Raw genomic sequence first — 57,671 nt, forward strand, 5'->3', positions numbered from 1 at the left:
CGGAGATTATAATGTTGCCCAAGCTGTAGATGGTAGCCCCATCTTTGTTTTCCACTGAGCCAGTGGCGTTAAGATTCATATTGCTTGTAGTAGCCAGAATCGCCGAATCACCAGTGTTAGTAATATTGTTGGCCTGTACCGTCAGAGTGTCAGCTATTACCGCACCAGCATTATTCATATTCTGACCATTTACCATTACCGCACTACCGTCGAGACGGCCACTGTTGTTAACATCGCCTGTTGCCGCGACCGTTAATAAGTTCCCAGCAGATGTTGTAGCCCCTACTTTATTATTTATATTGGTAGCATTTAGACTAGTATTTCGTACAGCCGTAATATTGCCTTGATTCGTTGCCGCGCCATTTACTTTTATATTCACATCACGATTGCCCTGAATTTGGTTGCTGGTTTCTTGGGTATAGTCACCGTTAATCGTAATATTTACGTCTCGACCAGCAGTTGTCTTGCTGTTGTTTCCGTTTAATTTTTGGGTAGTTAGATTAACATCCAGAATAGCGGTAAGATTACCGTTCGTATTATTTATCGATTTTGCCTGCGCAGTTAGCGTCCCACTCGCACTAATGGTTCCGTTAGTATTATTCAACGCAGAATTACTTTGATTAAGATTCATATTCTGTTGAGACATTAATTTGCCACCGGTATTTTCAAGTCCCTGACTAGCGTTAACAGTAAGGGACCCTTGGGCCAAGACCTGACCTCCGTGATTAGATAAACTGGTAGCCGTCAGGCTGACATCACCGTTACCACCAATAAGACCGTCTGCATTTTCAATCGCTTGAGCAATAGTAACTGTTGCGCCACTATTATCGAGGCTTAGAACTTTACCGCTTTGGTTATCAAGCGACTGCGCTTTAAGCACCAAACCTTTACTGGCCTGGATTAAACCCTGTTTATTAGTTAATGCCCCTTGGGTATTAATGTTGACAGCATCACCCGCAAGAGCGCCTTGGTTATTATTAATCGAAGCGGCTTCTATATTTAGCTGTTTCTGAGATACGACTGAACCATTTGTATTATTTATGATCTGACTATGAATAGTAGTCTGTCCGTTACTTGCGATGTCCCCGCCAACATTTGTCAAATTTCCATTAGTTGTTACGTCCAGCTTCCCAGTTCCTGCGTGTTGGATTTGACCGCCACTATTGGTTATAGACGCACTCTGTAAGGCTAGATCCTCGGCATTGCTTGCTATTGTACCATTTGTATTATCAATACTGTTGGTTGCTTTTAGGGTAGAAGTCCCAGACCCTTTTTGCTTTATAATGCCGCCCTTATTGCTAATGATATTTGCGGTAACAAAAACTTTATCGGCAATAATACGGCCCGCATTACCCTGCGCGTCCGCATCATTCTTTAGATTCCCGGCAGCAGTTATAGCTAAGGCTCCATTCACCTCCATATTGGCTCCGGTGTTATTTACATCACCACTCTTGGCTATTATATTTGCGGTACCGCCAGCATATGTTTTGCTGTCGCTTAGATCAATAGAAGTTCCCTCTATGGCAAGATTACCACCGGCCAGCGTTTGCCCCTTTGCGGTAACAGCACTATTTGCTAATACTGTTAGATTGCCAGAGGTACCAACACTACCATCGCTCTTGATTCCGGCTCCAAGGGCTCCTGTTGAAGATACACTCTGCGCCGACAGCGTTGTATTTTGAGCAGAGGCAAGAACACCCGAGTTGGTAAGTGTATCGACATTCTCAATCTTAGCATTCCCCTGGGCGTAAATTGTTCCTTGGTTAGCTAAAATGCCATTTACTTGAAGATTCATATCTGCCGTACTCTTGATGGCAGCTGTGGTCCCACTGTTCGTCATGTTTTCAGACTGCACCATCAAAGTATCAGCCGTCAAAGTGCCAGTGTTATTGAGATTTTGATCCTTAATTTCAACAGTATCTGAGTCGATCCGGCCATTGTTATTCACACTACCGAATGCCACTATTGCCAAGTTGTTTCCGCTTGCCATAGTGGCACCTGTATTATTTGCAATATGGCTTGCACTTAGATCTGCGTCTCTAACAGCAATAATACTTCCCTTATTGATCACGGTACCAGCCACATTCATGGTTATGTCGCGATTAGCCTTAAGTTGGCCACCAGTACTGTTTGTTAGATTTTCATCTAAGGAGATAATTAGGTCTTGTCCGGCAATCGTCTGTCCATTGCCATCCAGGATTTTTGCATTGATGTCAATATTTTTGTTGGCTGCCAAATTGCCACCGCTATTATTTACTACCACAGCTTGGACACTAAGTGCCCCTCCGGCTTTGATGGTTCCATCAATATTAGTTAAATTGGCTCCTTCTTCGGTAAAATTAATGTCTTGTCCAGCTGAAATAGTACCCTGCGTATTGTCCGTACTTTGTTTACTACTAATTGTAAGGTTATTTTTCGCAATGATCTGACCAGCTTGATTCGTAAGATTCTGTGCTATGACTGCCACATTCCCGTTACCACCAATCAAGCCAGACTGATTTTGAACATTCCCTCTCACATTAATTTCTGTATCACTCGCGTCAAGGTTGATGACTTGCCCGCCACTATTATTCAATAACTGAACAGCCACTTTTAGTCCTTTGGCTGACTGAATAACACCTTGGTGGTTGTCCAAGGCATTACCCACCGTGAAGGTAACAGCATCTGCGCCAATAATCTCACCTTGATTGTTTATAATCGAATCAGAGGCAATATTAAGCCGTTTTTGTGCACCGATTCGACCCTGCATATTATCAAAACTCTGAGCAGTAAGATTGGTCTGTCCATTGCTCGCTATTATCCCGCTGACATTTTTTAGACCGTTTGTAGCTTGTAACGTCAATGTGCCTATTCCTGCATGCTGGATCTTTCCTTGGCTATTGTTAATTTTATTAGATTGTACTATCAGATCTGAGCCATTAGTGGCAATAGTGCCGTCTGTATTATCAATTTTATTACTGGCTGTCAAAACGGTAGTGCTGGAATCGACTTGCTGAATACTTCCCCCTTGGTTAAGTATGTCCCCTGCTGTAATTACAACCTTATCGGCAGTAATTCGACCACCCACACCATTTGTATTCTTCATGTTTTTAACGGCACCAGCCGCGTCCATGGTCAAAGTACCGTCAACCTGTAAAGTCGCACCACGATGGTCGATATCGCCGCTTGTTGCTGTTATTCCGGCTGAACCGCCAACATAGGTTGTAGCTCCGCTGTGATCTATGCTTGACCCAGTTACTTTGAGGTTTCCACCAGCAATATTTTTACCGTTTGCAATTACCGCTCCTGCTGCTGTAATTGTTAGGTTACCATTTGAGCTGGCAGTACCATCACTATTGAGACCGGAAGCAATAGTACCTGTTGAGTCTATGGTTTGTGCTGATATCGTAATGTTTTGTGCAGATGCAATTACACCGGTGTTAGTTAGAGCACCTGTATTAGTAAGATTAATATCCATATTGGCAGTAATATTACCATGCGTATTATTAATTTCACTTGACTGAACGGTTAGCGCCCCACTAGCACTAATGGTTCCATTTGTATTATTCAAAGCAGAGTTACTTTGATTCAGATTTATATTCTGTTGAGACATTAATTTGCCGCCGGTATTATCTAGCCCCTGACTAACATTCACAGTAAGATTCCTTTGGGCCAATACCTGTCCGCCATGATTTACTAGACTGGCAGCCGTCAAGCTGACATCACCGTTGCTGCCAATTATGCCGCCAGCGTTTTCAATCGTTTGGTCAACAGTAAGCGTTGCTCCACTATTGTCGAGGCTCAGAACTTTACCGCTTTGGTTATCAAATGACTGGGCCTTAAGTACCAAGCCTTTATTGGCCTGGATTAATCCCTGTTTATTATTAAATGCCCCCTGAGAAGTAATTTTGATAGCGTCACCAACAAGGGAACCTTGGCTGTTGGTGATTGAGGTAGCTTTTACATTGAGCTGTTTCTGAGATACGATTGATCCATTAGTGTTATCCGTGGCTGGGGCCTGAATATTGGTCTGACCATTACTCGCAATGTCCCCACCGTTATTTGCCAAACCTCCGGTGGTAATCATCTCCAAGGTACCTGCTCCCGCGTGTTGGATTTGACCATTACTATTGGTTAAAAAACTACTTTGCAGGATCAAAGTATCCCCATTACTCGCAATGGAACCACTGGTGTTATCGATGTTGTCTGTCACCATCAAGGTAGTCGCATCTGATCCGGTTTGCTTGATAATACCACTCTTATTGCTAATGGAGCTAGCTGTAATAGCCATTTTATTTGCAATAATTTGGCCCATATCATTCTTAACAGTTCCGGCAGCGGCTACTGTTAACGATCCTTTTGCTTGGAGAACAGCACCAGTATGATTTACATCACCACTGTTGGCAGTAATACTAGCTTTGCTGCCAGCATACGTCTTACCACCGCTTTGATCGATAGAGGCACCGGTTATGACTAGATCGCCGCCAGCTAGTGTCTGACCTTTAGAAGTAACACTACCATTACTTAAAACAGTTAGATTACCGGAGGTACCAACACTCCCATCGCTCTTAATTCCTGCACCAAGTGCTCCGGTAGAAGCTACGACCTGCGCCGATACGGTTGTATTTTGGGCAGAGGCAAGAACACCCGAGTTGGTCAATGTATCGACATTCTCAATCGTAGCATTACCCTGGGCATAAATTGTCCCTTGGTTGACCAAGTCACTGTTCACATCAAGGCTCATTTCACTTGTACTGTTAATTGAAGCTGAGGACCCACTGTTCGTCATGGTTTCGGACTGCACCATCAAAGTATCTGCAGCCAATGTCCCCGTGTTCTTTAGATTTTGTCCTTTAATCTCAACGATTTTTGCATTCATTTTGCCATTATTAGTCACATTACCTGATGCGGAAATAGCTAAAGCGTTTCCACTGGCCGTAGTGGCACCAGTATCGTTTATAATATGGTGCGCATTTAATTTAACATCTCTAACAGCTGTAATACTTCCCTGATTAGTCATGGTACCAGACACGTCCACGGTTACGTCGTGATTAGCCTTAAGCTGGCCACCAGTACTGTTTGTTAGATTGCCTTCTAAGGATACAGTCAGATCTTGCCCAGCGATAGTCTGGCCGTTACCATTTAGACTTTTCGCATCGAGGTTAATATCTTTGTTCGCTGCCAAACTACCTCTGGTATTATCTACTGCTACCGCTAGAATACTCATCGTCCCACCGGCATTGATGGTCCCATCAGTGTTGGTTAAGTTGCCTCTACTCTCGTTAAAAATGACGTCTTGCCCGGCGGAAATCGTGCCGTTGGTATTATCCGTACCTTGCGCACTAGTAATTGTAAGATTGTTTTTTGCCATGACCTGACCGCCTTGGCTCGTCAGGCTTTGGGCTATGACGTCTACATCGCCGTTACCGCCAATAAGCCCGGACTGGTTTAGAATGCTCCCAGTCACGTTGATTTCAGTATCATTCGCATCGAGGTTGATGACTTTGCCTTCACTATTATTCATTGACTGGGCGGTGACCGCCAATCCGCTACCTGCCTGAATTACGCCTTGCTGGTTATTAAGGGTGGCTGAGGCTGTGAGGTTAATGGCATTGGAAGCAACAAAGATCCCCTGGTTATTTGCCACGGAAGCTGCATTAATTTCAAGTTGTTTTTCCGCCAGAACAATGCCCTGAGTATTGTCAATGTTCTGGCCGGTAAGAAGGATCTGTCCATTGCTTGCTATACTACCGCTTTTATTATTGATGTCGCCGGTCGTTTCTACTACCAGCGTGCCAGTACCTGCATGCTGTATTTGACCTTGATTGTTGGTAACTGCATTGGCTTGTATGGTAAAGGATGAACTATTGGTGGCAATGGTGCCACCAGTATTATCAATGGTATTCCCGGACTTCATGGTAACAGCATCCGATCCTATTTGTTTGATGCTGCCCCCCTTGTTGCTGATGTTATTAGCCGTAATTATCACTTTGCCTGCCGTGATTTTACCAGCGACACCAGTTGCACTCTTGTTGTTCTTGACAGCACCGGCAACGCTTATGGTTAATGCACCATTGACTTGCATTTCGGCGCCAGTATGGTTAAAATCGCTGTTGGTAGCCGTGATGTTAGCTGTACGACCTGCATACGTTTTACTTCCGGCAAAATCTAAGGAGGTACCGGTGACGGTGAGGTCGCCGCCAGCTAGTGTCTGACCTTGGGTGGTGACAGCGCCAGCGGCAGTGATAGTAAGGTTGCCGGAAGCGCCAACGCTGCCATCGTTCTTGATTCCTGCACCAATTGCTCCGGTAGAAGCTACGACCTGTGCCGATACGGTTGTATTTTGGGCAGAAGCAAGCACGCCGGTATTGATTAGTGTATCGACGTTGTCTAGCTTGGCATTCCCCTGGGCGTAGATTGTCCCTTGGTTGACCAAAGTGCCATTTACACCAAGTTTCATATCGGTCTTACTGTTAATTGCAGCTGAAGTCCCACTGTTAGTAATGTTGCCAGACTGAATCGTCAAAGTATTGTTGGCAATAACAGTACCGGTGTTATTTAGATTTTGGCCACTAACCATAACGGCATTTCCATCAAGTCGCCCGTTGTTATTCACATCACCTGATGACAAAATATTCAATGCGTTTCCGGTCGCCGTAGTAGCACCGGTATCATTCGTAATATCGTGCGCACTTAGCTTGGCATCTCTAACAGCAGTAATACTTCCCTTATTCGTCACAATACCGCTCACGTTCACAGTTACATCACGATTGGCTTTCAGTTGACCACCGGCACGGTTCGTTAAATTGCCTTCTAATAATATATTAAGATCTTGACCGGCAATGGCCTGGCCGTTGCCATCTAGACTATTTGCAACAAGATTAATATTGTTATTCGCTACTAGGTTTCCACTGTTATTTACTGCTGCCGCTTGGACAATTAGATTCCCACCAGCACTGATTGTGCCATCCGTGTTGGTTACGTTGGCTTTACTTTCGTTAATATTGATATCTTGTCCAGCCGAAATAGTCCCCTTGGTATTATCCGTGCTTTGCTCACTAGTCATTGTCAGGTTGTTTTTCGCGATAACCTGACCGCCCTGGTTTGTAAGGTTTTGTGCCTTAACAGTTACATTACCATTACCGCCAATTAATCCGGACTGGTTTTGAAGAGACCCAGTCACATGTACTTTCGTGTCACTCACATCGCGATTAATTACCTGTCCGCCACTATTATTCAATGACTGGGTGGTGACAGCCAAGCCTATACTTGCCTGGATACTGCCTTGCTGGTTATTCATCACACCAGAAGTGGTGATATTAATGGCATTTGCACCAATCATCGCGCCTTGCTTATTCAAAACTGAATTCGCAGTAACATCAAGTTGTTTTTGTGCTACAATACTGCCTTGAGTATTGTCGATGTTCCGGCCAAAAAGACTGGTTTGACCATTACTCACTATTTTGCCGCTAATGTTTGTTAGGTCGCCGATAGCTTGAACTGTCAACCTACCGGTCCCTGCGTGCTGTATCTGGCCTTGATTATTGCTTACCGTATTTGCATTAATAGTGAGTTCTGAAGCATTAGTGGCAATCGTGCCACCGGTGTTATCGATGTGATCATTAGCTACTAGACTGGTCGCATCTGATCCAGTTTGCAAAATACTGCCACCTTGGTTGGAGATGTCCTCTGCTATAATCGCTACTTTGCCTGCTGTAATTTGGCCAGCAACACCATTCACATTCTTATCATTTTTGACTGTACCTGCCGCGCTTATTTTTAGAGTATTCCCCACCTGCAGCACGGCCCCAGTGTGGTCGACGTCACCGCTTGTTGCCGCTATGTTGGCTGAGCTACCGGCATAGGTAGTTGCGCCGCTATGGTCAATAGTTGCCCCGGTTACAGAAAGGTTGCCACCGGCTATTGTCTGACCTTTGTCGCTTACAAAGCCTGTTGCAATTATACTGAGGTTACCTGTCGTTTGGGTTGTACCATTGCTATTGAGACCAGAGGCTAATGTTCCTGTAGAGGATATGTTGTTCGTAGCTAAAGCCGTGTTTTGAGCAGCCGCGATAACACCGGTATTGCTGATGGTACCGGCGCTGCTGACACTTGTGTTGTTTTGAGCGTAAACCGTTCCCTGGTTGGTTATATTGCCGGCAGCATTTATTGTTACATTGCCACTGGCATTGGTATTGCCCGCGAGCGTAATTTTGCCATCGTTAGTTAGTATGAGGTCGCCGCCACTGGCAGACAGGGTACCTTGGCTGTTAACGCCAACGCCGTGTTCAGTTCCTACCAGTTTAATTTTATTGGCGTACATGCCGCCCAAGGCGCCGACATCAATGGCTACCTGGGGTTGGCTGCCATCGCCGGCAACTTCTTGTGTATTCAGGGTGTTGTAGGCAACGTTGTTACTGCCGGTAACTACGTTAAGTTCTTTCGCCCAGATACCGGAATTCGCAACTATGGCTCTACTGATTAGATCCAGACGGTCGGCACTCGCTCCGTCAATTCCGGCTCCTTTTACGGTTATTTGGCCACCAGCAACTCGAAAAGCCTCTAAACTACTATTACCGCCGAATACCGGCGTACCGGTAGTAAGCATGCCTCGACCGGTGTTAATAAATCCAAAGCCATCACCGATTATGCCATTGCGATTGGCAATAATAACATCTGCTCTCTGGCCGGCTACCTCTAGGTAACCACGCAAATTACTGATGTTATTCCCAGTGACTTCGTTCAGGATAATTCGGGCTGAACCGGCTGTAAGGTTAGGATTGCCAGGTATATATCCAGCAAGCTGCGTTTTAGATATGCCCAATGCGTTGTTTAAGATAAGACCCTTAAGGTCGATATTAAACTGTTGATAGAGGTTACGAGACACACCTGCCGCCGATGGCGCGGTGATTTGCACTAATGGAGTGCCATCTGGGGCACTGACTATCGTAGGGCGGTTTTGTTTTGGTGCGTTTGGATCAGCTACTGTTTGCGCTGCAACCAAGACCGGCTGCAAGCTAAATAGCACGAGCGTTATCCAAGCCACTATTTTATTAGCTTTGCTCTTCCTTGAACAAAAAACTGTCATTTTATCTCCTCCATGAGATGTCATTTTCCAACCGGATCTATATCTGATAAAGTAGTTGGAATCCTACTACTTTATCCGGCACTCGCATTCCCGCCGGTCGTTTAATTGGCGTGCCAACAAATACGTCATATTGGGCAGTGCCTAGGTTTCCCCGTACCCCCACTGTTGAGCCGACTAAGCTTTTACCAGGAGCTTGATTAACGGAGGCTCCGCTGATTTGGCCAACGTCCAGGGCCAGATAGACTTCTGGTCCAGATTCCTTGATGGGAACACTGAGTTCATTACGCAGGTACCAGCCATTTTCGGCAGCTAAGGTTTGTTCTCCATCGAAACCTCGCACAGTATAGCGGTTACCGATACTGAGGAATTCGGAGGCATACAGCATGTCTTTGGTATATTGCCCGTGCAAGGTTGCGTTGTAGCTTGCCTTGGTTCTCCCAATAGTAACAGGAGCTGTGAGGCTAGCGTCCAGTGTCCAGATGTTATAGTGGGTAGTCGGCTGATCGTCCGTACTAGCGGCTGGATCGTCTTGGGCACCCAACCAGGGGACTCCTCGTTTGTAGGCTATGGTATAGTCGACAATTGTCTGGCCATTGTATTGTTTATGGATCAACGCAAGCTTTGCTGCAGTGGTTTTGCGTCGTTGAATTTCAATTTCAGTGTCATCGATATAGGACTTGCTTGAATCTTTAATGACGCTAAAGGCCATACTGGTTTTCTGATGCTGATCACGATACACTAGTTTTTCTGCTTTGAATTCAAGGTTTCTGCTATGGCCGGATGACACGAATGAGGTGCCCATGCTTTCAATTGTCTGGTGGTATTTATATATTGAGCTTGCAAGGGAATACGTCCAATATCCGTGAGGAGCTGAATAGCTGAAGCTGTCTCCTCGAGTACCATACCGATAGCCTTTTCTCTCCGCGTCACTGTTAATGGAGATGTTGAACAAGTCATTAATACCAAACAAATTATCTAAGGAAAATGTCTCAGATGCCTGCAGTTTACCAGTAGCTTTACTGCCGGAGTCGTCGAGAGACATTACTAATTTCCATGGTTTCTTTTGTACGACTGAGATTTGTACTATCGATTCACCAGGCTTGTCCCCCGGAAGTAGTTGCATTTGAGCGTCCTGGGATGGGACGCGCTTCATTTGCTCTAATCCCTGCTCCAAGTCTCGTAGATTAAGGATATCTCCCGGTCTTGCGGGGAAAGCGCTTTTCCAATCAGCTCGAATGGTGGGATCCGATAGTTTGATGTCTTTAATAGTCCCGGGAACAACTTGCAGAGTGAGGACACCTGTTGATATGTTTTGCTGGGGAATGAGTACTCTTGTTGTTACATAGCCACGGTCGATGAAGGCGTTGGTAAGCATTTTTACAATGAGGTTTATCCCTTGCCAGCCGATCTTCTGTCCATAGTACTTGTTTATCAGCTCATAAAGCCAAGGGAACCTGCCTGCTTCATCTCCTTCAATCTTAATAGTGTTTATAGAGAAGCTGGGTGTCTCGTCAGGAAGTTTTACCGCTTCAGTGCCTTGTTTACCCTTCTGCAGGAAAACGTCCTTGCTTTGCCCGCGTTGCCTGCGATCCTGCTCTTCTTGGCGTGCTTTTCGATTTTGCTCTTCAATATCTGTTTGTGTTGGTGCCGCCCAAGTCAGATTCATGTTAGTAAAAAAAATTGTTAAGATAAGTGCACAAGTCTTAATTACTCGTAAGTATTTTTGTTTATGCTGTAGCATGTAGTAGGTCTCCTGTTCCAAAGATGAAATAGACTGCCTCATCCAGAAGTCGAGCCAACGAGATTTCTAGTTCAAATTAGGATATATCTATACCAAAAAAGACATTTATGTATACTTAGTTCTTTGCAATCCAATTTTTCCCTTTTAAAAAGGAATAATTGCACATAATTTATATTTTCTTGCTTCTTTCGATGTTTGTAAGATAATGCTCCTCATTAAAGTAATCCGGATAAAATTTTCTCTGATCGAACTTAAATAGTCGCTTTCCGGGATCGATCGCAAAACGAGCCAAAAATCTTTTTAAAATCTCAAAAGGCCTCATCCCTCGTGCATTACGGGTTGAGACCTTTTGATAGGGCGTCTTAGTTTCTTCTTGCTCTTAAAAAAAGAAAGTGAGGCTTCCGGGTTAATTTCTCATATATTTTAGGTTGTAATTCTTTAAATTTTTCTGTCGGCATAGGTTCTGCTAATTCTTCAATTGTGAAGCCAGCTTCAATTACAGACGAGATTATTTTCCACAAAGGTCTTCGATAAAATTGCACTTTTACTTTTCCTTTGTTAGTTTCCCATTCATCTTCTAATAGTTCCGTTAAAAAATAGTTTTCTCTATTAAAATATGTGAAATCCATAAACGGGTGATGTACAGAAAAAACTAGGTACCCCGATTGCTTGAGTATTCTACCAAACTCTGACATCGCAACGTTCCAGTCCTTAAGATAGTGAAGCGTTAAGGACGATACTACAATATCTATTGATTTATCTGCTATGAAACTCAGTGGCTCATTTAGATCCGCTCTTACCACCTTCGCCCTATGTCCAACTCTTTTTTGGGTCATTGCTATCATGCTAGGGCTAAAGTCTAAGGCTGTCACATTAGCGCCTTGATCAATGAGCCACTTAGTATACCACCCTGCAGCACAGCCAGCGTCTAACACTTCTTTGCCTGTAACGCACGGAAGTAATGATAATGTGCCTGGCCGTTCATAATACGCATTAAATGGTTTAGTATCTACAAACGTAAAATAGTATTCAGCCATTTTTTCATATGAATCGAGAGAAATAGAGTTTTTATTTATCACTGCTTTCGACTCTAATTGGCTATGCAAGGTAATTCCCCCTAAAATCTCAACGCAGAATAACTAATCAAACTCTTGTTATTGCACCATTTAGGATTTGCTTGGTGAGGGTTTTACATACGCTCGCTAATTGACAATTGTTATATCACCGTCCCCAGGTCTCAAACCCGCAATTCAAAGTTTTGCTTGACTTTGGGGGCTGTAGTTTGAGGAGCTATAACTATATCTAAGCCATCCTTATTAATTACTGTAGTTGTTCTCTTAGAATAGTCAATCACAGTGCGATTTTGTTTTGTTCTATTTTTAAATAAACGTAATCCCATCAGGATTACAGCAGTAATGCCCACAATGCCTACGAAGGGAGCGTAGCTTACACTGGCTGGCTTGCTATCTATCGCTGGCAGTTTGGCGGGAACGGCAGTCTGCGTAGAAATTCTAGCCTGAGAATCAAAGGATGCGATGGGAGCTGCCATATTATTAGTCTTGCTAACCGTTGCTGCGGCAGGCTCTGACTTTTCGCCGACTTTGGTCTGTGTCGAATTACCTTGAAAAGCCTTTCCTAGTCCTTCTAGTTCCTTGACAGTACTTGACACCGCCGGGCTTATCGACTTACCCGAGTTTGGGGTTGAGTTAGCAGAAGCAGCCGTAGGCGGATTAGTGGATGTATTTGAACTTGGCAGCGTAACTGTTGGGGCTACAGGTGGCGAAGGTTTTGTTGGAGGGGTAGGAGCCACTGGCATAATTAAAACACCTTCAATCTATCATACAATAATCTAATGACTATATTCCGCACGCTAAGCAATCATCCTTTTTTTCGACGAATTTTTAGGATCAGAACCATCCAGCCCTAACCGCCTATTTCTTTATTGATATAAGGAGCTAGCTATATATTTTTCGAGTAGATATGTATATCTTCCCTTTTATGAAAGCCGATATGGTCCCAAAAATCCATACCTTGACTGTTATCTGCAAATACAAACAGATGGCATTTTGTTATAGCGGCTTCCTGAAGCTTGGCTAAACAACCTTCCACTAACTTCTGTCCAATCCCCCTTCTTCTATATTTGTCGTGCACCGCCAGATGATAAATAAACCCTCGGCGTCCGTCATGTCCGCATAGTATGGTGCCAACAAGCTCGTTACCTATTTCAGCGACAAAACTCAATCCATTGTTTCGGCTTAAGAATATGCCAATATTCTCTTTCGAATCGGCTTCATTCACCCCTAGTCCTGGTGTACTTTGCCAAAGAGTGATTATGGTTTCATAATCTTCCAGCTTCAGCTCCCGGATTCTAATTTCACTCAAAATTACCGCCTCCATCCGCTCTAATGCCGCTTCCTCAAAGTGTACGCTATTCTTGATAAATTTTGCTTCCGGCAATTGTCCACACTACTCTTGCTTAGGTATAGTTTCCGGCAATGTTAAAATTCTCTCTCACAAGGGGTATCCCTTTAATTAATAAAACATACCTAAATATGACAATATAGTAACGTCTCCTACATCTTTTAGGTTTGCAGGAATTTGATAGGTCATCATAGAAAAAGGTAAGTGCATTTTTCACATTGGAAAGTCGGGCAAGTGAGTTTGTTTGGACGCTGAAATAGGTATCGATATTGAAATGTCTATGTAAAAAGACATTTATGGATGTCTTTTTTTTATGTAATGACCGTGTGCAGGCTCGATACTTTTGCTGGCAACGCACTGGGCGCGAGCCAAGTTTTCTAAACTAAGGGGATGATTTTCGTGGAAGATAAATGGACGGTAATTGAACAGAAGGTAAATAGCGGAGAACGGTTAACGCGTGAAGACGGCTTATTTTTATTAAAGTGTAATGATTTATTGCGGATCGGCGCCTTGGCCCGTTTAGTAAAACAGCGCAAATCCGGCAACGAGGTATATTTCAATGTGAACCGGCACATCAATCTCACCAATATCTGTGTAGCCCGCTGTAATTTATGCGCTTTTGGTTGTGACGCCGATGCAGCCCCGGCTTATGTGATGGAGCCGGAGAAAGCTCTGGATATTGCCTGCCAAGCGGTAAAAGATACACCAGAGATGACCGAACTGCATATCGTCAGCGCCTTGCATCCGGACAAGCCCTTTGAGTATTACGCAGATATTATCAGTCGCATTCACCAAGAATTTCCCGAGCTGCATTTAAAAGCCTTTACTGCTGTGGAGATTGCCCATTTTGCCAAAATAGCAAAACTGTCGATCCGGGAAGTATTGACGATTCTTAAGGAAGCAGGATTAGGATCGATGCCAGGCGGCGGCGCCGAAATATTAAATGACCGGGTGCGGCAGATTTTATGCCCAAACAAGGCTAGTGCTGCCGAGTGGCTGGAAGTGGTGCGTACAGCGCATCAGATGGGAATACGGAGCAATGCCACCATGTTGTATGGGCATGTTGAAACCCATGAAGAACGAATTGATCATTTATTGACACTGCGCGAATTGCAGGATGAAACAGGCGGGTTCCAAGCCTTCATTCCGTTTCCGTTTCATCCGGACAATACCGGTCTCAGCGAAATCAAGCGGACAACAGCCTGGGAAGATTTGAAGATGCTGGCGGTCAGCCGTCTCATGTTGGATAATTTTGACCATGTTAAGGCCTTTTGGATTATGTTGACAGTACCAATTGCCCAGGTTTCATTGGGCTTTGGCATCGATGATCTAGACGGAACAGTTGTTGAGGAAAAAATTCTCCATGCAGCTGGGGCGAAAACTGCGGTCGGTATTAGCAAGCAAGATATTATCGCTTTTATCCGTGAAACAGGGAATGTTCCTGTCGAGCGGGATACACTGTACCGAAAAGTGCGCGTATATGATGGGAGCGAAACGCCATGAGACCCAGAGTGGGACATATTGGCTTTATCAATTGTTTACCCCTTTATTATGGGTTGGTAAAAAACGGTGTTCTTTGGGATGTTGAATTGACTAAGGATACGGCCAGGGAATTGAGTCGCCATTTGCTGGAATGCAGACTTGACATTGCGCCTGTTCCATCTATTGAATATTCACGTCATTGGCGTGAATTGATCTTGCTGCCCAACCTGTCAATAAGCTGCGACGGCCCGGTAACCAGTATATTTTTGGTCAGCAAGGTGCCCATCAATGACTTACATGACCGGAAAATCGCACTGACAAATACTTCTCGTACATCTCAAGTGCTGTTAAAGATTATTCTTGAAGATAAATATCATATTGCCCCCACCTATTTTGAGTGTCCGCCCAATTTAGACGCAATGCTGCTGGAAGCCGATGCAGCACTGTTAATCGGTGACGCTGCGCTCAATATTCATTATCAGCCGCCCACTGGCCTATATGCTTATGACTTGGGCAGCGAGTGGAAGGATTTGACTGGGTGTAAGATGGTGTTTGCCGTCTGGGCCGCCAGGCAAAGTTTTGCGAGAGAAAATCCGGAACTTGTCCGTGAAGTGCAGCACGCTTTCGAAGCTTCGATGTCTTACAGCATGTCGCGCATCGAGCAAGTGGCAAAAGCTGCAGCTCGCTGGGAAGCCTTTGACGCGGATTTTCTGCAAGCTTATTTCACTACGCTGCAGTTTGGCTTTGACGCCGAGCATCAAAAGGGACTAAAAGAATATTACCGGCGTGCGCAAGCGTTGGGGCATATTGACGAAGTGCCGCAGCTGACTTTTCTGGAGGTATGACAGCGGTGGACAGATGGCAGTCGATTATCACCAGGACGCTGCAAGGCAACCGGTTACAGGATGATGAGGCACTCGAGCTGCTGACCCAAGGGGATTTGCCTGCTTTGGGACAGGCGGCAGACGTTATCCGGCAAAAAAAACATCCGGGGCCCTATATCACTTTTATTGTGGACCGGAATATCAACTATACCAACGTTTGCAAAAGTCAATGCAAGTTTTGCGCTTTTTACCGTGCAAAGGATGCTGGGGACGCATATGTACTCAACACGGCAGAGCTATACGAAAAAATTGCGGAAACTATTGCTGCCGGCGGCACCCAGATCATGCTGCAAGGCGGCTTACACCCAGAATTAACTCTTGATTATTTTGAGAACATGTTAAGGGGTATCAAAGCGCAGTTTCCTATCACCATCCACTCTTTTTCGCCGGCAGAGATTGTCCATATGGCCGGGCATGCTGGTATTACCGTGCAAGAAACGCTGCGTCGCCTGCAGGCTGCGGGTCTGGATTCTCTGCCAGGCGGCGGGGCGGAAATATTGGATGATGAGGTACGACAGCGGGTCAGCCCCTTAAAAATCACGGCACAGCAGTGGTTAGATGTCATGGAATCAGCACAGCGCATGGGAATGGGAACAACTGCCACGATGGTAATCGGACTGCAGGAGACCTACCAGCAGCGCATTAATCATTTCCGCTCGATCCGTGAACTGCAAGACCGCACCGGCGGTTTCCGGGGCTTTATTATGTGGACATTCCAGCCAGGTAACACAGAGTTGGGCGGCGAAAAGACGAGTGCCTGGGATTACCTGCGGACGTTAGCCGTAGCTCGGTTGTATTTAGACAATATTTCTCATTTGCAAGGGTCCTGGGTGACTCAGGGCCAGTCAATCGGCCAATTGACGCTGGCCTTTGGCGCTGATGACTTAGGCAGTATCATGCTGGAGGAAAATGTGGTACGGGCAGCCGGTACCGCCTATCAGATGTCTATTGACAAAATGGCAGACCTCATCCGCGCCACAGGCAAAATTCCCGCACAACGGGATACCAAATATGAAATTTTAAAAACCTTTTAACCTGCTATGTTTAATGATTACGGGGGGATCTCTATGAACTGCATTCCGCAGGCAAGTATTGCTATTATCGGCGGATCGGGCACGTTATCAATTGACTTTCCGGCGGCGCTAAATCGTGATGATGTGGAAATAATACAGCGTGATATGGTATTTGACACACCCTATGGACAAACACCGCCGTTTCTCTTATTTCGTCTCGGTGATAAAAAGGTGCTGACCTGCCGGATGCACGGATGGCGCGGCGGGACCAGCCGTGCTGACGCCTCACGGCAAATTTTTTGGTTGTTCCGTGAAGCAGGCGTAAAAAAAATACTGGCCGAAGGCGGTGTCGGGTCGGTCAACCATTTACTTGATACCAGGGATGTGGTTGTCGCCTCAGACTATATCGATCAATCTATGCGCAAGGATGTGGGACTGGAAGGGCATTATCTCCTAATCATGCGACAAGCCCTATGCCCACACACGCGACAGGAATTAATCGCTGCGGCCGAAGCAAGACCTTTAAACCGAGTCTTTCGCCGGGGAGTCTATGCCGTGACTGATGGACGGCATTTTGAAAGCCCTGCCGAAGTGGCCATGTTGAAGGGACATGCCGACATTATTGGCCAGAGCATTTGCCCCGAGGTCTATCTGGCCCGGGAAATCGGTGCGTGTTATGCAGGCTTGTATACCGTTGTCAACTATGGAGAAGGTGTTGTGAAAGATTGGGAACACAGCGAACTGAGTCAAATCTTCTATGAGGATGCGGATAAGATCGGGCATATTTTAATGGATGCAATCAGCCGGTTGAATGATAAGCAACTCTGTGGCTGTGCCGACTTACGGAAACCGACATTATTAAAGAAGGTATACGGACCGAAAACATAAGGAAAATCGCCCTCGGCAATGCCGAGGGCGATTTATTATTTTATCCTGTTAGAAAGTATAACTTTCCGTCTGGATAAGGGCAACATCGGCTTCCGCTTTCGCCAAAGCCTCGGCGCAAGCCGTGTTTTCTTTATTGCTTAAATTCCATCCCCGCAAAGCCCGCATACTTCATCCAGGTCAGTTAGCTTTTCAAGATCAAACGGTGTTCCCTGGTACACATAGTAATTCAGCCAGTTTGAAAACAGTAAATTGGCTGCACTCCGCCAGCGGACTACCGGCAATTGCTGAGGATCGTCATTAGGGTAATAATTAGCAGGAATATTAATTGGCAGCCCTAGCCCAATATCACGGTCATACTCGGTTTTGAGCGTCAGCGGATCATACTCGGGGTGACCAGTAATAAACAAGCCCCGGTGTTTTTTATCTGTTATCGCAAAAATGCCCGCCTCTTCCGATTCAGAGAGGATGCATAGTCTCGCTACCTTTTCAATATCTGCCCGCCTTACTTCGGTATGCCGAGAGTGTGGAATGTAAAAAATATCATCAAAACCACGAAATAACATTTTTTCTTTAATATTTACTGTATGCGGAAATACCCCAAACATTTTTTTCGGCAGGTCATATTTAGGAATACCGTAGTGATGATACAAAGCCGCTTGAGCTCCCCAGCAGATATGGAGAGTCGAATATACATTTCTCTGGCTCCAATCCATAATCTCACATAACTCATCCCAGTAATCAACTTCTGTAAAAGGAATTTGTTCCACTGGCGCTCCAGTAATAATCATACCGTCATATTTGCGGCTTTTCACCTCGTCGAAGGTTTCATAGAATTTTACCAAGTGTTCGTGCGGGGTATTCTTCGGCTCATAAGTTGCTGTATACATGAAATCAAACTCTACCTGTAGCGGAGAGTTCCCCAACAACCGGAGCATTTGCGTTTCTGTAACTATTTTCGTAGGCATCAGATTTAAGAGCAAGATTCGAAGCGGACGTATGTCTTGCGCATAGGCACGCTTTTCGTCCATTGCAAAAATATTTTCCTTTTCGAGAATGTTTACAGCAGGCAAATTATTAGGAATTTTTATCGGCATATCTTCCGCTCCTTTGTGTTGAGTCACAATTTACAGACTTTCAAATGCACTCCTGCTCTTGCTGCATGTGCAAACATATAACACTATTCTCTAATTATATATGATTTAAGTAGATTTGCTAAGCTATTTATGTTATATTAAGCAATTTCACCATGTTGCTCTGTTCCACGCAGCTCAACAATCTGATTTTTTGCGTCAACCATGACAACACGCGGTTGATGGGTAAGGGCTGCGTCACGCGTCATCATAGCATAGGCGATGATAATTACCGTATCTCCTGGTTGCACTAACCGGGCAGCCGCTCCGTTTAAGCAGACGATGCCAGACCCAGCTTCCCCTGCAATCACATAGGTCTCCAACCGGCTTCCATTATTGTTGTTTACCACTTGCACCTTTTCACCGGGCAGGATGTCTGCAGCTTTAAGCAGGCTCTCATCAATCGTGATACTGCCCATATAGTTCAAATTGGCTTCAGTCACAGTTGCACGGTGTATTTTTGACTTAAACAAGGTTAGGAACATGCCGGCACCTCCAGGAAGGTATTGTCAATTAGGCGGGTTTTTCCGATTCGAACGGCAAGCGCCAGTAGCCCGACGGCTTCCAGCTGTTCACGTCGCATGAGATCATCCGGGTGAACCAGCTCTACATAGTCGATTACTGCCAACTCTTCCTTCTGTATAAATGCGGTGACGGCAGCCTCAATAGCTGCGGTATCGCGTTCACCGTCTTTAACAATCCGCTTGGCTTCTTCAAGACTACGAGACAGAATGAGCGCTGCCTGACGTTCTGTATCTGACAGGTACGCGTTGCGGGAACTCATCGCCAGTCCATCATTTTCGCGGACAATAGGTACTACGCGAAGCTGTATATCAAAAAAAAGATCCTGGGTCATTCGTTTCAGAACCTGCACCTGTTGAACATCCTTCTGTCCGAAGTAGGCCCTGTCAGGTTGAACAATATTGAACAGGCGGCTAACAACAGTCGTGACCCCACGGAAGTGACCTGGCCGTGAGCGACCGCACAGACTCTCGGTAAGTGAACCCACAACCTCGACCCAAGTGGCGTTGCCTGAACGGTAAACCTCCTCCACCGGCGGATGAAACAAAGCGGTTACGCCAGCTTGAGCCGCAAGGCGGGCATCTTTCTCTAAATTACGGGGATATGTAGCTAAATCTTCTTGAGGCCCAAATTGGGTAGGGTTTACAAAAATGCTAGCTACCACAATATCATTTTCTGCAGCAGCCGTCCGCATTAAGGAAAGATGACCTTCGTGCAAGGCCCCCATTGTAGGAACCAAGCCAATACTTTGCTGCCGGCGGCGCGCCTCTGTTAGATACGAACGGAGTTGTTCAACTGTCTCAAAACATTGCATAAGGTAAGCTTCCTCTCCTCAAATAAAAATTACGTTATCAATACAGTTTTTCTAGTACATCATCTGCCATGTTCAAGCTATGCTCTGGAGCAGGGTATTGGCGGGTTCTCACTTCTTCGATATATTCACGCACAGCAGCACTCACTTCTGTATGCAGTGTGCGATAAGCTTTAACAAATTTGGGCTTGAACCCAGGCAGCAGACCTAATAAGTCGTGAGTTACCAGCACCTGGCCGTCGCAACCGTTGCCAGCGCCAATGCCGATTGTAGGGATTGATAGCGCTTGACTTACTTTGCTGGCAAGTTGAGCAGGCACGCATTCCAGTACCAGCGCGAAAGCCCCCGCTGCTTCAATCATTCGGGCATCCTCCAACAGGCGCTGAGCGGCCGCAACATCCTTACCCTGAACCTTAAAACCACCAAGCTGGTGCACTGATTGCGGTGTAAGTCCAAGATGTCCTACCACCGGAATTCCAGCTGAGGTCATGGCTTTTACAGCAGGAGTCACTTCCTTTCCGCCCTCTAGTTTAACAGCCTGGGCGCCTGTCTCTTTTAAAAACCGGCCAGCGTTCCGAAGCGCTTCTTCCACAGATACCTGATAGCTCATAAAAGGCATATCGGCAACTACCAGGCAGTGACTTGCGCCACGGCAAACAGCACGGGCATGATGCAGCATCTCCTCCATCGTAACCGGCAAAGTTGAATCATAGCCTAACATAACATTGCCCACAGAATCGCCGACCAGCAGCATATCGACGCCAGCATCATCCAGCAGGCGCGCAAAGGCGGCATCATAGGCTGTGAGCATAGTAATAACCTCACCCTTAGACTTTTTCTCTCGAATAGTAGCAGTTGTGATTCGATTATTTGACATGGCTTCCATCTCCTTCTTTTTGTTGAATACCATCCATAGCCAGCAGATTAGTGATGATTTCTCGCTGCGTCTGGTGAATACGGTCGCCGGCCAGTTGCAGGGTCGCCTGTCCAAGACTTTGATAAACACTCAGGAATTCTACAGGCAAGGCCTTAAGATGTTGAGACACAGTGGTAGCATCGCCGCGTACAATAGGACCGGTAAGGGCTGCCGCCGTTCCCTGTTCTGCTATATTGCGCAAAGTGCCTGTCACCAACGGCAACAAGGCTTGGAGCGCCTCCTGTTCGTCAGTAGTCCAACGACTCAGCAGCCTTTCGGCTATATGTAATAAGGCAACGACATAATTAGAGGCAATACAGGCAGCAGCATGGTACACGATTCGCTCCTGCGGTGGAACCTGAAGGATGCGACCACCAAGGTCAGCAGCAAGATGGCTGGCGGCAGCAACAGCCTCCTGATCGCCATCAATCGCGAAGGCGCTGCCAGACAGGTTTTGACGTGCTGTTTCAATATCCGCAAAACTCTGTAAGGGATGCATAGAGCCAACGGCAACGCCGAACTCCCGCGCTGGCGCTAGTATTTCTCCTGCCATAACACCACTTGTGTGCAGCATGATTTGTCCGCGCCGAAGCTGGTTCCCCTGTACAAGTTCTGCCAGTACCACAGGCAGCATCCGGTCAGGAACGGTAAGTATAATAACGTCTCCCAGGGTGGCCGCCTTAATATTATCAATATAAGCAGGAAAGCCTGTCATTTTTGAAAATGCTGCTACAGTCTCCGTATGTTCAGCAGTTACCGCTGCCACCGTATAACCTGCACCGCTAGCAAGACAAGCCAACGCTGACCCTAGCCGCCCTACTCCCAAAATAACGATAGTCGGCTTTTGCACCATGTATCCTCCTTATTAAAAAGTAAAAATGCCTTTCTGGCCGGAGCCGAAAGGCATTGAAAACAAGACAATACAGAGCTAGCCGCATCATCATTAGCTTTCTGAACACTTCCGTCTCGGTCCGTTAGAATCCAAGCAGTCGATCCAAAGAAAATTCAATTTGCTGTCAAAAACGATTAGACGGTGCAGTTCCATAGGATACCGCCATATCTATTTCGTCTTTTCTTTTTTCGATCATAGCACAGACAGCTGCTAGTTGCAAGTCCTCCAAAAATGTTAGCGAGAGATTGATAGACTTACTTTAAAATGAAAATTCGAGTATACTATAGAAGAATTAACCATTTTCAATTGGGGGAATCACACATGAATGCTGAGTTTAAAGCAATCGTCTTATGCAGTGAATTAAATTTAAATAAAATTGGCCAACATTTTGGAATTACTCGCAAGTTTAAGTGGGAAGATTTTCTGATCCTTAAGGATCAGCAGTTGCAGGGTATTGTAAATGAAACAACTAATAAAATAGTTTATGTTTTTCCCTACGGCAGTGTGGTGTTTATTAATTTTCAGCATCACGAAATTATGGATGTTGTCAATTATATTAAGAAGCTCGAACCTGAAATAAACGTTGCTAATGTTTTTGCCTATGTTGACGACTACAAGCTGGAGATCAATCTTGATGAGCCGCCTGCGATAAATAATGATTTCATGCTTGTTGGCACGCAAAGCGATTATCAATTGGAGATTGTTTCTACAATTTTAGCCAAATCTGTTTCGTTCGAAAAAAACGAAATAGAGGTTGATACACTGCTTGATCGAATAGAGAATGTCGTTAACAATCTGAATCGTGGTGAGTTAGGTGTCTCAGATGAAGAACTGGCAAAAATGTCTGCTAGTATACTAAGTTTTAAATTGAATACCATTTCACACATCATGCTTCTGGATAATCCGGACATAACCTGGAATAATGAGGAAGCCTCGGCTTTGTATGATGAACTTTCAGTGTTATTTGAACTGAAAGATCGTTATGAAAAAATACGCCACAAAACAGAGACCATCATGGATATCACTGAAGCGTTTTCTAATTTGGTTCATGCAAGGCGCGGTACGCGGCTCGAATGGGCTATTATTATTTTAATTGTCATCGAGATTATTCTGTCATTGTATGATTTGTTTTTTCGGTAATGATATCCCTCTCCGCGTTATTCACACAGGTAAGTCTTCCTAAAATCTCCTTTTGGGCATATTGCTTATTAATCACTTTATGACTATACATATTTGCATCAGCTATCTTAAAAGCATCAACCAGGCTTTTTGCCTCATCAGTTGTCTTAAGAGCAAAGCCAACTGATAGATAAAGAACATTTTCAGGTTGTATGCGTCTATATTTTGCCGCTTTGTCTACAAGTCTTTTGCTGATATCTTTTAGTACAGATGACGTAGTATTAGTAACTAGTATGGCAAATTCATCTCCCCCAATCCTAGCTACAATATCCTCTTTGCGGCATGACTCAATAATTATATTTGCAGCCGTGCGAATCATTTGGTCTCCAAAACTATGCCCTAAAGTATCATTTACCAGCTTAAGGCAGTCCAAGTCACAGACAATAATACCTACTGGGCACTCTTCTGTCTCAAGACGCTTTATTTCCTGTTCAAAAAAGGCACGGTTATAAAGTCCGCTTAGCGAGTCATGCAGGCCAATATACTCCAGCTTCTCATTTGCGGTAACCAGTTCGTCAGTTACCGCGTTGATTAGATGTGTTAAGGCCTTAAGGACACCAGTACTTCTTGCGACTATTCTATCTTTAGGAAAATTATAGTCTTCACTGGAATATTCTTCTCCTATCGTTGCCGTATGTTCCACTACTTTTCCAACTGTCTCAGCAAGAACTACCACTGTCATCGTAGCATTTAGTAATTGATTAATATTTTCGTTATGATAGAATTCCCCAAAAGTAAAAAACCCGGATGTATTCGCTATTTCCTGAAGTGGCTCGGTTTCAATCTTACTTAGCTCCTGTAGAAACCCTCTTCGACACTCGCAGGAATAGACAAAAATACTTTCAGCAGGATATTGCCTTATTTCTTGACACAGGCTGACTATAGCTTCCGAAATCATCCCAACATCACCGAAACTCAGCCGAACCTTTTCTCCTTCAACTAATTCTGACGCAAAGGCAATGGAGTCATCTTCATAGTAAGTCTCTGGTGTCCTGGCCATCAAGGATCCATGCCTATTGACTACGAGGGGATATTCCACAACGTTTAAGAAATTTTCGTTTCTTTCTAGGCCAAGATACTTTCGGTAAACCTGATAAGCAGGTATATTATCAATAGTGTACACCCGTAAACCATCGACCTTTGTGATAGTCATTTCCTTGCCAATTGGTTGCCACCCTAAATGTGAATAACAACTAACCTTTAAATTTTGCCCCTCTAGTACAACCCCCACAACACCACAACTTGTAATCTGGTCGTTACAAGAAACAAAGCAATCAAGAGCGTTATAGCCCGCAATACCACCAGCAACAGGTAATCTGGGGCATACCGATTCTATCCCTTTTAAAACAGAGTTAGAATTAATCGTCCCCCCTGTGGCAAATAAAATTAATAACTTCGCCTCACCGCGACCAAGTGTCGAGGCTATTTCGAGACCTAACTCGAAATCATTTTGGTTTTCTTTGGGGAAGAATCCTGCGTTGAGTATTGTCTGTTTAAAAATCGAAAAAGACAGCACTGTCTTGAGTCCAGTCACTTGCCCATTCATAATTTCGCCAGATGTCGTTGTACCAAGAATAAGAGCATCGGGCACCAACTCAGTAATCTCTACTAGCAACCTCTCGAGAAATTCTTGGTCACATTGCCCACTGAAAACCTGTACTAGTACAGCAGAGTTCTCGTGAGAAAACAGAATATTTCGATTGTTTTTGACGAATTCTGATAAATTATTGAAATCCTCATAAAATGTATTTATTGTTTTCAAATTGTTACCCCCTACGGACTAAAGAACCATAAAAAAACCAGACAAACGATGTCTGGTACCTCTTTACCAAAGCAGCCTGGCAATCATAGCTCAAATAATCTTTAGACCCATAGCTTTGCGTCCTTTTTTTCAAAAAGTTTGCCAAACATTCACTATTTTTTGATATAATTTTATCATTGTTACATAAGTTTGTCCATATTTATGCCCATATTAACATAAAAGTTTAAAAGCCGCCATTACTGGCGGCTTCTTAAGTTCGTAAAAGACTTCATTGACAGAGGCTTTTCTTTTATTTCCATGTTTCAGTCCTATAATAACCTTAAGCAACTGATTCTTGACTTAATGACTATACCAACCCTTGAGCTTTCATCGCTTCAGCAACTTTAACAAATCCGGCAATATTCGCACCGACAACCAGGTTATCCTTCTGTCCGTATTCCTCGGCAGCGATACTAGCATTTTTATAAATATTAACCATAATTGTTTTAAGTTTTGCGTCAACTTCTTCGAAGGTCCACGAGAGTCTCATGCTATTCTGGGACATTTCCAAAGCGGAGGTTGCAACCCCGCCAGCGTTCGCAGCCTTCGCAGGTCCAAACAGAATACCACTGTCAAGGAATACCTTTGTTCCTTCGAGAGTTGTAGGCATGTTAGCACCTTCGCCGACTGCCTTGCAGCCATTTTGAACAAGGGTTTTAGCGTCATTTTCGTTAATTTCGTTTTGTGTTGCACAAGGAAGCGCGATATCACACGGGATCGTCCAGATGCCTTCACAACCAGTATGGTATTCGGCTGTCGGATGTACTTTTATGTATTCTGATATTCTTCTTCTTTCAACTTCCTTGATTTGCTTGATCGTATCAAGGTTAATACCATTGGCATCATAAATATATCCGTTAGAATCACTCATTGCAACAACTTTCCCGCCAAGCTCCTGTACCTTTTCGGTGGCATATATAGATACATTACCTGATCCGGATACCAGTACGGCCTTACCGGCAAAAGACATTCCTTTCGCCTTAAGCATTTCGTCGACAAAATATACAAGCCCGTAGCCTGTAGCTTGCGTCCTGACCAGGCTGCCGCCATACATCAAGCCCTTGCCAGTTAATACTCCTGCTTCATATACGTTTTTAATTCGCTTAAACTGACCAAACATGAAGCCGACTTCCCGTCCGCCAACGCCGATATCGCCAGCAGGAACGTCAATATCCTGCCCGATATACCTGTAGAGCTCTGTCATGAAACTCTGACAAAACCGCATTACTTCAGCATCAGATTTACCCTTAGGATCAAAATCGGAGCCACCTTTGGCGCCGCCAATTGGAAGTCCTGTTAAAGAATTCTTAAATATCTGTTCAAAACCCAAAAACTTAATAATCCCGACATATACGGAAGGATGGAAGCGAATGCCACCTTTATATGGCCCTATAGCACTGTTGAACTGAACCCTAAAACCTCTGTTGACCTGCACCCTGCCGATGTCATCAACCCACGGAACTCTAAATATAATTTGGCGCTCAGGCTCAACAATTCTTTCGACTATTCCGAGTTCAATATATTCTGGATGCTTTTCAAGTACTGCAACTAATGATTCAAGAACCTCTTTCACTGCCTGGTGATACTCCGGCTCGTTGGCGTTTCTTTTTATCACTCTTTGATAGAGTTCGTCACAATACTTCTTTGCATTTGCAGACATTTATAAGCCCCCTCAAAATATCATTTAAAAGAATCAATATTTAGTTAATTCCCAGCTTTAGGTCTCAAGGTCCGTCCATCGTTTCCACCACCCTTATACTAATGTGACTACTTTCGTATTTTTTATCCGATGACTAACCCGCTCTAAGACTCCCGTCCTCTATAGGCGGGAGTTAAGAGCGGCTAAGTCCCTGGATAAGGTCGACTAAACTTCAGATGGGGTTAAAACCCCACCTGAAGCTAAGTCTCTCTTTATTACTAGCCTCAATATCTAAAGAGCGGAAGAATATAATTAATTGAATCTTGTAAATATTATATCATTTTATTTGTACATTGTATACAAATATTTTTACCCATTGCCCACCCTGTACGCATATTTTTTCTATTGTCACTTAATTGACTTTAATTCTAAGATTATATGATACCCCTACTTATATATGCTGCCCTTGAAACTCCTCCCGTCAACCTTAACCAGAAAGGGCTCATCCCGCCTAATCAACCTTACGTGCTCTGTCTGCTTCAAGATAGGTTGCTCGAGCAGCCAACTCCAGTCAATCCGGTCCTCAGGCTCATTATTGTATTGAATGTGAAAATATCCCATATTTGTCGCCGTAAGATTATGAAAGAAATGACTGCCTAGCGAAGGTTCCGGATGAAGATCTTTTGTGTCAACTTCCACTATGATCTGAGCCTGAGACATCTGCGCCCATGTCAAAGGTATGCCTAGCCACCGGTCTGAAGTGCCAGCCCGTCCAAACCCGATGAGTATGCACCGGCGTCCTTCCTTAAATAGTACACTGTTGAGTTCGCCAACTTCACGAGCAATTTGAACACTATCTTTCAATTCAAATCGCTCAGGATCTACAAAAATAACATCATAGATATCTTGAAAAAAACCGTTGCCAATCGTGCGCTGTGCGGAACATAAGATTTCCCTCGAATCGTCCATTTTCACCTGAAGAGCTTCCCTTCCTACCACCATTGGCCTGATCTGCAAGAAGTAAAACTCCTTGGGTTTATTTTTATCTTTGGGAATATTAACGGCAAATTCGATTTCGACATCAGCACCAAAAGACTGCTTTCCCAGTCTAAGCAAGTCTTTTATGATATTTGTCAATGGCAGCCTATTATATTTAAGAATTGGAGAAAACGTCACCACCTTAGGTCCTTTTAGGTTTATGTTGTCATAGATACAATCATTTTCACTAGAATAAGTGCTTCCAATGTACTCCAGCGTTCCATCTCTCTCAGCTCTGGAAATCGAAAGTTTTTCGTAATTGCAATTATCATCAGCGCACAGGCGGAGGCCTGATGACGCCTCAAGATTTATAGCATAAAAATTGTTTTGAGAGTTTTCCAAGTAGTCTTTCGGACCTGAGTATAGCGGGTTCATTTTGGGATGAGCTGGCGAAAAGCGATATACCTGCTCACCTTCAACAATAGTTTTACCCAGACCTAAGGCAAGACTAACTGTCCCCTCTTCAGGTTTCATTGGATAATACGGATAAAAATTGTAGGATTGAGCCACTCCAGAAATAACCGGATAATAGATATTCTCATAACATTCCCCAACCAGCTCCTGGATCAAAACGGCCATCTTTTCCTCTTCAATACGAATATCGGCATTTTTTGCGTATTGCCTAGGCGATGCGTAAAATACTGATGCAAACACAAGTTTAACAGCATCTGAAAGCTGCTTATGTCGAATTACTGGGTCATTATGACTATTGGGCACAACATATGTCTTATAAATCCCGGCAAACGGCAGCACCCTCGAGTCTTCCAGAATACTTGATGAACGAATCGCCAGCGGACCTTTTACATATTGAATCAAAACATATAAATTTTTTTGAATGTCTGCAGATAGTTCGGCTTCCATGAATTTACGCGCAATTAACTCTTCATCGCTTGTATTTGCTGTAAACTCATAAAGATTATTGTTTTCGATAAATTTTTCAAAAACCTCACTGCAGATAACAAAAGAACGTGGGACTTTAACTATAATATCCTCATATTTATCTGCCAAATGCGCCTTAGTAATCAACGAATTAATAAATGCCAGTCCCCTGGCTTTACCGCCCAGAGACCCACGCCCCAATTTAATAAAGGCATTCTCAATGTCTTTTTTGGAAAGTCCCTCAAAATCAAGAATTATGCCAGACTGATATCTTTGAAAATACGCCTTAAGCACTTCCAGTATGTAGCTCCTTATATCTGCAATTTTTGAGAATTCTAATGCATCAATATATCTCAGCTTTTCCGCAACCTCAAACTCTGTCCGGGCTCTGAACCACCTTGAGAAGTGATTGTTAGCTGCATGATAGTATAAGCTTTCATCCGGAAGATCCCTGATAATCCGCTCTAAATCTGTTATATCACTGGCCTCGGCGATTATTCTTCCATCTGGATGCCTAAAGACAAAAGAACCAAAGCCGTAGTTTTCAAGAATGAAGGTACGTAAATCATGCAATAGATTGGGAGAATTTTTATCCAGGAAGTGAACATTGATTTCTTTCGCTTTATCGGCATTGTCGATGTCTTCAGACTGCAATAGAAATGGAAAGTCTGTGATCATTTCTCTCACTCTTTTTGCCAGTTCTATGCCTGCAGCCGAGGTCATTTCTCCATCTTTAGGAAACTTTACATCAGAAATAACGCCGAGTAGGTTATGGCGGTATTGCGTAATAATTGACATAGCTTCTTCAAAGGTCTCTGCAAGCAGTATCTTGGGTCTTAATCGTACCCTAAGAAGCCCATGGCTGGTATTCATGGCATGTGATACCAGGCAGCGGGTCTGGGTTAAAATCTCTGTATATATAATCGGTAGAATTTGCGAATAGTAGATTGGCGAATCATCAACAAGTAGGATAGCTTGGACACCCTGCTTACTATCTGCTTCGACATTCCGCTGATCTTCAATATATTTAATAATAGCCAACAAGATCTTACTGTCCCCAGACCAGTAGAATACTCTATTGATACATGTATTTTTCCTTATTTGGGCGATCATACTGGCTGTCAGCCGGTCATAGGACAACATGACAATCGGTATGCTGGGATATGCATCTTTTAATGATTGCTCGAACTCAAAGGAAGTCATGTCGCTAATGCGGGACATGGTAATAATCAAATGAAATGTTCTTGTCGCAAGCGCTTCCAAGGCCTCCTCCAGGCAGGAAACCCTGTGAATCCGAGGAATAATAGGAATACTCAAGTCTGCAAATTGATTATATATCTGCTCTGACAACTGCCCGTCTTCCTCTAGCACAAAACCATCGTATGATGTAGACACCAGAAGTATTTCAGTAACCCTGAATTTCATCAAATCATGAACACCTGAGAACCGGGTCTTCAAATCCACAAATCGTTTCATAAGACTTCCCTCCTTACTGGTTAACCTTAATCTCATCGCTCCGGTTTAAAGAGTATCCTTCCCTCAAAAAGACCTGTATCTCGATATTCTCTTGCCCTAATACTGCCATCTTTGGCCTGGTATACAACATCTTTCACTCCATTTGCTTTAATGGATACTGAAACTAGATTATCAAAGTCTGGAGGAAGATGGATTTTTACAGGTGTAAAGCCAAAACGGGAAAAAATACGCGTATTGATACCTAAGTTTTCCCTGCCATCGGCTACCCACTCAATGCCGCCCTCAAAAATACCCTTATCCCTATTTTCTATCGACCAATATCGTCCGTCAGCATCTATATAGGAAACGTTTTTTACTAGCCCATTCTTGCCTTCAGTAAAATCCACACCGACTATTTTACTAAAATTCTCAGGCAAACGAATCTCAATAGTTTTCCCTGTAAACCGCGAAAGCGTGCGACCAAAAAAGAATTGCTCCACCTGGTCACCACTACCACTAGCCGTCCAGGCAATTCGCCCTTCGAAAGGAGAGAAGTCCTTGTATTCTTGCGACCGGATTTCTCCTTTACTCGTTATATAGGTGATGTCTTTTGTGCCATTATTTCTGACAGAGACTGATAGCATATTGAAATAGTCATCTGGAAGTTTGATATTGGTTACGCCGCCTGTATACTTAGAAGTATATGTTCTACTTGTCGTCCAGCTTTCTGACTCCTTTGAGCCTGGAACCAGCCAATGTATCATCCCCTGGAAGAGTTCATAGTCTTTTATCTCAACAGTGTACATCTCACCTTGTACATCTTTGAAGGTAACATTTTTAATCGTTGACCCAAAAGCTCCCCCACTTGTAAAATCGACCCAGATCACTTGCTGAGTCGTTGCGGGAAGCGTAATTACGTACTCCTCACCAGATATCCGGGATAGGGTTCTAGCACATCCCGCTGTTATGAATAAAACCAATACACAAAAAACTGCGATAAATCGTCTCATGTGGTTTCTCCTTATATCCCATTAATCTAGAGGATCAACGTGCAGCGAATAGCTGTTAGTTGATCCCTTTGCACTCAAAAAATTACGCTTGAGCCCCTTATATATAAACTATCTATGTACATATTTACCAAAAAGCAAATTGTTGCCCCTTTAATATTTACTTACGTTCATCCGGTTTCACTAAATTAAGGTTAACATGACAATATCCGCCTGGTGTCTTCTCTAAATACTTCTGATGGTAATCCTCGGCTGGAAAAAAACGTCCAACAGGCTCTACTTCCACTACAATTGGATCATTATAGCGTGATTGCATTTTTTCAATAAAATCGACGATAACTGCTTTTTCCTCATCTGTTGTGTAGTACAAACCTGTCCGGTACTGTGTACCCCGATCAGGTCCTTGACGGTTTAGCGTAGTAGGATCAATAATCCGAAAAAAATGTTCCAATATCTGCATTAAAGGTAACACCTTTTCATCATATGTTACTTTGCATACTTCAGTATATCCTGTCATTCCTGTGCATACCTGCTTATATGTGGGCTGATCAGTAACACCTTGTCCATATCCTACCCTTGTTGCTAATACTCCTTTAAGTTGGCAGAAATAAGCCTCAACGCCCCAAAAGCAGCCTCCTGCCAGCCATATTTGCTTCATCAAAGGACTCCTCCTACTTGAAATAATTACTATTTGATTCTATTATACTATCCTTTTTTCTAAAAAACATTGGCTTAGGAATTTTTCCGGATGAATCTGGACCTATCAATTTATAGAAAAACTGGCTCTTTCAATCTGCCAAGCTACGGTGTTTAATAAAGATGACAGCTAAGCTTTTTTAGGGTGACCGGCATCAAATTTAAACACAGTTTACTGTGCACAACTCAAGGAGGGATTTATCTGGAGACTAATTACCGTATTGCTTATGACAAGGGTTGGGACGATCTTAAGCAAAAGACTCCCGAAGACATTGCCAGTACTATGGACGTAACCTATCTAAGCGATAAACAGCAATTCATTGTGCCTTACTTAAACGAGAACTATATTGCCGACTGCATTAAGCAAACCATCCACAAAGAAGCGGATGGCACTGTTCCCGGAATCGGAGCAGCCATACTTATACTCCACTACCTCACGTTTTTTCAAACAGAGACAGCCCTGGTCAATAAATGGGTTAGCTTAAAAGAAATCCCCAACGGCGGTATGCTTTTTTATCCGGCCTTCCATAAAGAATCTATTGTCGGTCTGATTAAAGCCTTCGGGCACCAACCATCGCTCCTGCTGGAATGTGCAAAGCAGATAGGCGGACAGCCGGCACGCTTCGGTGACGCTTCGGCGGTCTTTAAGGTGTTCCCGAAAATTCCGCTCTGTGTGGTCATCTGGGAAGGAGACGAAGAAATCGCAGCAAACGCCACCGTCTTATTTGATCCGTCCATTGAGCACCTCTTACATATTGAAAGCGTCATCGGTCTTGGAGGTTATCTTGCCAACAAGCTGATTAAGCTGGCTGCACCGGAAACCCGGCGTGGTCACGAAATTTGGTAAACCGTAATTCGAATCAGAGCAAATGGCCTGCGCTATCAACATAGGGGTTCACTTTTGGAGTGGAAAATCAAAAAACGAGCGTTATTGGCGCTCGTTTTTTCAGTCTACCAGAATTTATAACGCAATTCTGTTGACATAAGAACGACTAAGGCTTCTGCCGGCGTCCTGGGGGACTTGGCACAAGCCAAGTCTTTTCTTATGTCATTTGGCAGGGTTTATATTGACATTGCATACGACCGGAGCCAAAGTCACCAAAGTATATGAATCCCGATCATAAGCATACTAAAAAGGATAGGCATTTTTCACCCACTGGGGATATCCGAGCTTGAAATATGGTTTCTTTTTCTGACTGCCAGTGCCATATTGGCGCTTGCCTCGCTAATCATTTTTGAAGTTAGAATCCGCGAATAGCAGTTTTGTGATTCCCTGCAAAAATTAGCTCAACGATAGGAGTTGCCTAAATGAGGACAGGTTTCCCGCAGTCCCCGAAGCAGAGGCGGCCAAAAGCTGCGGCGTCATCAATAGCCACTAACTTCCTGCATTTACGAAACCCGTTTGTAGTCGCTTGGATGTCAGCCTCTTTTCCCGGCTTTGGCCATATAAGCCTGGGCAATTATGTGATAGGCTTTGTGCTGTTTGGCTGGGAAATGCTGGTCAACACCCAGGCAAACCTTAATATTGCCATAATTTACAGCGTTACAGGCCGCTACGAGATGGCAAAGGAGATTGTAAATAATCGATGGCTGCTATTCTATGCTCCAGTTTGGGTCTTTGCCATCTGGTCGAGTTATCACTTAACAGTTGATCTGAACAAACTCTCCATTTTAGCTGACCGCAATCAGTCCCCGATTGACGCTGCTTTTATGTCCTTCTTTGAAATCAACGTTCTGGATAAACGCAGCCCCTGGGTCGCTGTATTTTGGACTATGTGTTCACCAGGTCTTGGACATCTTTACACACACCGGATACCTACCGGCTTTTTCCTGCTAATTTGGTGGATAGTCATGGCCTATTTCTCCCATTTGCTCCAGGCGGCCCAGTACACCGCTCTGGGGTTATTCGAACAGGCCACGACCGTCTTAGACCTCGAATGGGTTCTCTATTTGCCCTCGATAATGGGATTTGCCATCTACGATGTATACGTAAACACCGTTGAGTATAACCGGCTGTTTGATCGCGAGCAGGCCGATTATCTGACCAGAGAGTATCAAGCCTCGGATTTCAATATGCCTAAGTAGGGGGACCCATTTATGCACATTGTAGCGTCGTTCGAACATTCCAATTTCCTGGAGCTTGCCATTAGTGACCTGGAGCAAAAGGGCATCGAGAAAAACAGGATATGCGCCATCCCATTACATAAGATGACCAAGGAACGCGCGCTCTTTGACACCCTCCATCAGGCTGACGGACAGAGCATGTTCGATTTGCCTGCCATCTTAGCAACTATTGCAATGACGCTCGGTGTTGCGTGGGGCTTTATGTGGAAGTGGGGGCCAATCATCTGGGGGCTGTTGTCCTTTGTAGGGGGGCTGGCGCTGGGACTGGCTATCAAGTATCTGCTCTACAAAAACAGCTTGAAAGAAAGCTTTCGCTGTAATACCGAAGTAGTGCTAATCATCTACTGTAAGCCAGACGAGGTGGAAACGGTAGAAACCGTGCTGTTTAACCACCTGGCAATCGGTATTGGCAGAAAGCCAAGCGAAGTGCAATGATGCAAAACTATCCATCTGTCGAACAACTTGCGGAAATGGTGCGGCTATTAACCCAGGCTCGAATTGAGAACTGGCTGGGGGAGGGTGTTGGCTCTTGGCGATGGTGGGCTCTTGTTGTGCTTATGTTCGTCCCTTGGTTTATTTGGGCCAAGTTAGTCGACAAGAAGAAACTCCTTGAGTTGGCTTTGTTTGGCATGTTTATAATGGTAAATTCCATTACTCTGGATGAGCTTGGGTTCGAGCTATCTCTATGGAATTATCCGGTGAATATCTTCCCGATCTTTCCTCGGCTCTCTTCTGCAGACTATACAGTGATGCCAGTAGTCTTTATGCTAACATATCAATACTTTCCCACCTGGAAGAGTTTCTTCTGGGCGTTAGTTGCGCTTGCCTTCGTTTTTTCCTTCGTGGTCGAGCCAATTATTGGGAAGCTGGGATTTTACGTGCCTATTAAATGGCACTATCACTATTCATTCGTCATTTACCTTATTGTGGGACTCTTATCCAGATGGCTGGTGAGGTTTTTTGTGGACATAATGCGCAAACACAATGCGAACTAACACCTGATAGCAATTACTCGAAATCATATTTTCTATCAGCAATTCCGAGTCTTTGAGCGGGCCTTTTATCCGTCCCATATGTTATAATTATAACAAGCGGTAAAGAAAACACGGCTTGCGCCGAGCCTCTGGCGACAGCGGAAGCCGATGTTGCCCTTATCCAGACGGAAAGTTATACTTTCTAACAGGATTAAACATACTGGCGGATTTTCCAGGAGGTCCATTATGTATTTACTGGATACTAAATATAAAACCCCACTATACCAGCAGCTTTACCAACAGTTGCGTTCTAAAATTTTGAACGGAGAGCTCAGTGCCCAGACCAAACTTCCCTCCAGCCGCCGGCTCTCTGCCGAACTTCATATCAGCAGAAACACTGTGGATACTGCCTATCAGCAGCTATTATCCGAAGGCTATATTGTTGGCAAAACTCGCAGTGGCTATTACGTCGAAACAATTCATAATACAAATTTTCCTGACTATGTGGAAACTCCTGCTGCAGAGCCTTCTGCCAAACCACTTACGGAAAAGATAAAATACGATTTTCAATATGGTAAACTTAGCCCGCAGACCTTCCCTTTTTCCCACTGGCAGCGATTAACCAATGAATGTCTGCGCAGAGATAAAGAACAGCTGGTAAACTATAGCCCCTTCATGGGTGAACCAGGGCTGCGCCGGGAAATAGTAAAATATCTGCGTGACTATCGTGATGTCAAATGTACAGCCGATCAGCTCTTGATTACCTCAGGCACAAAGCATTGCCTTATTCTTGCCTGTCAGCTCCTCAAACCCCTAACTTCGGTCATCGCCATGGAAGATCCCGGTTTCGCAGCCGCACATTTCACTTTCACAAATCAGGGTTTTCAGGTATCGCTTATTCCATTAAACCACCATGGTCTTAATGTAAAAGTGCTGCGGGCCTCAACAGCCAAAGCAGTCTATGTAACGCCGTCACATCAATTCCCTACTGGCCGCATTATGCCCATAACCAGACGCCTGCGACTTGTGGAATGGGCCTATGAACAGGATTCCTTCATTATCGAGGATGATTATAGCTGCCACCTAAGATATGACGTAAAACCGATACCATCCCTGCAGGGGCTAGCCCCCGAAAAAGTAATCTATATGGGGAGCTTTTCAAAGATACTTTCGCCCTCTCTGCGTGTGGCTTATATGGTTCTCCCGAAAGATTTGGCACAGCGAATGCAACAAGAGGCAGAAACCCTTGTCTGTCCAGTGCCGCTGCTTATCCAAAAACCATTGGAGCAGTTCCTGCGTGAAGGCCACTTTGAGAGTCATCTGCGAAAAATGCTCCGTCATTTTAAGAAAAAGCATGATACCCTGCTTCATGCACTGCAGGAGACCTTCGGCGACACAGTCTCTATTTCCGGCATAAATGCAGGTCTTCATCTCCTGCTGCAGCTAAAACAGCCAGCCTTGGGCAGCAACGACCTAGTGTCCCGGGCTGGCAGATCAGGTATACATATCCATGCCAATAATCTGTGGGTGGAATCCGAACCCGGTCAAGCTGCCAGGGTCCTCCTTGGCTTTGGTGCGATAGCACTGGAGGATATTCCCCCAGCGATCAGCCTGTTGCACAAGGTCTGGCTTGAGTACTAGCAAAATAGACTATTCGCTATCACTCTTGATTTCCGTTCTAGGTATTGGCACTTCCCTCGCTGGGATCCGGCTCAACGCAATATCTAGTGCATCCTTAGCCGTATCTGCGTAGTCAAGTTTAACCCACTTTCGTTCATCAAGATAGGCGCCGTCATAGGCCATACCACGAACTCTCGAGGCCCAGCCACCCGAAGCTTCGACAACTACGACAGGCTTACGGTTTAAATATGCCGCAGATAACTCGCCTAGCGTACCATTGCCTCCCGCTATCATGATTATTACATCTGAAGAATGCACTAGTATTAGGCTCCGATAGTCAAAACTCAATCCCGTCGTGATCGGGATATCTATATATTCATTTGCTACCTCTATGGTATCACCTGGGAGTATACCCACGACCAACCCATTTGCTTGTTTCGCTCCACGGGAAACCGCACCCATTACCCCGCTCGTTCCACCAGTAAGCAGAATGGCGCCGCGTAACGCAATTTCCTTTCCTATTTCTTCAGCTAGTAGACATGTTTCTGCCGGTATCTCTCCAGACTGTCCAATTACCCCAATTCGTATCATAAGCATCCCTATCCTTTCAGCTGTATATTGCTCCTTTGAAATAGACTTTATTAATGGTAAAGAGCATTCATATAGGTAATACTCCCTAATACTGTCCAATAACTGACCAAACCCAGCATTTAGGATGCTGGGTTTGCTTAATACCTAAATTACACTTTAAATTGCAAAGCCATTTGATTCAAACCAGCAGCTGTATCTGCCAGAGCTTTTGCTGCGCGGTTAATCCCATCCAGTTCCTGGCTGACGCTGACAATGCTTTGGGATACGTCCTGAGTTCCTGAAGCACTTTGTACAATGGTAGCCGCAACAGATTCGATGGCACGGTTAACTTCGTTCATTTCACCAGTTACTTGCTGCAATTTCATGCCGATGTCTGTGGTGATATTTAGGAACGAGTCTGCATCAGTCTTGTATTGCTGCCCAACACTCACAAAAGCATCATAATCCTTACGGACAGTTTGGTCAATAAATTGCAATAATTCATTGCTATTGCCAACCAATTCGCCGATGGCACCTTGCACTTGCTTTGTAAGATTTTGAATGCCGCCTACCACTTTCGCTGATTCTTCGGCAAGCTTCCGCACCTCTTCGGCGACTACCGCAAAGCCACGTCCCTGTTCACCAGCGCGCGCCGCTTCAATTGCAGCATTCAATGCCAGCAGGTTGGTCTGCCCGGCGATAGCCGCTATGGAAGCAGCCATTGTGGATATTTCTTCAACTATTTTGGCATCAGCGATGGCCTGAATCACCCGCTTACTGATATCATCATATAGATCCACAGCAGACTGACGGGAAGCCTGGGCATTCTGCTGCAGGTTGATGGCCTGCTGCTCCACGCCTTTGGCCACTTGACTGCCCTGTGCGGCATTTTGCGTAATCTGCATTACGTTGGCCCCTACATTTTCAGCTGACGCAGTTATTTCTTCCGCGGAGGCGGAAACAGTCTGAAGTCCGGCTGAAACTTCCTGAGTTGAAACTGCCACACTATTCGCCGCATTGGCCGATTGCCCAGCGCTGGCAGTCAGCTGCTGCGAGGAGGCCGCCAGCAGTTCAGCATTCTTTTTCATCTGCTGGATAATGTTTTTCAGATTAGTTCCCATTGTATTAAACGCTATTGATAACTGTCCAACCTCATCATTTGATGTTATCTGCACTGTTTGGGTTAAATCCCCTTCAGCCATTTTTGTCGCTGCTTCTGCAAGCCGGGTAATAGGCTTCGTCATTCTGCCTGCGATAAAATACATAAATATACCGGCTAACAGTATTGCCACACCAGCGATAAGTATAGCCTGATTTCGGATAGAAGCTATTACACGTAATGCTTCCGCTTTACTCTGGGTGGTGCTCACGCCCCATGACGTACCAGGAATTGATGCGTAGCCTGCGTATTTTGATATCCCTTGGAATTGGTACTCCATTGCCCCCATCTTCCCATCAATCGCCGCTCTTGTCATTTCCTTTAGTTCCGGAGCAACAGCGTCAGTCAGAGGATTCAGTTTCAATGCAACTTGATCGTTGGGATGAATGAAAACAAGACCAGAGCGCCCTACAACATAAGCGTAGCCATCTTTACCGAATTTCCGGCCTAATACATAGTTCTTAATACTATCAATATTCATTGCTGCGGCCACAAAACCTTTGACTTGACCGTTGCCTCCCAGTACCGGGGATATCCCCACAGCAACCAGCTTACCGGTAGATTTAGAAACCACAGGGTCTCCTGATACAATCGTTGCTTTCTTTTGTATGACATCTTTGAAATACTCACGTTCAGCTACCGAGCCGCTCGTCCCGTCACTGGCCTGATAACGTCCGTTCAGGTCTACATAAAACAAAGTCTCAATAGTAGACTGTGTCTGCTTTATTTCCGCCAAGCGAGTGACAATAACCGTCTGATCTTCGGATTTAATTTTTGCATCCATTGCAATGAATTCAACCGTTGTCTTTATCCTTGCTACATCTTTGGCAATTCCTTCGCCGGTAGCTTCCGCATTACTCCGCATCTCTACTTCAATCTGGTTGGACAGTGCGAGCTCGCTCTCTTTAATGCTTAGATATGCAGAAACACTTATCGCCAAAGCCACCACAAGACAAACTGCAATAACCAGCTTTGTTTTCATACTACTTAATCCAATCTTGTCAGTTTTTGCATTTTTCGACATTTTTACCCGCCTCCTACAAAAGTATTAAACTTGCCTGATAGCGTACTCAAAAACAGCAACTTGAATTATTTATATATTTCGACAACAATTTGTAGGTTCCTTTGTTATCTGTATAATATTGTCTAATTGCCCTTATCTAGCCACTTATGTTGTAAAGTCGTACTGAACCCAGATTTGTCCATATTATCAATTGTTTTATTGATAAAGTCTAACATTTTTTTATCTCCTTTTTTTATTGCTACCCCTAAATCAGCGGTCATTAGTGGTTCCCCGATAATATCCATACTGTCATGATGTTTATCATATTCGTTTTGGTGCAGCCGATCATTTATAACCGCATCCAATCGCCCTTTTTCTAAATCCTCCAGGTACTCGCTACTCTCCCGATAACTCTTAATGATGATCTGAATACCCTTCTCTTTTAAGCTCTGAGCTACTTTTTCACTCGTAGCTCCGGTTTTAACACCTACCATTTTCCCATTAAGATCACGTATATTTTGTATTGATAGATCATTATTTCGTACTACTAGCACCATATCTGTTGTAACGTACGGTCGCGAAAAATCAATTTGCTCTTTACGGTCTTTGGTGATATACATGGCAGCTATTGCTATATCTGCTTGATTATTTTGTAATGCAGGTACTAAGCTTGTAAACTGCAGCACTTTAACCTCTAGAGTTGCTCCCATTTCTTTAGCAAGCGCATTGGCAAGATCAATATCATAGCCAATTAACTGATTTGTTTTTTCGTCTAGGTATACAAATGGCCGATAAATACTTGTCGCTACTACGAGTTTCCGCTTTGCTTCACTGTTATTACCACGTCTACTTCCGTATTCATCTGGCAAGGAACATCCGGTTGAAACTAATGACACCACGAGCATAATGATAGAAAACCAGCGAGTTAATTTCGCCCTCACTATATCTCCTCCTTGTCACAACAGATAAACGTAGCCTTTAGCGACTCTAAGATACGATGACATTACTCATCAGGATCTGTAATCATTTCAATAAAGCTATGAACCAAATTGGGATCAAACATTTTTCCGGCACACCGCGTTAGCTCGATACAAGCTGTGTCCTTGTCCATGCCCTTGCGATAAGGTCTATCATTAGTCATGGCATCATAGGCATCTACGATAGCTAAGATACGACTTTCAAGTGGTATCTCGGTTCCCTTCAAACCTATCGGATAACCATTTCCATTCCACCACTCATGATGCTTAAGAATCCAATCTGCAATATGATTCAATTCAGGAGATGCAATAGCTATTCGGTATCCGATTTCACTATGCCGCCGCATTTCAGCCAACTCAGTTTCATCCAGCGGGCCTGGCTTAAATAAGATTCCATCAGGTATTCCAACTTTCCCTAGATCATGAAACTGCGCGAAGAGTTTCATATCCCCAATTGCATATTCGTGAACACCGGCTCGTCGAGCTAATTTTTCCACAAGCTCTTGCATGCGCTCCCCATGCCCCTCTGTGATAAAATCACGGGCATGAAGTGCATGCATCAGCGTTTTTACAAGAGCACTTCTGGCGCTCTGACTACGATGCAGCTTCTCTTTATACATTCTGTTATCAGCCAGCTTCACAGCATCCTTCAGTGAAGCTGCATGAGAGACTGATGCATATCCCAGTGATAAACTAATCGTAAAATCTGATCGACTGCTATTATACACACGTAACTTTTGGTGAATTCGAGTATAGACTGTTGCTAACTCCGCCTCCCCAGCGCCAGGTAACAGAATGCCGAATTCATCCCCACCAATGCGAGCCAGTACTGCTTCATGGGGTATCGAGGATTGTAGTATCTCTGCCGCTGTCTTTAGCAGCAGGTCTCCTTTTTCATGGCCTAACGTATCATTGATCAGCTTCAATCCGTCAACATCGCAAACGATTATACCAAGCCTGTCCATTTTCTGTTCACTTTCAAGCCGCTGTAGTTCCTGTTCAAAATAGTTTCGATTAAATACACCTGTCAATACGTCGCGGAAACTCATGTACTGTAATTGGTTTTCAGCTCTTTTACGCTCCGATATGTCTCGGTAGATAGCATATATTCCAGCAACCTGGTCATCGATGATAATCGGATAGGCAATCAACTGAACATCGACCAAGCTTCCATCTTTTCTTTTTCTGGTAGTGTCTAATTGGCACTTGACACTTTCTAAAACAGTCTTTGAAATTGCCAGGCCTTCTTCATAAAGGGTACTGGGAACAATAACGTCGTCAATTAACCTACCGTAAACTTCCCTCAATTCATATTGGAAAAATGACTCGAAATCCCTATTTATATCGATAATTCTTGCCTGCGAGTCAAGTATCGCAATGCTTTCAGGAGAATTCTCAAAAAGCTGAGCAAAGTATATTTTCTGGCGCTGCAACTCGGTCGCCGTTTGGTCTCGCTGCTGCAATAATGCTTGAATATGTTTAACCATATTATGAAATTTTGTGTTTAATTCAGCCAGTTCATCTGATGAATGGTCTGTAAACTGGATTGAAAAATCTCCTGCTTCTACCCGTTTCATATCAAGTATGAGTTTATGCATTCTTCCTACAAACCTTCTGGCCGCCAACAGACTGATAATTATAGCTGCCAAAACACTCCAAAAGCCTACTTGCATCGTTTTGTTTTTTATGGGAAGAGACTCATTGGCAAAAGCAGCTTCAGGAATAAATCCAACCAGCGTCCAACCAGTCTGGGCAATATTCACTGCACTGACAAATACCGTTCTCTCGCCGTCACTATAGTAAATAGATTTTTTTGGATGCTGAACAAGGGTTTGAAACCACCCCTCCTCTGAAACATTTTTCCCCAGTTCGCTTACTTCATTGTGCGCAATAATATTGGCATCCTTGTCTATCAGAATGGCATACGCACCAGTCCCTAATTTAAGATCACGAATGATATCTGAAAGCTTATACAAAGAGGTGTCAATCGCAAATACCCCCACTAACTCCCCATTGTGTTCGATGCTTTTCACAGCCGAAATAACAGTATTTTGGGAAATTGTTTCAATATAAGGATTGCTCCAAACTATTGTACCAGGGTTAGTAAAAGCAGCCTTATACCACGGACGTACACGTGGATCGTAGCCTGAATCTGGTTGCCATGATGGTACGACGTCAATTTTTCCGTCAGCACTGCCAAAGTAGACATACCAGATATGATCATTAAATCTTCGTTGATTTTCCCATTCCTGCAATACCACGCCCCCTATCTCTCTGCTTGCTATAGCCGAATTGAAGTTTGGGCTGCTTGTTAGCAGGTTAATGGTATTCTCTGTTTCACCTACATACTTTTGGATAAAATAATCTGCTGCAATTCCCATGATGTGCAAACTTGTATTCTGCATCCGCTGTATCAGTATTCTTTCCGATGCCTGATATGTCAGGAATCCCAGGAGAATCACAGGAACAGTTATGATGATAATTGAAAAAACAGATAGTTTTTTGACAATATTCCACCGCATAACATATCTCCTTAGATTAATATCGCTGATTTTAGTAAAGAAAACACGGCTTGAGCCGAGCCTTTGGCGACAGCGGAAACCGATGTTGCCTTATCCAGACGGAAAGTTGTACTTTAACAGGACAAAAGAGCCCATCGTACTAACGATGGGCCGTCATTGGCCTAAAAGTAATATCCTTTGTTAACAGTTTAGTATCAACTAGGACTATTGTAAATACAAAACAGCCACATTTAGACAATTTTCCGCATTCCTGAATAATAGACCAATTGCCGGTTTCTTTTTGCTTAGATTTAATTTTTAAATAGGAAAAAGGGTATTCGATGCATCTCACATCAAATACCCCTTGCAATACATTATATTTAAGACTAAACTGGAAACATGTGGGGAGACATATTTTTTTAAATACTCAAGGAGGTGATTGAAATATATCTGCTTAAGAAGGTATTGTTAATGCTCCTACTCTTTTGTCTTTCAAATATTACCCTTCCCGCCTATGCTATTACGCCACTTAATGTGGCTATTTTGCAGCCAATCAACACAGCAACATACAAGTACATGGATGATGTTCAAATAATCCAGGATACTATAAAAAAGCCGTTCAAATACCCCTATTATACATTGATGCCTTCGGACACGGTTGAACATATAACTCAAACCTTTTTAGTAGAAAATAGGTCTGCCAAGTTGACCGATAAGAAATCCATGTCTGATCTTTCAGATAAACTTTCCGCAGATATTATAGTCGTTGTAGAATTATCAAAATTTCGGATGAATCAGATTTATTCTCCTTGGCTTGATGACACGTATATTGAGTCTAATATAATCTTGAAGTGCTATGCTTACTCAGCTATAACTAAAAAATACGATGTAATCAAAGTGGTCAAATCCATAAGAGAACCAGAAAGCGTTAATACGAGTGCCGCCTTTGCCTTTAAGGAACTGACTGAAGAGATACTGGTGAAGTTACCTTATAAGCGCATTCCAGTTAGTAATGTGCTATAGCCAAGGTTTCGTCCCACAGACAAGTAGCCCAGCGGATTTCCACCGCTGGGCTACTACCTGTTTTAGGTCATCTCTTTGGCATAACCTTTACTCATTATCAATACATTATGCCCTTGCTCCCATTTGTATACGACTTCATCCATTTTCTGTTTCACAAAGTATATCCCCAGACCGCCCACCGCACGTTCCTCAAGTGGTATATCAAGATTAGGTACTGCCATCTCTAAGGGATTAAACGGTTCTCCATCATCAGTGACTATTAATCTTAATAAGTTGTTCTCCCAAAAGATATCCACCCTAATGCAATGTTCCAGCTTATCCTTATACCCATAGGACATAATATTGGTGATAATTTCTTCAAGCACTAAATTCATATCAAAAACAATGCGTAAAGGCAAAGCATGTACTTGTCCGAACGCCTCTATCGCTAAAACCATTGTTTCGATCTCGGACAAATCATTCTTCAATATAATACTCTCATGGCTCATAATAATGCACTCTCATGATAACTGTTGGATTGCTTCATCAGCAGTATCACAAATTGTAAATAGAGGAATAAAACCTGCCATATCAAACACTTCACTTACCTGAGGACGTAAGGAACATAGCGCAATGCTCCCACCAGATTTTCTCATAGTTTTTAATACCGACAGAAATACCCTCAACCCAGCACTAGAAATATACTCATTTTGCGAGAAATTACACACTATTTTTTTTGTACCACCACTCAATAACTCCGACATTTTTGTTTCTACTGCTTTAGCACTATTGGCATCCACTCTGGTTAGTATTGTAACTACCGTAATTTCGCCTACTTTATTCACTTCCATTGTTTGCCCTCCTTTAATTTTAAATTCACCCAAACCTCAAGAACCTATCTTAAATCACCGCTAAGGCGAAATAGTAAATTAGCCGTTAGACGTCGCCGATACTCAGCACTTGCCCGAATATCATCAATAGGATTAGCGCCTAGAATCGCCATTTCTCCTGCCTGAGATAGAATTTCGTCAGATAGAACCTTCCCCGTAAGAAAATTTTCTACTTCTGGCAGTATCATAACGGTAGGACCGACACTTCCCCAGGCTAATTTAATATTTTCCACTGTTTTATCAGCGTTTAATTCCAGCATAACAGCCAAACTGGCAATAGCAATGGCCAGTGCTTTGCGTTTGCCAACCTTATAATAAGCAGAAAACGCTTTCGGCGCCGGCAAAGGAATATGAATACCTGTTACAACTTCACCTTTTTCCAGCATTGTGCAACCAGGACCTTGAATAAATTCAGTAATCGGCACACAGCGCTCTGCTGCTTGGCTGCTAATTGCGATCTTTGCCCCAAGAACGTAAAGCGGTGGCAACGTGTCTCCTGCCGGCGATGCGGTACACAAATTTCCACCTAGCGTTCCACTATGCCGGACTGGTGGCGATCCAAGCACTGATAACGCATCATGCAGAACCGGGAAACGTTCCTTTATAATTGGCAGTTCCCAAAGCTGTTGGTGGGTCACACCCGCACCAATAAAAATATCAGTTTCAGTCTCTTCCACTTGCTGCAACTGGGCCAAATGCTCCACAGAAAACAAAGCCGGCGGTTTATTTCCATGTTTTCTAATCTGAACTAAAATATCAGTGCCACCGGCTAATATACGCCCCTCAGGGTATGTCGTAAACAGTTCACTTAACTCTTCCATTGTGCGCGGAAAAAGAACCTCCATTACTCACGCCTCCCCTTAAGCAAGGCAGCTGCCGCTAGCACAGCCTCTACAATTTTCTGGTAGCCGGTACAACGACATAAATTGCCACTTAACCCTGCCCGAATTTCCTCACTGGTTGGCTGCGGATTACGCTGCAGCAAATCTAACACTGCCAGCACCATACCAGGAGTACAGAAACCACACTGCACCGCACCATGATCAATAAATGTCTGCTGCACAATGGCGAAGCCTCCCTCAGGTGCTACGCCTTCAATGGTGGTTACTTCCATACCTTCCAGTTGAGCCGCCAGCATCAAACAAGAAAGACGGCTTGTTCCATTAACAAGTATCGTACAAGCGCCGCATTCACCTGCACCACAACACTCTTTTACGCCAGTAAGTCCCAAATCTTCCCGCAAAAGATCAACTACCCGCCGATCAGACTGAGTCTCTACAATGGTGTCCTTACCATTGAGTATAAATTTCACTCTCATCGCACAGCCTCCTTACCGGCTTGACGGAGAGCCAATAATATTTTTTCCCCAGTCAGCGTTCCCTTGGTAATACGCGTTCCGCTACTATCAGCAACACCATTGGCGATGGCTGGTAAAACGCCGTCGATACTGATTTCACCTGCACCTTTCATTCCATATGGCCCATCATCCTCTGCCAAAGCTACTACCACTGTTTCCATATTGGGCATATCCATAGCCGTTGGCAGAATATAGGTAGAAAAATCATTTGTCATGATCTGCCCCTCTTTAAGAGCAAAATCTTCGAATAAGGCATACCCAATTCCCTGGGCAGCGCCACCTTGGATTTGCTGCTCAAAAACCTGGGGGTTTAGCACGCAGCCAGCATCAATACAATTTAGCAGATCACATACTTCTACTTCCCCGGTTAACGTATCCACCTGCAGCCTAACCAACTGAACACCATAGGAAAATACCCGATGCGGATATCCATGATGACGTAGATTTTTTCCTGTCGGCAACACTTGTTTATTGACTGGACAAGTATAACTATAGGTAGCCGTCCGTTCACTGTCATCCATAAACCCGGCAATCATTTTCAGCGGAACTTCCCGACCAGAAGGCTGATGTAAAATTCGCCCGGGTAATAGTATTAGATCCTCAACACTCAGTTGTTCGAGTAGCTGAAACGAAAACATCAGCAATGCTCTTGCCAGGATTCGTTCTTTCAGGATATTCGCCGCCCCAGTAAGAGCATTGCCATAAGTAAAGGTTGTCCGGCTGGCAGAAGATGAAGCAGAAGGGAGTGTCCTGGATGTATCTGGCAAGACCAGCTCCATATTGTCACAGCCTTGGAAGAGAATATGCCCGACAATTTGCATGTAAGTGGCGGCATTGCCCTGCCCCATATCGACGACACCGCCATAAACACGAATACGACCATCTGGAGAAAGCTCTAGCTTGGCGTTGGCATAATCGGGAATAACCGGCCCAAAACCAACCGCATGATAACAGGCAGCCAGACCGACGCCTCGCCGTTTAAAGGGTGGCGCACTATTCTGCCAGGCTTGCCGTTCACGCCATAGCCGATGTTCCCCTACCTTTGCCAAACATTCTTCCAACCCTACCGTTTGCGTCAGCAGCACTCCGGCAGGTGTCACACTGCCACGGCGCACAGCATTTTTCAGTCGGAACTGCAGGGGATCAAAACCTGCCAATTTCGCCAGTTCATCAACAGCCTGCTCGATTCCGGCCGCTGCCTGTGGTATCCCAAACCCTCGAAAGGCGCTGGCAACGGGGTTATTGGTATAAACAACTGCCCCTTTTATCAATGTATGGGGAATACAATAAGAACCACCAGCATGCTCCATGGCTAAAGCAAGTACCTCACCACCCATTGCCGAATAAGCACCTGTATCCAGCAAAATAGAACAGTCGAGAGCTTGTAAAACACCTTCCCGGTCACACCCTAACGTATATTGCATGACTGCAGGATGTCGTTTGGTTCCAGCTAGAAATCGTTCTTCCCTTGAATACCACATTTTTACTGGTCGTCCAGCTGAATGAAGGGCTGCCAATGCCAAAAATCCCTGTACCGTAATGCCATCTTTGCCGCCAAAAGCACCGCCTAAATACGGCGCCATCACTCTAAATTTGGTCGGTGGTATTTTTAAGGCTTCTGCCAGCTCCAACCGATCACGAAACGGTGTCTGGGTAGAGACAATCATGGCAATCGTACCGTCCTCTTCTAGCCATGCTACCCCGGCCTCGGTTTCAAGAAAGGCATGATCTTGCCAGTTTAGTTCGATTGACACTTCTGCACTAAACGCACAGTCTGCTAAAGCTGCTGCGCCCCGCCCACAGCTAATTTCACCACTAAGCAGCGTGTTACCGTCAGCTCTCCCAGGATGAAGGATTACCGAATTTTTATTCTGGGCCTCTTCCGGATCAAATACGGCAGCAAGTGGTTCATACTCAACCACAATAGCAGCCAGCGCCTGTTCTAACACTTCTTTCGTCTCAGCCGTTACTAATGCAACTGCCTCGCCATAATGACGGACAATACCATCTGCCAATATGGGTTGATCTTTTTCAAAAATACCCAAGCGATTACTACCTAGCACATCTTGACTTGTCAAAACCGAAACGACACCACTCATGCCTTGTGCCTGTGAAATATCAATACCCGTAATCCTGGCATGGGGATAGGCGGCACGCTTGACACCTGCCCAAAGGTAGTTTTCCGGGTAATAATCAGCAGCATATCGTTCTTCACCCGTAACCTTGGTCAATGCATCAACCCTAGGTGCCGATCTGCCGATGACTAGGGGTTCACTGGTTATCGGACGACTACTTTGAAACATGGCTTTCCACTCGTTTAGCCAGCAATTCCTGCAAGTTTTCAATTTGCTTTCTGGTCATTTGGGCATCTCCCTTCCCTTGCTTTGAACTTATAAACTGGTTCCCGTTACAGCTTGCCAATCAATTTCAATAAATTCCTTGATTTTTTTTGCTCGTTTACTATAGAGATTAGCACCGTCAAAATTGGGCGAACCAACTATTTTTTGCATGAAAAAGCCGTCGTCGTCAAACCAACGGGGTAATGCCCCGCCAAAAAAGTACCCGCGTTGGCGCAAAATATCAACTACAGTGCCTGTCCAAGGACGAGTGAGTCTAATAAACACTTGCGTAACCACAATACCCGCTGCTACTGTCTGCCCTTCCACGTCATCAAGATACGCTGCAAAATCGCCACCTGTTTCATCAAAAGTGATCCTTGCCACACCGGCATCGGTAAACATCTGTAGTTCTCCCACTGTTGCTACTTCTGCTGGCAGTATCTCATCTGATGTAGCAAAGGTATGACCGCAATCTGTGTCAGCATAGATTTCTTGCAGCATCTCTTCGTAAACGCTCGGCAAATAGATGGTCTGTGGTCTAGCTTTAAAAGTACGAAAAACAACCAAAGTCGAAACGCGACCACCATTCGTCGATTGAGAATTCGCCTGACTATACGATTCAGCAGGCATCAAATCCATCTCTAGCGCTGTTTCGTGAAATTTTTGCCGCACCGCGGATTGTTGCATAAATAAATGATTACATACCGTTTCGCCCCAAACCTGTTCTAACCCGTATCGCGGGGGAATTTTTTTCATAGACTCACTAATCAACTTCATCGCCATCATTGTCTGACGAAAGTCGTGCCTAACCATCATTTGTCCATGTTCATACAATTCTTTGTTGGGTGGGGATGAGCGGTATAAAGCAACATGTCCCACTACCTCGCCCGCATCAGTACGAGCTACCATCCGGTATGTTTCACCAGCCTCACTCTGACGTATCAGTTCCTCAGGATCATACACTTCCCGCCTTGGATAATTTTCACCATAAATTGCGCGGTACAATTCTACCACACCTAGCGCATCCGCAGGACTAAAAAAATCAATTTCCCAAGACTTTGCTCTAGACTCTTCAGCCATATGACATCCTCCTCATTCCCGCTTATTTATTAAACCCTTGTTCCATACTTGGTAAAGTTCTTTGCAACCGCCACAGCAATGTGAGGGCGATCATCGCTGCGCCCATAGTTGCCAGCGGATGGCTCCAAAACACCCCGCGCTCACCCCAATGGCTGCCAATCCAATAAGCCAGTGGCACCCGTAATACAATGATGTAAGTAAAAGAAACAATCATCATTAAGGCTGGCCTTTTCAGCCCTTGCACTGTGCCATAGAACGCAAATAGTAGCGTAGCAAAAACAATGGCCATGCCTGATGCCTGAATGGCGTAACCGCTTAGTTCTCTCAGCTCCGCCGGAGGCCGGAAGACAGCATTTAACACATGTGGGAACGAAACAAACAGCAGCATGACAGGCAATACAATGCCAAGAGATAATATAAAGAAAAATTTTACGCCGCTTCTAATACGGCGATATTCTTGTTTTCCTGCATTAAAACTAATAAAAGTTGCCAACGCATTGCTCATACCCATGATGGGCAACATAACCATCATTTCCGTACGCGACATCATATTCCACGCACCAACCGCAACTGCTCCAAATTGAATAAGCACTCCATTCAGCAGCATCAAGCCAATCGGCGAAACCAGATAAGAACTAGCAATAAACATTCCCTGACTAGCAATGCGTCTCCAATATTGGATCATTCTCCGTGTGGGGATGACCGTCAGTCGTCTATGCCCAGCCACATGCAAACGCCAACTTAAATAGACAGCAGCCCCAATCTGCCCAATCAAGGTACCAATGCTTGCGCCAGCAGTCCCGAGGCCTAAGCTGAATATAAGGATTGGATCAAGCACCATATTCAGCACATTCCCCAGAATCATTGCCTTCATCGGAGTCACGGTATCTCCTTGGACCATAAACAAGGCCTCAGCAGTCATGACATATCCCATAACAGGAAAGCCAGCAACCAACCAAAAAGTATATCCGTAAATATGATCCATGACCATTGCATCAGCACCCAGAAAAGTAAAAAACGCACGACATAACCCTGGCAGCATGAGGGGCAAAAACCATATCATAATGAGTGTCATAAGTGGCAATATTGCCAAGCCCATCTGCCGGGCATCAGCCTCATCACCAGCGCCTCTATCATGACTGATCAGCACCACACTGCCCATGGCAATTCCCTTACCTAGTGAAAGAGCAATATAGGTTAATGGCACCGCTAAAGAAATGGCGGCTAAAGGCAGTTCACCCAACCAAGAAATAAAAATAGTATTTACATAGGAATATAAGTTTTGAAAAAACAAGGAAACCATTAATGGAATAGCTAACCGAATCATTACTAGTGGAACGGGATCCTCTGCCATATCGACTGCAACTGCCATCTTACCCTCCCAGCGTCCAAACAATACCTTAACTAGAATTCAATAATTTTTCTCAAAACTCTGGCCCTTGTGTATCAGCAGGACTAAAGCTATCAATCTCACCGGACTTTTTTTAGACTCTCCAGTCACAATTTCATCCCTCTTTCTATCTTAGAGCCACTACTATTTATGATTTGTTCAATCTTCAACTGACGAAACTGTCATGTTAAGATTAAGCAAATCAATCGCAAGATACTGCGGCGCAAATAACGGCTCACGATCAAGCCATCCCAGCGGCTGCAGCAGATAAGTCATAACCTCATTAGCCAATACAGTCCCTGCCATGTTAGCCCCTACTGCCGTGGTGGATAATATCCCTTGCGCAAATCCCTGTTCAATACGTGCCCTAATTTCCGGGTGAAAGCTTTCTGCAATCATCATTGGCAAAATACCTCCATTCCGCCCCTGACGCTCAGCCATACTCCAAAATGTTGCTGGAGTCATGCCGTCAGGGTGATGATTTACCAGCAATGCCCCAAAACCAATAGCGCCTGCAGTAAAAAGAGGAATACCCATCCTGGCACTTAACTTCCCGCTTTTTTCTTTAACGTCTTGACCTTTCTCTGCGTCGATGACGCCAATATATGCATCCGCTCCTTGCAAAAATCCCTCAATATTGTCGACGTTGATTCCGTCAGGATATAGTTCCAGCTCAATAGCCGGATTTATAGCGTGCGCCCATTCCACATAAACGTCTAGTTTAGGGCGTCCCATAGTAAACGCAGTCGCTCCTGGCTGGCGGTTCATATCAGGAGGATCAAATATGCCGTTTTCTGCTAAACGAAACCGGCGAACCCCCGACCGTACCAAGGCTTGAAAAGCAACCCCACCAACGCCTCCCAATCCAGACAAGGCTATGTACGAATGCGCCAAAATGTCTAATCCCTCTTTTTGCAAAAGCGGCTGTAATCTGTTAAGAAAATCCATGTTTTTTTCTCCTTTCTCTCATATGTATGAATGATTATTGCCTTAAAATTTAAATAATTTTTCTCAATGCTCTGATAAACCCTTCCATAACCGGCACAGCATGCAGAGTAACACGAATATGATTGGGAAACCGGAAACCAGTCATGGTACGCACCATGTAACCCATACGCATTAGTTTGCGATAAGCCAATGTATCACTGAAGGGCAGACGAATGATGACATAATTACCTTCACCGCAAATATAGTGTAGTCCCAAAGCATCCAGTTCCTGCTTCAGATATTCCTTGGACTCTCGCACCAATACCCTTGTCCGCGCAACATGACCACCATCATCAGCTAAAGCCGCAAGAGCTGCGTCTTGGGCCAAAGCATTCACCGAATAAACAATACAGGTGCGACGAATGACATTAACTATGTCAATATTGCCTGCTAAATAGCCAATACGCAGTGCCGCTAAGGCATACATTTTAGAAAAAGTACGAAAAATAACCAGGTTAGGATATTCCTTAATCAGACTCATCCCATCAGGAAAATCCGCTGCCTCGGCAAATTCGGCATAGGCTTCATCCACCACAACAATTTGCCGTCCGTTCACCTTGTCAAGAAATGCCCGTAATCGTGTATCGCTCCAGTATGTCCCGGTCGGATTATTGGGATTGCAGATAAAGATAATTTTCGTCCGGTCATCCACCGCAGCCAACATAGCCTCATCATCAAAACCATACTCTTTGAGCGGTACCAACCGGCTTTCAAATCCAGAAAATTCGGCCACCCACTCATACACAGCAAACGTCTTATCTGCGGTGATAATATTGTCACCCTGCTGACAAAAAGCCTTGATTACAAAGGCAATGACCTCATTGGCACCGTTGCCGACAATAAAAGCATCTGGCGATATTCCATAAATCTCGCCTAATCGCTGCCGCAAATGATAGGCATCCCCGCTGGGATAAATAGCCGCCCGTTCTGGTTCAAAACGTCTGATGGCTTCTAGTGCCTGTGGCGGTGGCCCGATCACATTCTCATTATTGTTCATACGGCATAGCACCGGCGAATTATACATCTGTTTCAGCACATCATCAGGTTTACTTGGGATATATGGCTCAATTTTATGGATATATGGCGGTACTAACTGTTTGAGGGGAGGAAACTGGCCTGACATATTATTCTCCTCCCGCATATTGGAATACAACTACATCACCCTGTCCACCCCATGGCAAAACGAAGGAAGGTGCAAAACCTGCTGCTCTAAGATCTGCTGCCAGCAGGGCCTCTAGTTCTTTACCAATGTCCAATTCAAAAAACATTGTTGACACGCCCTGTTGTCGCAAAGAGGAGACATACTCCCGTAAAACAGCCTGAGCATCTGCCCCAACCACCAGCGCAGAAAGGACGGCCTGTTTTTGGTTCCGGTCCACTGAAACGGCAAATACTGAATGAGGGACTAGTTTTTCACCTGCTTGTTCAACGGAAATGATGCTGCGGGGCAAAACAAGACGTTCATAACATTTCTCCACAAAACCTTTCAATGAGGAGTGGACAAAAACCACCATTCCTGTATCCTCTTCTAATTGCCGATACAGCACAGTGTAATGGCTCACTATTTCTTCCGTAGGGATAGACTGAGGCAGACCAAGTTCCTCAAAATAATCTACTGGAATTTCCTTTGTCGGCTGTCTAACTACCATACTGACAGCACTGGAACGGGCTAATTTTTCCAGAACTTTTTCCACTAACAGTGTCGCCAGTCCTTCCTGAAAAACATAAGGCCCATAGGCTTCCACCAGCTTGCCATTCCACTTCCATAACATACCACCGCCCACATTCCCTTTGCCATCAAGAGCCAATACAGCCTCATATTCACCACTGTCTACCATATCAACAACCTTACCAGGAAAGCGAAAGAAATCAGGAGCTGCTACGCCATAACTGCTAATTACCTGCTGCGCAAACTGCTTCAACTCTTCCCGCCCGCCAGCGTCGATCGAATAGTTCCCCTTGGGCGGCATTGCCAATTGGGCTGTCATCTCAGGATACTGTTTTTCCACTAGAAAATATAAACCCATTTCCTTATCTTGTTCCAACACCAACTTAAATCGATCCACCATGCGGGCTGCTAACAAAATACCCATCTCTGCCAAAAAATCCTCATCTTCTATATCTGTAGCAGCAGTCTTATTCATGACTTTTGTTGGTAGCGCTTGAGGTGAAACTAAGCAGACAATCTCAACATAATACCCGCCTGACCTGGCAATCAGACGCATATTCTCGCTCTTTCCCGCCTGAGCCGAAATAAAGACAAATATTTCTTCTACTGCCAAACCTAATCGCAGGCTTCTAGCATCATCTAAGCCAAATGCTTTAGCCGCAGTTTCAGCAAACCCGGTCACCAAGGGCAGCATCTCCATCGCCAAAGGTGTTCGTAATTCCACCACTTTATGCTCTTCCATAATCAATCTCCCCGTTTACTGTTTTCTTTCAGTACGATGGATACAGACTATACTTTTATCGCAGCTTTCTAAAAAACAAACCTGTTTCACCACTACTTGTCCCAAGCTGAACGCCATAATAGCCCTGTTCTAACAGCTCAATCTGTCGTGGATAGTCATAGCTGGCGGCAAAAATCAATTTCTTATCCACCGCTGTGATCGGAGTATCCATATCTCGGTAAAATATATAGCGCCAAATCCTTCTGAATTTAGGCATTAATTTCACAACAACCATATTCAGTGAGAATTTATCGCTGATGCTTGGATAATTATGGGGAGATACGATGGAACACATAGTAGGGAACGGTCTTGATGCCTGCGCCACCCTTAGAAGATGAACCCCCATATGTTTTTGCAGCGAATTACCGCGAAACTCAGGATGAACAACACACAATGCCAAGTGCGCCGTTTTGCCATAAGAAGACCTGTTGCACAGTAGCGGATTATTCGGATCACCCTCGTGATGAAAATACATCACCCGAAAACCTACTAGAGTTCGATCCACAAAGACTCCGGCCACAATTCCGTCTTGACCCAAAAAATCTACGACTGTTTCATTGGCATAACGCCAGAGCATATCTGAATCCTCTATATTTTCTACCACAAAGTCGTATAGTTCTAACACACTGGGCAAATCGCTCTCTTTTAATACTCTCATCGTATAGGGATACCACTGCTTGTTTACACGGCTTCTAATCCGCCCTGTCACCAACAGCTGCTCTTCAGGCACTGTCAAAAACTTCACTCCCTTATTTAGTCAAGATTAGGTGCTCCTAGTGTTCTTTTATACCTCCCTACAGTAACCACTAGGAAGATGATAATTGCAAATAGATAAAGCAGTCCAATTGCGCCAACGCCCTCTTGTGTAACACCAAAACCCACTCCCCAAGCCATCATCATTGGCCCTAGCATTTGTCCCAGCTTCTTCGTCATACTAAATAAACCTAAGGCTGTTCCTTGCCCCAACATTTTAGTGGCAGGAAGACTAAGCAAAAAGGTGTTTTGCGCAATAAATCCAATGCTGTCAGCCACTCCAAACAGGAAAATCGCAACAAGGGCTGCCATAATGCCACCTTTTAGAAAAAAGACAAGCATTGCAAGAACACCAATACCACTGGCTACCGGGATAATCATCGTAAATTTGGATTGATTGGTAATGTAGCGACTAAATAATGGTCCCAAATAAACAATACTCACACCATAAATCATGAATGCACGACCAACGTTAGCAGTAGACAACCCCAGACTACTCGAATACAGCGGAAAAAAATAATTGAGAAAGCCTGTTAAACACATTGCCGAAGGAATGGTAATCAGTAAAATCAGCCCACTTACCGTCCCATCGCCCAAGAAGTTCTGCCACTGTCCGCGATTCACAGGCAGTTCTTCTGTTGCTTTCACCTTCTTCGCTTGGTCATTATCCTTCGTAAAGAAGAATGCAAACACAGCAACTACTAATAAAACTATCACAGCAACAAAAAAGACGCCTGAATAATTAAGCCTCGCGGCGAGCATTGCTCCTAGGGAACAGGCACATATATTTCCGGCATAAATTCCAGCACTTAACCCCGAAAATCCTTTTGCGCGGGCTGCAGAGGATGGAAGAAGGGCAACATATCCGCGCATCGCCATCCAGGCGAACCCATAGCCAATACCAACAATACCTCGAGCGATGATAAAGACGATACTATTCCAGGCCAATCCTGATAATACTGCGCCGGTGCCAACTACCGCTAAGCCAGTAAAGAAAGGGAATCGCCAGCCTTTTTTATCGATAATAGCTCCGGTAACAATCGTCATTAAACCGGCACATAACATTTCCACCGATATAGGTAGTCCAATCACTGCATTCTGCGACAACCCCCATATTGGTTGATATAAGTTTTTCATTTGCATGGGAATAAAGGAAATTGATAAATCAGTTGCTAAAAAAAACAGAAATGCTAAGGGTCTAATCACAGCCGCCCGAGTATCTGTCTCGCTGCTTTCTTCCTTAGAATCATTGACCTTTACTTGGAGGAGGATAAGGATAAAAACAAGGATTTCAACCATAAAGAAAAACGAGACAAAGGCAACAGTGATAATATCAAGCAATAGTTCTTGTACTTGCTTGTCCAGATATGCTTCTGAAAGAACAATAGTAAGCTTATAGCTAACTCCGTTACGGTCAGCCATCAGCGGCTTTTCGTATTTATAGTCCTTGGCAATGGTTTGATTGGTCTCATTTGAAACCGCTGCTTTGTATAAAACACCATCCTGGGTATCAATTATGTAAATTCCTTCCAATTCAGGAACAGCACGAATGACCTTTGCCAACCATTCACCCACTCCTGACAACCGGGAATAAGGCACACCCCGATCGATCACACTGTTAATATCATGACTAACAATTTCAGCCGTTATCGCTGTATTTTTCTTAACAATATCAACGTAAATTTCTTTAAAATTACTATTATTAATAAAACCAAAAACCATTTGGGTAGTTGCTAAAACAGTTACAAAAATAATCAGGAAACGTTTTCGGCGTATCATCCCTCTTTCATCCAGCACCGGAATAATCCGTAAAAGAACGATAAGTACTAAAGCCGCGCCAAAAGCAAGCCCGATCATTGTTTTAAAAGTCACACTTATAAATTGGGATATTCCCCTGTCTACTACACTCTTATCGAAAACCATTGCTAAACTGCCAATAAAGTGCTCATCCCTATTCTGTATCGGCAGAAAAATATGATATTTACCGCCTTCGGGCACCATTATATAATTCTTGTTCCGCAAACTAACACTACCATCGGCTTGCGCCTTTAACTTACTAGAAATTACAGTGTTAACTGTTCCCTCCTGCAAACTGTACAGCATTTTTCCATCAGGATTGATGATGCGAACATCATCCAGTTCCTTGGCAAAGTTTCTCGTCTTAGCTAGAAGTTCTTTCATTCCATAAAAATTATCCAACGGTTTTCCATACTTAACGGCATATTCAATAATTCGCTGGGTCTCACCGCCAGCCACAGCATAGTTAGCCGCAACAGAATCTATATAGTTTTTTTCCAAAGAAACGACAGTAAGCCAACCGTTAAATCCAAGTACGATAACTACAAGTACAATGGAGATTGCAACAATCCGCCCAGGTATGCGTTTCATTATCCGCACCCCCATAACCTAATTTCACTATTTTTTCTTTTCAATTTTTTGGTAAATTTCATCAGTCACTAAAAAAACCTCAAAGGGAGGATTGTAGCCCACTTTCTCTGCAACTTCCAAGTTCAATACAATACTTGGTGTATTTTCAAAAACCTGAAGCAAGTTGCGCGGTTTCTCACCATGAAACACCTGAGCCATTGTATGTGCGGCAAACTTACCAAAACCAACAAAATCTGCCCGATACACGCTAAGGAGAGCACCATTCCTTACTTCAGCAACGCCCATCTGCGCAAACGTTGGAATATGTTTGCTGTATAAAGGTGCGAACAACTCAGAGAGTTCTGTCACGTCACGATCAAGGTATAGCGAACAGTACACAGCATCTACCCCTTCGTCGACTAGTGTATTGTACGCATTCAGCATTTGTTGGCGATGAGCTTCTCTATTGTTTTGCTTGTCTTTTACAGAAACACTGGCAATCGTAAAACCACGTTCAGCGGCTACTTTTTTTACATCCTCCAGTGCTGCGTATACTCTACCTTCTGGGGAGTCGTCATAAACCATACCCAATTTTTTGAAGGCAAAGAGATCATGAAATATTTCGATTTGACGCTGATAGCGAGCAGGTTCCATATGCGCCCATACA

44 protein-coding genes and 1 riboswitch (1 of these 45 running past the window's edge) are annotated in these 57,671 nt (G+C 44.3%); of the genes, 12 read left to right on the plus strand and 32 right to left on the minus strand.

Translation table 11 applies throughout. The features are described from left to right. The 4 genes from B9A22_RS19285 to B9A22_RS19300 all read right to left on the minus strand — a co-directional run. Positions 1 to 9,067 (minus strand): two-partner secretion domain-containing protein (locus B9A22_RS19285; RefSeq protein WP_176215607.1); only part of this gene is annotated, 9,067 nt, incomplete at its 3' end. A 37-nt stretch (positions 9,068 to 9,104) separates the two neighbouring features. Further along, the gene (locus B9A22_RS19290; protein ID WP_084577575.1) at positions 9,105 to 10,808 is read right to left on the minus strand and encodes a ShlB/FhaC/HecB family hemolysin secretion/activation protein; all 1,704 of its coding nucleotides are present in this window, start codon (positions 10,806 to 10,808) and stop codon (positions 9,105 to 9,107) included. A 362-nt stretch (positions 10,809 to 11,170) separates the two neighbouring features. Continuing rightward, complete coding sequence (locus B9A22_RS19295; protein ID WP_217805996.1) at positions 11,171 to 11,914, minus strand: class I SAM-dependent methyltransferase; 744 nt, start codon at positions 11,912 to 11,914, stop codon at positions 11,171 to 11,173. Between the two features lie 131 nt (positions 11,915 to 12,045). Then, on the minus strand, positions 12,046 to 12,477 hold the full coding sequence (locus B9A22_RS19300) for a hypothetical protein (RefSeq protein ID WP_139796312.1): 432 nt from the start codon (positions 12,475 to 12,477) through the stop codon (positions 12,046 to 12,048). On the opposite strand from B9A22_RS19300, the gene B9A22_RS25050 reads away from it, so the two are divergent. Continuing rightward, the gene (locus B9A22_RS25050) at positions 12,461 to 12,661 is read left to right on the plus strand and encodes a hypothetical protein (protein ID WP_139796313.1); all 201 of its coding nucleotides are present in this window, start codon (positions 12,461 to 12,463) and stop codon (positions 12,659 to 12,661) included. The genes B9A22_RS19300 and B9A22_RS25050 overlap by 17 nt on opposite strands. 106 nt (positions 12,662 to 12,767) lie before the next feature. Here B9A22_RS25050 and B9A22_RS19305 read toward each other — a convergent pair whose 3' ends face one another. Then, on the minus strand, positions 12,768 to 13,190 hold the full coding sequence (locus B9A22_RS19305; RefSeq protein WP_245824065.1) for a GNAT family N-acetyltransferase: 423 nt from the start codon (positions 13,188 to 13,190) through the stop codon (positions 12,768 to 12,770). Between the two features lie 438 nt (positions 13,191 to 13,628). Between B9A22_RS19305 and mqnE the strand changes: the two genes are divergently transcribed. From mqnE to B9A22_RS19325, 4 genes are read left to right on the plus strand one after another with little or no spacing between them, the layout of a single operon-like run. After that, the gene (gene mqnE / locus B9A22_RS19310; RefSeq protein WP_371360872.1) at positions 13,629 to 14,732 is read left to right on the plus strand and encodes an aminofutalosine synthase MqnE; all 1,104 of its coding nucleotides are present in this window, start codon (positions 13,629 to 13,631) and stop codon (positions 14,730 to 14,732) included. Beyond that, entirely contained in the window at positions 14,729 to 15,556 is an 828-nt protein-coding gene (locus B9A22_RS19315; RefSeq protein ID WP_084577578.1) for a menaquinone biosynthetic enzyme MqnA/MqnD family protein, read from the plus strand. Before mqnE ends, B9A22_RS19315 begins: the two co-directional genes overlap by 4 nt. A 5-nt stretch (positions 15,557 to 15,561) precedes the next feature. Further along, positions 15,562 to 16,629: a cyclic dehypoxanthinyl futalosine synthase gene (gene mqnC, locus B9A22_RS19320; RefSeq protein WP_245824066.1), complete on the plus strand. Its 1,068-nt coding sequence runs from the start codon at positions 15,562 to 15,564 to the stop codon at positions 16,627 to 16,629. 27 nt (positions 16,630 to 16,656) lie between these two features. Next, positions 16,657 to 17,496 carry an MTAP family purine nucleoside phosphorylase gene (locus B9A22_RS19325; protein WP_084577637.1) on the plus strand — a complete coding sequence of 280 codons (840 nt, stop codon included), beginning with the start codon at positions 16,657 to 16,659 and terminating at the stop codon, positions 17,494 to 17,496. Positions 17,497 to 17,633: 137 nt separating this feature from the next. Here B9A22_RS19325 and metA read toward each other — a convergent pair whose 3' ends face one another. From metA to B9A22_RS19350, 5 genes are all read right to left on the minus strand, one after another. After that, positions 17,634 to 18,590 carry a homoserine O-acetyltransferase MetA gene (gene metA, locus B9A22_RS19330; protein ID WP_084577580.1) on the minus strand — a complete coding sequence of 319 codons (957 nt, stop codon included), beginning with the start codon at positions 18,588 to 18,590 and terminating at the stop codon, positions 17,634 to 17,636. Between the two features lie 137 nt (positions 18,591 to 18,727). Beyond that, on the minus strand, positions 18,728 to 19,111 hold the full coding sequence (gene panD, locus B9A22_RS19335; protein ID WP_084577581.1) for an aspartate 1-decarboxylase: 384 nt from the start codon (positions 19,109 to 19,111) through the stop codon (positions 18,728 to 18,730). After that, positions 19,102 to 19,962 (minus strand): pantoate--beta-alanine ligase, encoded by an 861-nt coding sequence (gene panC / locus B9A22_RS19340; protein ID WP_084577582.1) that lies wholly within the window; start codon positions 19,960 to 19,962, stop codon positions 19,102 to 19,104. Before panC ends, panD begins: the two co-directional genes overlap by 10 nt. 37 nt (positions 19,963 to 19,999) lie before the next feature. Beyond that, complete coding sequence (panB, locus tag B9A22_RS19345; protein WP_084577583.1) at positions 20,000 to 20,836, minus strand: 3-methyl-2-oxobutanoate hydroxymethyltransferase; 837 nt, start codon at positions 20,834 to 20,836, stop codon at positions 20,000 to 20,002. Further along, entirely contained in the window at positions 20,826 to 21,728 is a 903-nt protein-coding gene (locus B9A22_RS19350; protein WP_084577584.1) for a Rossmann-like and DUF2520 domain-containing protein, read from the minus strand. Before B9A22_RS19350 ends, panB begins: the two co-directional genes overlap by 11 nt. A gap of 360 nt (positions 21,729 to 22,088) precedes the next feature. Between B9A22_RS19350 and B9A22_RS19355 the strand changes: the two genes are divergently transcribed. Beyond that, positions 22,089 to 22,907: an RMD1 family protein gene (locus B9A22_RS19355; RefSeq protein WP_084577585.1), complete on the plus strand. Its 819-nt coding sequence runs from the start codon at positions 22,089 to 22,091 to the stop codon at positions 22,905 to 22,907. On the opposite strand, the gene B9A22_RS19360 is transcribed toward B9A22_RS19355, so the two are convergent. From B9A22_RS19360 to msrA, 5 genes are all read right to left on the minus strand, one after another. After that, complete coding sequence (locus B9A22_RS19360) at positions 22,873 to 24,708, minus strand: sensor domain-containing diguanylate cyclase (RefSeq protein ID WP_084577586.1); 1,836 nt, start codon at positions 24,706 to 24,708, stop codon at positions 22,873 to 22,875. The two genes, B9A22_RS19355 and B9A22_RS19360, sit on opposite strands and share 35 nt — an antisense overlap. A gap of 67 nt (positions 24,709 to 24,775) precedes the next feature. Continuing rightward, positions 24,776 to 24,861, minus strand: a riboswitch (cyclic di-GMP riboswitch). 193 nt (positions 24,862 to 25,054) lie between these two features. Then, positions 25,055 to 26,407 (minus strand): NADP-specific glutamate dehydrogenase, encoded by a 1,353-nt coding sequence (gdhA, locus tag B9A22_RS19365; RefSeq protein WP_084577587.1) that lies wholly within the window; start codon positions 26,405 to 26,407, stop codon positions 25,055 to 25,057. 426 nt (positions 26,408 to 26,833) lie between these two features. Beyond that, positions 26,834 to 29,779, minus strand: coding sequence for a DUF5752 family protein (locus B9A22_RS19370; protein ID WP_084577588.1), 2,946 nt, complete (start codon positions 29,777 to 29,779; stop codon positions 26,834 to 26,836). 32 nt (positions 29,780 to 29,811) lie between these two features. Further along, on the minus strand, positions 29,812 to 30,768 hold the full coding sequence (locus B9A22_RS19375) for a hypothetical protein (RefSeq protein ID WP_084577589.1): 957 nt from the start codon (positions 30,766 to 30,768) through the stop codon (positions 29,812 to 29,814). 157 nt (positions 30,769 to 30,925) lie between these two features. Continuing rightward, a complete protein-coding gene (msrA, locus tag B9A22_RS19380; RefSeq protein WP_084577590.1) occupies positions 30,926 to 31,423 on the minus strand; it encodes a peptide-methionine (S)-S-oxide reductase MsrA in 498 nt (165 codons plus the stop codon). A 183-nt stretch (positions 31,424 to 31,606) separates the two neighbouring features. On the opposite strand from msrA, the gene B9A22_RS19385 reads away from it, so the two are divergent. From B9A22_RS19385 to pdxR, 5 genes are all read left to right on the plus strand, one after another. Beyond that, positions 31,607 to 32,308: a DUF3786 domain-containing protein gene (locus tag B9A22_RS19385; protein ID WP_245824067.1), complete on the plus strand. Its 702-nt coding sequence runs from the start codon at positions 31,607 to 31,609 to the stop codon at positions 32,306 to 32,308. Positions 32,309 to 32,769: 461 nt separating this feature from the next. Next, complete coding sequence (locus tag B9A22_RS19390) at positions 32,770 to 33,546, plus strand: hypothetical protein (protein WP_084577591.1); 777 nt, start codon at positions 32,770 to 32,772, stop codon at positions 33,544 to 33,546. 123 nt (positions 33,547 to 33,669) lie between these two features. Continuing rightward, complete coding sequence (locus B9A22_RS19395) at positions 33,670 to 34,020, plus strand: hypothetical protein (RefSeq protein ID WP_245824068.1); 351 nt, start codon at positions 33,670 to 33,672, stop codon at positions 34,018 to 34,020. Next, a complete protein-coding gene (locus B9A22_RS19400; protein ID WP_245824069.1) occupies positions 34,017 to 34,580 on the plus strand; it encodes a CBO0543 family protein in 564 nt (187 codons plus the stop codon). Before B9A22_RS19395 ends, B9A22_RS19400 begins: the two co-directional genes overlap by 4 nt. Positions 34,581 to 34,805: 225 nt before the next feature. After that, positions 34,806 to 36,200, plus strand: a complete 1,395-nt coding sequence (gene pdxR / locus B9A22_RS19405; RefSeq protein WP_084577593.1) for a MocR-like pyridoxine biosynthesis transcription factor PdxR — start codon at positions 34,806 to 34,808, stop codon at positions 36,198 to 36,200. Between the two features lie 9 nt (positions 36,201 to 36,209). On the opposite strand, the gene B9A22_RS19410 is transcribed toward pdxR, so the two are convergent. From B9A22_RS19410 to B9A22_RS19425, 4 genes are all read right to left on the minus strand, one after another. Beyond that, positions 36,210 to 36,770 carry a TIGR00725 family protein gene (locus tag B9A22_RS19410; RefSeq protein WP_084577640.1) on the minus strand — a complete coding sequence of 187 codons (561 nt, stop codon included), beginning with the start codon at positions 36,768 to 36,770 and terminating at the stop codon, positions 36,210 to 36,212. 149 nt (positions 36,771 to 36,919) lie between these two features. Next, positions 36,920 to 38,932 (minus strand): methyl-accepting chemotaxis protein, encoded by a 2,013-nt coding sequence (locus tag B9A22_RS19415; protein WP_084577594.1) that lies wholly within the window; start codon positions 38,930 to 38,932, stop codon positions 36,920 to 36,922. 122 nt (positions 38,933 to 39,054) lie between these two features. Then, positions 39,055 to 39,852 (minus strand): transporter substrate-binding domain-containing protein, encoded by a 798-nt coding sequence (locus B9A22_RS19420; RefSeq protein ID WP_084577595.1) that lies wholly within the window; start codon positions 39,850 to 39,852, stop codon positions 39,055 to 39,057. 62 nt (positions 39,853 to 39,914) lie between these two features. Next, a complete protein-coding gene (locus B9A22_RS19425; RefSeq protein ID WP_084577596.1) occupies positions 39,915 to 42,410 on the minus strand; it encodes a diguanylate cyclase domain-containing protein in 2,496 nt (831 codons plus the stop codon). Positions 42,411 to 42,824: 414 nt separating this feature from the next. Here B9A22_RS19425 and B9A22_RS19435 point away from each other — a divergent pair, with 414 nt between their 5' ends. Continuing rightward, positions 42,825 to 43,412 (plus strand): hypothetical protein, encoded by a 588-nt coding sequence (locus B9A22_RS19435; protein ID WP_176215609.1) that lies wholly within the window; start codon positions 42,825 to 42,827, stop codon positions 43,410 to 43,412. A gap of 62 nt (positions 43,413 to 43,474) precedes the next feature. On the opposite strand, the gene B9A22_RS19440 is transcribed toward B9A22_RS19435, so the two are convergent. The 13 genes from B9A22_RS19440 to B9A22_RS19500 form a co-directional block, all read right to left on the minus strand. Then, positions 43,475 to 43,900 carry an ATP-binding protein gene (locus B9A22_RS19440; protein ID WP_084577599.1) on the minus strand — a complete coding sequence of 142 codons (426 nt, stop codon included), beginning with the start codon at positions 43,898 to 43,900 and terminating at the stop codon, positions 43,475 to 43,477. Positions 43,901 to 43,912: 12 nt separating this feature from the next. Further along, positions 43,913 to 44,242 (minus strand): STAS domain-containing protein, encoded by a 330-nt coding sequence (locus B9A22_RS19445; RefSeq protein ID WP_084577600.1) that lies wholly within the window; start codon positions 44,240 to 44,242, stop codon positions 43,913 to 43,915. Between the two features lie 44 nt (positions 44,243 to 44,286). Next, entirely contained in the window at positions 44,287 to 45,126 is an 840-nt protein-coding gene (locus tag B9A22_RS19450; protein ID WP_084577601.1) for an FAD binding domain-containing protein, read from the minus strand. Continuing rightward, on the minus strand, positions 45,126 to 45,599 hold the full coding sequence (locus tag B9A22_RS19455; RefSeq protein WP_084577602.1) for a (2Fe-2S)-binding protein: 474 nt from the start codon (positions 45,597 to 45,599) through the stop codon (positions 45,126 to 45,128). Before B9A22_RS19455 ends, B9A22_RS19450 begins: the two co-directional genes overlap by 1 nt. Further along, on the minus strand, positions 45,596 to 47,941 hold the full coding sequence (locus B9A22_RS19460) for a xanthine dehydrogenase family protein molybdopterin-binding subunit (protein WP_084577603.1): 2,346 nt from the start codon (positions 47,939 to 47,941) through the stop codon (positions 45,596 to 45,598). Before B9A22_RS19460 ends, B9A22_RS19455 begins: the two co-directional genes overlap by 4 nt. Before the next feature lie 87 nt (positions 47,942 to 48,028). Next, entirely contained in the window at positions 48,029 to 49,057 is a 1,029-nt protein-coding gene (locus B9A22_RS19465) for a hypothetical protein (RefSeq protein ID WP_084577604.1), read from the minus strand. Between the two features lie 22 nt (positions 49,058 to 49,079). Then, positions 49,080 to 50,429, minus strand: coding sequence for an MATE family efflux transporter (locus tag B9A22_RS19470; RefSeq protein ID WP_084577605.1), 1,350 nt, complete (start codon positions 50,427 to 50,429; stop codon positions 49,080 to 49,082). A 177-nt stretch (positions 50,430 to 50,606) separates the two neighbouring features. Continuing rightward, positions 50,607 to 51,395, minus strand: coding sequence for a ThiF family adenylyltransferase (locus tag B9A22_RS19475; protein ID WP_084577606.1), 789 nt, complete (start codon positions 51,393 to 51,395; stop codon positions 50,607 to 50,609). Between the two features lie 49 nt (positions 51,396 to 51,444). Next, complete coding sequence (gene hisC, locus B9A22_RS19480) at positions 51,445 to 52,557, minus strand: histidinol-phosphate transaminase (RefSeq protein ID WP_084577607.1); 1,113 nt, start codon at positions 52,555 to 52,557, stop codon at positions 51,445 to 51,447. A 1-nt stretch (position 52,558) separates the two neighbouring features. Further along, complete coding sequence (locus B9A22_RS19485; protein WP_084577608.1) at positions 52,559 to 53,845, minus strand: hypothetical protein; 1,287 nt, start codon at positions 53,843 to 53,845, stop codon at positions 52,559 to 52,561. Between the two features lie 55 nt (positions 53,846 to 53,900). Beyond that, on the minus strand, positions 53,901 to 54,620 hold the full coding sequence (locus B9A22_RS19490) for a GNAT family N-acetyltransferase (RefSeq protein WP_084577609.1): 720 nt from the start codon (positions 54,618 to 54,620) through the stop codon (positions 53,901 to 53,903). A gap of 17 nt (positions 54,621 to 54,637) precedes the next feature. Further along, a complete protein-coding gene (locus tag B9A22_RS19495; protein WP_176215610.1) occupies positions 54,638 to 57,025 on the minus strand; it encodes an MFS transporter in 2,388 nt (795 codons plus the stop codon). Between the two features lie 27 nt (positions 57,026 to 57,052). Continuing rightward, positions 57,053 to 57,671, minus strand: partial view of an ABC transporter substrate binding protein gene (locus tag B9A22_RS19500; protein ID WP_176215611.1) — the 3' portion only. It continues 548 nt past the right edge of the window; the window shows 619 of its 1,167 coding nt (coding positions 549–1,167); its start codon lies off the right edge, out of view — the gene reads right to left on this strand; the stop codon is at positions 57,053 to 57,055.

This window comes from Sporomusa malonica, assembly GCF_900176355.1.
Taxonomy (GTDB): Bacteria; Bacillota; Negativicutes; order Sporomusales; family Sporomusaceae; genus Sporomusa; species Sporomusa malonica.

Excerpts from the sequence above, each read along its gene's own strand:
- B9A22_RS19460 (WP_084577603.1), bottom strand. The coding sequence starts at position 47,941 with ATGTTTCAAAGTAGTCGTCCGATAACCAGTGAACCCCTAGTCATCGGC.
- B9A22_RS19375 (WP_084577589.1), bottom strand. The coding sequence starts at position 30,768 with ATGAGACGATTTATCGCAGTTTTTTGTGTATTGGTTTTATTCATAACA.
- B9A22_RS19315 (WP_084577578.1), top strand. The coding sequence starts at position 14,729 with ATGAGACCCAGAGTGGGACATATTGGCTTTATCAATTGTTTACCCCTT.
- panD (WP_084577581.1), bottom strand. The coding sequence starts at position 19,111 with ATGTTCCTAACCTTGTTTAAGTCAAAAATACACCGTGCAACTGTGACT.
- panB (WP_084577583.1), bottom strand. The coding sequence starts at position 20,836 with ATGTCAAATAATCGAATCACAACTGCTACTATTCGAGAGAAAAAGTCT.
- gdhA (WP_084577587.1), bottom strand. The coding sequence starts at position 26,407 with ATGTCTGCAAATGCAAAGAAGTATTGTGACGAACTCTATCAAAGAGTG.
- B9A22_RS19395 (WP_245824068.1), top strand. The coding sequence starts at position 33,670 with ATGACCAAGGAACGCGCGCTCTTTGACACCCTCCATCAGGCTGACGGA.
- B9A22_RS19355 (WP_084577585.1), top strand. The coding sequence starts at position 22,089 with ATGAATGCTGAGTTTAAAGCAATCGTCTTATGCAGTGAATTAAATTTA.
- B9A22_RS19485 (WP_084577608.1), bottom strand. The coding sequence starts at position 53,845 with ATGGAAGAGCATAAAGTGGTGGAATTACGAACACCTTTGGCGATGGAG.
- B9A22_RS19425 (WP_084577596.1), bottom strand. The coding sequence starts at position 42,410 with ATGCGGTGGAATATTGTCAAAAAACTATCTGTTTTTTCAATTATCATC.
- B9A22_RS19450 (WP_084577601.1), bottom strand. The coding sequence starts at position 45,126 with ATGGAGGTTCTTTTTCCGCGCACAATGGAAGAGTTAAGTGAACTGTTT.
- B9A22_RS19410 (WP_084577640.1), bottom strand. The coding sequence starts at position 36,770 with ATGATACGAATTGGGGTAATTGGACAGTCTGGAGAGATACCGGCAGAA.
- B9A22_RS19470 (WP_084577605.1), bottom strand. The coding sequence starts at position 50,429 with ATGGCAGTTGCAGTCGATATGGCAGAGGATCCCGTTCCACTAGTAATG.
- B9A22_RS19400 (WP_245824069.1), top strand. The coding sequence starts at position 34,017 with ATGATGCAAAACTATCCATCTGTCGAACAACTTGCGGAAATGGTGCGG.
- B9A22_RS19415 (WP_084577594.1), bottom strand. The coding sequence starts at position 38,932 with ATGTCGAAAAATGCAAAAACTGACAAGATTGGATTAAGTAGTATGAAA.
- B9A22_RS19495 (WP_176215610.1), bottom strand. The coding sequence starts at position 57,025 with ATGAAACGCATACCTGGGCGGATTGTTGCAATCTCCATTGTACTTGTA.
- B9A22_RS19440 (WP_084577599.1), bottom strand. The coding sequence starts at position 43,900 with ATGAGCCATGAGAGTATTATATTGAAGAATGATTTGTCCGAGATCGAA.
- hisC (WP_084577607.1), bottom strand. The coding sequence starts at position 52,557 with ATGTCAGGCCAGTTTCCTCCCCTCAAACAGTTAGTACCGCCATATATC.
- pdxR (WP_084577593.1), top strand. The coding sequence starts at position 34,806 with ATGTATTTACTGGATACTAAATATAAAACCCCACTATACCAGCAGCTT.
- B9A22_RS19370 (WP_084577588.1), bottom strand. The coding sequence starts at position 29,779 with ATGAAACGATTTGTGGATTTGAAGACCCGGTTCTCAGGTGTTCATGAT.
- B9A22_RS19350 (WP_084577584.1), bottom strand. The coding sequence starts at position 21,728 with ATGGTGCAAAAGCCGACTATCGTTATTTTGGGAGTAGGGCGGCTAGGG.
- msrA (WP_084577590.1), bottom strand. The coding sequence starts at position 31,423 with ATGAAGCAAATATGGCTGGCAGGAGGCTGCTTTTGGGGCGTTGAGGCT.
- B9A22_RS19455 (WP_084577602.1), bottom strand. The coding sequence starts at position 45,599 with ATGAGAGTGAAATTTATACTCAATGGTAAGGACACCATTGTAGAGACT.
- B9A22_RS19475 (WP_084577606.1), bottom strand. The coding sequence starts at position 51,395 with ATGGATTTTCTTAACAGATTACAGCCGCTTTTGCAAAAAGAGGGATTA.
- B9A22_RS19290 (WP_084577575.1), bottom strand. The coding sequence starts at position 10,808 with ATGCTACAGCATAAACAAAAATACTTACGAGTAATTAAGACTTGTGCA.
- B9A22_RS19390 (WP_084577591.1), top strand. The coding sequence starts at position 32,770 with ATGAGGACAGGTTTCCCGCAGTCCCCGAAGCAGAGGCGGCCAAAAGCT.
- B9A22_RS19465 (WP_084577604.1), bottom strand. The coding sequence starts at position 49,057 with ATGGCTGAAGAGTCTAGAGCAAAGTCTTGGGAAATTGATTTTTTTAGT.
- metA (WP_084577580.1), bottom strand. The coding sequence starts at position 18,590 with ATGCCGATAAAAATTCCTAATAATTTGCCTGCTGTAAACATTCTCGAA.
- panC (WP_084577582.1), bottom strand. The coding sequence starts at position 19,962 with ATGCAATGTTTTGAGACAGTTGAACAACTCCGTTCGTATCTAACAGAG.
- B9A22_RS19445 (WP_084577600.1), bottom strand. The coding sequence starts at position 44,242 with ATGGAAGTGAATAAAGTAGGCGAAATTACGGTAGTTACAATACTAACC.